This is a genomic window from Polaromonas potterensis (assembly GCF_033446725.1).
GTDB lineage: Bacteria > Pseudomonadota > Gammaproteobacteria > Burkholderiales > Burkholderiaceae_C > Polaromonas.
This window is the reverse complement of sequence record NZ_JAWQLX010000005.1, coordinates 1-55006: the sequence shown is the minus strand read 5'-3', so window position 1 is coordinate 55006 and position 55006 is coordinate 1. Positions and strand designations below refer to the sequence as shown.

Sequence of the window (55006 nt, the reverse complement as noted above, 5' to 3'; positions counted from 1 at the left end):
TGACGCCGGTGTCGCTGACCAGTTGGGGCCAGCTGATCCTGGTGGCCAATCCCAAGACCGGTTTCAAAAGCGCCACCGAGCTGGTGGCGGCGGCCCGCCAGTCGCCTGGCCGCATCAACTACGGCTCGCCCGGGGTGGGTACGCCGCACCACCTGTCCATGGAGCTGTTCAAGGCCACGGCGGGTGTGTTTGTCACCCACATTCCTTACCGCGGCACCGGCCCGGCCGTCACCGACTTGCTGGGTGGCCAGATCGACACCATGTTTTTGCCCATCCATGTGGCTTTGCCACATGTGAAAGCCGGCAAGCTGCTGGCGCTGGGCATTGGCAGCGACAAGCGCCACCCGCTGCTGCCCGAGGTGCCGACGCTGGCCGAGGCCAAGGCCGGCAATGTGAACGTGGACATGTGGTACGGCATCTTCGCGCCGCCCGGCATGGCGCCCGAGCTGGTGGCGCTGCTGAACCACGAGATCAAGGACATCCTGCTCAGTGACGAAGTCAAAAAAGCCTTCCAGACCCAGGGCATGGACCCCAGCAGCAGCACGCCGGGCGAGTTCAAAAGCCTGGTCGAAAAAGACGCCAAACGCTGGGCCCAGCTTATCAAGACCCAAGGCATTTCCGCCGACTGACATGTTGGCGCGCCTGATTTGCTATTAAAAAAGTAGCTGATTGCGCCCGTCCTATAAGGGATGAAGGCCAATTTGGCTGCATAAAAACGGTTTACCCGAGAAAACACCATGAAGATTGTTATTGTTGGCGGCGGCATAGGCGGCCTGAGCCTGGCCTTGGCGCTGCATCAGCGCGGCCTGGCTTGCGAGGTTTTTGAAACCGTGCCGCAGATCCAGGAACTGGGCGTGGGCATCACCTTGTTGCCACACGCCATGCGTGAGCTGGCGGCGCTGGGTCTGCAGGACCAGCTTGAAGCGGTCGGCATCCCGAACGAGGAAAGCGTGTTTTTCAACCGCTTCGGCCAGTTCATCTACAAAGAGCCGCGCGGCCGCCACGCCGGCTACGCGCTGCCCGAACTGGGCATTCCGCGCGGCAAGCTGCATCGGCTGCTGTACGAAGCGGCGCTGGAGCGCCTGGGGCCAGGTGTCATCCACACCGACCACCGCTGCACCGGCTTGGACCAGGATGACAGCGGCGCCACCGTGCATTTCATACAAAGCTCCAGCGGCGCGGTTTTACCGTCGGTGCGGGCCGACGTGGTGATTGCCTGCGACGGCGTCAACTCCACCGTGCGCCGCCAGTTCTATCCGGACGAGCAGCTCGCGTTTGCCGGCATCAACACCTGGCGCGGCGTCACACGGCACAAGCCGATTTTGACTGGCAAAAGTTATCTGCGTATAGGCTCCATCGCCACCGGCAAGATGGTGATTTACCCCATCGTTGATCAGCTTGATGACCAAGGCCATCAGTTGATCAACTGGGTGGCCGAAATCCAGCGCGACCAGGCGGTGATGAACGACTGGAACAAACGCGGTGAGTCCAAGGACTTTCTGGACATCTTCCAGGACTGGCGTTTCCCCTGGCTGGACGTGGCGGCGCTGATCGCCAATGCCGAACAAATCCTTGAATACCCCATGGTCGACAAAGACCCGGTGCCGCAATGGACGTTTGGCCGCGTGACCTTGCTGGGTGATGCCGCGCACCCGATGTACCCGCGCGGCTCCAACGGCTCGGCCCAGGCCATCATCGACGGCCGCACGCTGGCCGAACAACTGGCCCAGCATGCCGGCGCCGGTGAGGACGCGCGTGCCGCGCTGCTGGCTTACGAAAAACTGCGCCTGGGGCCAAGCACCCAGATCGTGTTGACGAATCGCTCGGTGCCACCCGATTTCATCAACATCAAGGTGGATGAACTGAGCGGCGGCAAACCGTTTGGCAGCATCGACGAGTTGATCAGCCAGCAGGAGCTGCGCGAGATTTCAGAACACTACAAAAAAGTCGCCGGCTTTTCGCTGGAAGCGCCCAAGCCTGGGTAAGCATCAGTTCAGGTACTTGGGCTTGGCCAGGTCCGTGGCCAGCAGCTCGGCCGCATCCGCGGGGCTGGCCACTGCTTCGGGCGTGGCCGGCGCGGCTGGCGCATCCAGCCAGCGCGCGGCATTCAATCCCTGGTGCAGCAACTGCAGCAAGCCATGGCTGAGCGGCGCCTCCATCATGAGCTGGAAGTTGCGCACGGCTTCCTGGCCCGGGATTTTTTCAAACACCTGCAGGCGCAACTCGCCATTGGCCATCAGCGTGAGTTTGGCTTCGGTCAGCAGCAGCGGCGCCGGGCCCATGGCCAAGCCATGGGCTTGTTTGGCGGGTTCTTCGTAAGGGGTCTCAAAATCCCCGGTGCGCAGCGAGGCTTCGGTCTGGAACGCCGACAGCAACTGGCTGCGCTGCTCGTCCAGGCTGGCCGCGGGGGTTGCCGGGCCAGCCAGCTTTTTCATCTGTTCGACGGTGGTGTGGTTCAGCACGGGCAGCAGGGCCAGCGCCAGGCGCCGGGTCAACCAGGCACGCAACTCGCCACTACCGTCCTTGCCATTGATCCGCATCAACAAACGGTCTTCTTCCAGCACGTAGAGGATGGAAAGCTGGTGTATGTTCATACAGAAGATTCTAGACCGCAGCCGGCAGGCGAGGCGGCGGATAAGCGAGCGGTTTCCAGACCTGATAGCCATCAGGGGTATTGAAAAAGCTTTGGTTTAGCCTCAGATCCATAACAATCAATTTTGGAGGACGCCCCATGCGCCAGGACAAACTCACGACTAAATTTCAGGAAGCGCTCAGCGATGCCCAGTCGCTGGCGCTGGGTAACGACAACGCCTATATCGAGCCGGTTCACCTGCTGGCCGCCATGTTGGGCCAGGACGACGGTCCGAAAGCGCTGCTGCAGCGCGCCGGTGTCAATGTCGCGGCCCTGCAGTCCGCTGCCGAGACGGCCATCAAAAAGCTGCCCTCGGTGCAGGGCCAGGACCAGATCCAGGTCGGGCCTGAGCTTGGCAAGCTGCTGCAAGCGACTGAAAAAGAAGCCATCAAGCGCGGTGACCAGTTCATCGCCGGCGAGCTGTTTTTGCTGGCGGTGGCCGATAGCAAAAGCGACGCAGGCCGGATCGCCAAAGAAGCCGGCCTGAGCCGCAAGGCGCTGGAGGTGGCGATTGAGGCTGTGCGTGGCGGCCAGGGCGTGGACAGCCCCGAGGCAGAAGGCCAGCGCGAAGCCCTCAAAAAATACTGCGTGGACATGACCGAACTCGCCCGCAAGGGCAAGCTGGACCCGGTGATTGGCCGCGACGATGAAATCCGCCGTGCCATCCAGGTGTTGCAGCGCCGCACCAAAAACAACCCGGTGCTGATCGGCGAGCCTGGCGTGGGTAAAACCGCGATTGTTGAAGGCCTGGCCCAGCGCATCGTGGCCGGCGAAGTGCCGGAGTCGCTCAAAGGCAAACGTGTGCTCAGCCTGGACATGGCCGCGCTGCTGGCTGGTGCCAAGTTCCGCGGCGAGTTCGAGGAGCGCCTGAAAACCGTGCTGAAAGAACTCGCCAAGGACGAAGGCCAGACCATTGTTTTTATCGACGAGCTGCACACCATGGTGGGTGCCGGCAAGGCCGAAGGCGCGATGGACGCCGGCAATATGCTGAAACCCGCGCTGGCGCGTGGCGAGCTGCATTGTGTGGGCGCGACCACCCTGGATGAATACCGCAAATACATTGAAAAAGACGCCGCGCTGGAGCGCCGCTTCCAGAAAATCCTGGTGGGTGAACCCACAGTGGAAGCGACCATCGCCATCTTGCGTGGCCTGCAGGAAAAATACGAAGCGCACCACGGCGTGCAGATCACCGACCCGGCCATAGTCGCCGCGGCCGAGTTGTCGCACCGCTACATCACGGACCGTTTTTTGCCCGACAAGGCGATCGACTTGATCGACGAGGCTGCGGCCAAGATCAAGATCGAGATGGACTCCAAGCCCGAGGTCATGGACAAACTCGACCGCCGGCTGATCCAGCTGCAGATCGAGCGCGAAGCCGTGCGCCGCGAAAAAGACGAAGCCTCGCAAAAACGCTTCGACCTGATCGAGGAAGAAATCACCAAGCTGCAGAAAGAAATTTCTGACCTGGACGAAATCTGGCAGGCCGAGAAAGCGCGCGCGCTGGGTTCCAAGGACGTGATGGAAGAGATCGACAAGACACGTTTCCAGATCGAGGAGCTCAAACGCAAGGGTGATTTCAACAAGGTGGCCGAACTGCAATACGGCAAGCTGCCCGAGCTGGAAAAACGCCTGAAAGAAGCGCAGGACACCGAAGACAAAAAGGGCGAAACCAGCGCGCCCACCTTGCTGCGCACCCAGGTTGGTGCCGAAGAAATCGCCGAGGTGGTGAGCCGCGCCACAGGTATTCCCGTGGCCAAGATGATGCAGGGCGAGCGCGACAAGCTGCTGATGATGGAAGACAAGCTGCACGAACGTGTGGTCGGCCAGGACGAAGCCATAGGTGCGGTGGCCAACGCCATCCGTCGCTCACGCTCGGGCCTCTCTGATCCGGATCGGCCGACCGGCAGCTTTTTGTTCCTCGGCCCCACGGGTGTCGGCAAGACCGAACTCTGCAAGGCACTGGCCGGCTTTTTGTTTGACAGCGAAGAGCACCTGGTCCGCATCGACATGAGCGAGTTCATGGAGAAACACTCGGTGGCCCGCCTGATTGGTGCGCCCCCGGGTTATGTGGGTTACGAAGAGGGCGGCTACCTGACCGAAGCCGTGCGCCGCAAGCCTTACAGCGTGTTGCTGCTCGACGAGGTCGAAAAAGCCCACCCGGACGTCTTCAACGTCTTGCTGCAGGTGCTGGACGATGGCCGCCTGACCGACGGCCAGGGCCGCACCGTGGACTTCAAGAACACGGTGATTGTGATGACCAGCAACATCGGTTCACCCATCATCCAGTCCATGGTCGGCGCCGACACGGAAGACATCAAGGACGCGGTGACGGACGAGCTGAAGAACTACTTCCGCCCGGAGTTTTTGAACCGTATCGACGAGATTGTGGTGTTCCATGCACTCGACGCGAAAAACATCGAGTCCATCGCCCGCATCCAGCTCAAGGTGCTGATAGCGCGCCTGGCGAAGATGGACCTGGCGATGGAGGTGTCGGAAGCGGCGATTGGCGAGCTGGCCAAGGTCGGCTTCGACCCGGTGTATGGCGCGCGGCCACTCAAACGGGCGATTCAACAGCGGATTGAAAACCCGCTGTCCAAGCTGCTGCTGGAAGGGCATTTTCCGCCCAAGAGTGTGATCCCGGTCGATGTCGATCCGGTGCTGCAGCCCGGCGTGTTCAAGTTCGACCGCGTCGTGCATTAAGTAGCCAGGCGACGCAAACGCTATCGTTCTAATAGCTGCTTGCGCAAGCTGTATGCGGGCTGATGGCCTGTTTGATGCATGAAGAAACTGAAAACCCGCTCTTGCCCAGGCAAAAGCGGGTTTTCTTCCATGGACCCGCCCCATGGCATCAGCTGGCAATGACATTGCCGAAGATCATCCAGCGAAAGATAAATCCTGGAGGAGCAATGATGAGCACCTTTCAAGAGATCCTGAAGCGCTTGGGCTTTTCAATTTGGTCAGGCGTCTAACTTGGCTTGCGTGCAGACCGCTGAATGAATCCCCCGGATTGAATGGCGGCTTGGCAGGCTGAAGCAAGCTGCCTTCTCGCGCAGGAGGCAGCTTCGCTATCATGGGTATCCACATATTGCGATCACCATGACCACCCTGATCTACAGCCACCCAGCCTGCTTCAACCACAAGCCCGGCCCGCAGCACCCAGAGTCGCCCGAGCGTCTCGAAGCCGTGTTGCAGGCACTGAAGACACCGGAATTTGCGGGCGCGGTCTGGCGCGATGCGCCGCTGGGCTCCTTCGAGCAGGTGTTGCATGTGCACACGCCTGACTACGTGGAAAAAGTGCAGGCGGCGTCGCCGACCGAGGGCTACCGAGCGCTGGATGCCGGTGACACCATCCTGTCGCCGGGCTCGCTGGAGGCGGTGATGCGTTGTGTGGGCGCGGCCTGCGCCGGTGTGGACGATGTGGTGTCCAAACAGGCGAGCAATGTTTTTTGCGCCACACGCCCTTGCGGTCATCACGCGGAGGCGGACCAGGCCATGGGCTTTTGCGTGTTCAACCAGGCGGCCATTGCCGCGATACATGCGCGCGAGAAACACGGCATCCAGCGTGTCGCGGTGGTGGACTTCGATGTGCACCACGGCAACGGCACGCAGAACTCGTTTTACGACGATCCCGACCTCTTCTATGGCTCCTGTCACCAGTCGCAGTTTTATCCCGGCACCGGCGCGCGCCATGAAACCGGCGTGGCCGGGAACATCGTCAATGTGCCCTTTCCGCGGGGCACGGGTTCAGCCGCCTTCCGCGCCGCCATGACAGACCAGTTGCTGCCGGCCCTGCGCAAGTTCGCGCCCGGGCTGCTGATCATCTCCGCGGGCTTCGATGCGCATCAGCTGGACCCGCTGGGCGGACTGCAGTTCACCGACGACGATTACCACTGGATCACCCGCGAGCTGATGAAGGTGGCCGATGAAAGCGCCGATGGCCGTGTGGTGTCCGTCCTGGAAGGGGGCTACAGCATGGAGGGCCTGGCCAGCGGCACGGCGGCGCATGTGCGCGCGCTGATGGGGGCTGAGGGCGTCTAAGATGGCGCCCATGGAACGCAAACTCCGGGTCGGGCAGCCCATCACCCCTGAAGAATTCGACGAACTCTCCGACGCGCAGCTTGAGCGTCTTGTTCCCAAGGCGCACCGGGAGTTCTTTCCCGGCAAGGACGACTGCGCCGACGGCCATTTTTATCTGCACGACGGCACCGCGTGGAGTTTCTACAAGGGAGGGTTCCTCGATGACTGATCTGGCCAAAGAGTTCGCACCTGCGGGCAGGCTGCGCGCTTCGCTGAACATGGGCAACCCGGTGCTCGCGCACAGCCACACGGCCCCGGAAAAGCCTGCTGGCGTCACCATCGACCTGTCGCGTGAATTCGCGCGTGAGCTGGGCGTGGCGGTGGATTTCCTGCAGTTCGACACCGCCGCCAAATCGGTCGCTGCGCTGGCCAGTGGCGAGGCCGACATCGGCTTCATGGCGATTGATCCGCTGCGTGCCGAAACCACACATTTCACGCCGGCCTATGTGCAGATCGAGGGCTACTACCTCGTTCCCGAAGGCTCGACTATCCAGACCAATGCGGACGTGGACCGCGCCGGCACGCGCATCGTGATGGGCGCCGGCAGTGCCTACGGCCTGTACCTGCAGCGGAACATCCAGCACGCAACGCTGGTGCAGGTGCCAACCTCGGAGGCCGTGGTCGATGCCATGCGCAAGGACGGCCTGGAAGTGGCGTCCGGCGTCAAGCAGGGGCTGGAAGCGGACGCCCATCGTGTCGGCGGGGTGCGCCTGCTGGGCGAGCGCTTCATGGTGATCAACCAGGCGATGGCCATGCCGAGAACGCGCAGCGCTGCAGCGGCCGCCTTTCTCGATGATTTTGTCACCCGCATGAAACGCGGCGGCTTTGTCGCCGCTTCGCTCGCGCGCCATGCCATTGCTGGCGCGACTGTCGCCGACAATTGACCTTCGGTCGGTCGGGGTGCTCTTCTTTTAATAGCTGCTTGCGCCCGCGCTGCTTGGGCTGTAGGCCTTATTGGCTTAAATTTTTACAAATAAACGGCAAAAAGCCGTTTTCATTTGTAAAACGCCTCGACCTTGCCCTTGATCTTGATCAGCAGCGGGTGGCCCTTGCGGTCCAGCGCCTTGCCTGCGGGCACCTTGACCCAGCCTTCGCTGATGCAATATTCCTCGACGTCCGAACGTTCCTTGTCGTTGAAACGAATGCCGATGTCGTGTTCAAACACGGCGGCAACGTGATGGGGGCTGCGCGGGTCAATCGACAGGTGGTCGGGCAGGGGAGGGAGTTGGGTGGCTTCGTTCATGGCTATCTTTTTTTCAATTAACGCGAGTCGGTATCAAACAGGGCTCGATTTTCCATGATTTGGCCGTGGCCGGAATCAGAGCTTCAAACAGGCTGCGTGGCCTGCTTTGAATTCAATCGCCGTAGTCTTAACCCGCCAGGCCGGCAAAAATAGTCTGCACATCGTCATTGGCATCGATGGCGGCCAGAAAAGCCTCCACTTCTTCCAGCTCCGCGGCGCTTAAGGTTGCCGGGTCAATCGGGTTTTTGGCCTTGTAGCCCAGCTTGGCGGACAGGACGCTAAAACCCTGGGCCGGCAAGGCGCGGCTGACCAGGTCCAAGTCGGCCGCATCGGTCAGGAACAGGGTGGTGCCGTCTTCCTCGCCGGGCTCGAAGTCCTGCGCGCCGGCTTCAATGGCGGCCAGTTCGGGATCGGCATCCGGGGCGGCCGGTTCGGCTTCGATCATGCCCACGTGGTCAAAATCCCAGGACACCGAGCCGGAGGTGCCCAGTTGCCCCTTGCGGAACAAGACGCGCATTTCAGGCGCGGTGCGGTTCAGGTTGTCGGTCAGGCATTCGACCATGACAGGCACGCGGTGCGGCGCGAAACCTTCGTAAATCACATGTTCGAAATGCACGGACTCACCCGTCAGGCCCGCGCCTTTCTTGATGGCGCGCTCCAGGGTGTCCTTGGGCATGGAGACCTTGCGGGCCTGCTCCACCACCAGCCGCAAACGTGCGTTCAAGGCCGGATCGGCCCCGCTGCGCGCCGCGACCATGATTTCCTTGGCCAGTTTGCCAAATACCTTGCCCTTGGCATTTGCGGCCAGTTCCTTGCCTTTTGCTTTCCACTGCGCGCCCATGCTTGAAATTCCTTGGTGTTGCGGCGCTCACAGGCGCCTGACTGGTTGGTGGTGACCGGGACCTGCGCTTGTCTTACAAAAATGGGCGCGGGACCGGGGGGTTCTGTTTATACACCCAACCGCTGGACTTGAACTCGGAGGTGCCGGAGGCGGTGATGGTCAAACGGGCGGAGGGCGGCTTTGATTCCTTGTTTGAGGCGAGTCCGCTCAGGGTGTGATCCCATTTGACGTTGGCAGCGTGAAAATTCGGATAAGAGATCAATTTCCCTATCTGGCTATTTGATCTGGGAGGCGCGATAACTTTTTCCGTAGAGTTCGGATTCAATGGCATGCCATTCGTCTTCCGATTCGTTAAACAGCAGGGTCATCTGTGATCTAAACCACTTAAGCGGTCACCGGAGCGGCGACGCCCAGAATGCCTGCAAAGCCCTGACGCCAGCCTCAGGATTGGCGGGTGATTTCAACTCTCGCAGCGAGATCGATCTGCGGCTGCAGCGCGGCGAGGAATCCATCCATCGTCTGCTCATGCAGGTCGACGGCTTTCGCCCCGCCGCCCGCCACCACGGTGACGTCCTGGATCCCGATAACGCCGAGGATGAGCCGAAGGTACTGCGTCGCGATGTCACGATCCCGGATAGGCGATCCCTCGGTGTAGACGCCGCCCGAGGCCAGCAGCAGGGTCGCCTTCTTGCCTTTGAGAAGACCCCGGCCGTCGAAGCCGAGCGTCGCGCCCTTGCGCACGATGTGATCCACCCACGCCTTGAGCGAGGCTGGGACGTTGTAGTTGTAGACCGGCGTCGCGATGACAAGGTGCTCGGCCGCGAGCAGTTCGGCGACCAGCTCATCGGACAGGCGGAGCTCCTCCTTCATCGCTTGCGATTGATCTGCGGGCGGCGTGAAGTAAGCCTGCAGCCAGGGCGCTGTAACGAACGAGAGCCCGGAGTCGACGAGATCGCGATGCACGATGTGACCTTCCGGATTTGCTATGCGCCATGCCGTGAGGAAGCGTTGGGTCATTTGACGCGAGACGGACTGCCCGCCGCGCGGGCTGGTCTCAACAACGAGAAGCTGGGTCATCGGAAGTTTCTTTCTTTCGGAGTAGGTGAGCGATAGGTGGGCTGCTGGTGGATGGGCAGCAAAAGGTTCAGCGGCTAGCAAGTTTCCAGGCAACAAGCGGAGCCGGTGACAGTAATTTAGGCTCCACCAGGCTTCTATGGAAGAGATAAAAGTAAGATACTTTCCATCTGTTTTGGAGATGGAAAATGATAGGCAGCCTCACCCTTGACCAATTGCGTGTCCTCGTGACCATCGCCGACGCGGGCAGTTTTTCAGCGGCCAGCCGCGAACTCAGGCGCGCGCAGTCGGCGATCAGCCAAGCCGTCGCCAACCTTGAGGGGCTCCAAGGCGTCGAACTGTTCGACCGCCGAGGGCACCGCCCCCGCCTGACCGAAGTGGGTCGCGTGTTGGTTGATCAAGCCCGGTTGGTGCTCGCAAGCGCCACTCGTTTCGAGGCCGTTGCAGCCAGCACGCGGGCAGGTGTAGAACCAGAGTTGACGATCGTGATCGATCCCCTGGTGCCGACCGCACCGTTGATTGACAGCCTACGCGCGCTCAGCGTGACCTTTCCCGATCTCCCCGTGCACTTTTCGACCGAAGGGCTGGGCGGTTCATTGCGGCGGCTTCGCAGTGGTTCGGCGGCCATGGCCCTCTGCTTGCTGCTGCCTGCCGTCCCTGAGGACATCGCTGCCTATCCGTTGCTGCGCGCTCCCATGCGCGCGGTCGTCTCGCCCGGTCACCCTCTAGCCTCGTTGGGGCGTCCGGCGACCGAGGGCGACCTCGCGCCGCACGTCCAATTGATCCTGTCGGATCCAGTCGACTCAGGCAGCGCAAATTACGGCGTGGCCGGCACCAGACTTTGGCGATTCGTCGATCTCGGTCGTCGATTCGATTTCCTGTTAGCGGGATTCGGTTGGTGCCGCATGCCAGAGCACCTCGTGGCGACGTCGATCGCCGCCGGGGCACTCACGGCGATTGAGATTCACGAAGATCCGACTCCTCCAGAAGGCCTGACGATCTACGCGGCGCACCGACGAGATCGTGCGCTCGGCGTGGCGGGACGATGGCTGCTCGATGAGTTGCGTCGGAGCCTCGTCTCGTGATCTAGTGGAACACCGGAAAGCCGCCCTCCGCGAACGCCTGCTCCTGGCCGTATTCTGCTTTACATCATGTTCGCCACTTGTTTGAGGACGAACGACGCGCGCGCCTGCACAGACATCTTTGGAATGACGCAGGTCGAATACCCAGCCTCGACATACGCCGCCACAGTTGGCGCATAGGAGCGAGTTGCCCGCTCGAAGCTTGCTTGGCGCTCGGCATCGCGAACGTACACCTCTGGCCAAGGTTCTGCCACAAATACCATTGGGGCATAGCGGTACTGAGCGGGCGCGGCCAAATGACGAGGCTCTAAGGCCATGCCCGACAACTGCATCCAGGCCAAACATTCCGGGATGCCTCGGTCAAAGAAAACGGGTTCCCGCAAGGACTGAGAAGCCAGGTGGTTGCGGATGTTGCGGTTGAGAACCTCTTCCATGAATGCTGGGCGATTCACCCAAGGAAGAATACTGCCGTTGCTCTCCTGCTGTTCTCGGACGATGGCGAGGGCAGCTTCCGGGACCGTGGCATATCCAAGGTCACTCAACGCCGTTAGGAGGGTGGACTTTCCGGCTCCCGAAGCACCAATGATTACATAGCGGCCTTTGGCGAAATGTTTCAACATCTTTGGGTCTGAGGCGATTTTTGATCCGGACGCGAACGGCCGGTTGTGGCCGTATTCTGCCATCTAGGCAAATGTCTATTGCTTGACTGATCGTACCAAGTCGCTCTGCCGGGTACGTTATCAGCCAACATGGTCAAGACCAGAAGTTGTAGGATGGCTGGTCAGCGATTACCGGCACAGATGGTTAAGCAGACCGGAATACGCAGTTGACCTGTCGAAGGTCTCCGGTTGGCCGGGTCCGGGGGCAGCGAACATCGAAAGTGTCCGTCCCAGCAAAAGTGGCTGGAGGATTTGCGATGCCACTGAGGTGTATCTGGAATGCGAATAGGTGGCGGTATTCACGCGGATACTCGCAGGGCGCGTTTCCTTCTGTCGGTACAAAATGGCGCTTGGAAGCGGGGCCCCTAATTTTCTTCCAGGAAAAAGCGCATCTGGCGTTCAATGACGGTCCCGTGTCGGGCTCGCCACTCTTGACGACTGAATGACTAGTCAAGCCACTTATCGTGTGCGCCATATCGCTGGCAATTGTTGTTGTCAATTTGTCGGCTGGACAGAATCGGCGTTGCTGAAGTGATCGCCTTTTTTTGTGCCGGTGTGCTCATGCCCCCTGGGTCGCTGCCCACATCAAACGGACACTCACAGCAAGTCCTTCAACCATGAAGACGTCGGGCTGATCCGCCGCGGTTTCAAACACACCAAAAATTGAAAGCTTTTTCGGGCTATCCATGCCGGATTCAGTGGTCTAACCGCGGCCCTGAATTCCCAGTGCTAATAGATTGAAGAAAAGAATCTGTGTTGTGATGAGATGGATTGGGCAGGGGCGATAGTCGCCGCTTGCCACCTCCTCGGCGTGTCCCGGAGGGCGAGACAGCGCGAAGAGACTCTTCAAGTTGAGGTAGAACGTTGCGGGCCTTCGTTCAGGCGATGCGTGATCCCGTCGGCTGACACCTTGTCAATGCCTCGTCGCGCGTCATCACGGCGGCGTATTTCTGCCCCATGTCGAAGATGCTCGCATCGTGCGGCGCGATGGCCCTGTCGCCAACACAGTCGCTGAGGACGACCGGGCGGAAACCCCAGGACATGGCATCCACCACGCTGGCACGTACACAACCGCTGGTCACCGCGCCCGTCACCACCAGCGTTTGCACCCCCCGCTGGGTCAGCCACTGGGCAAGCGGTGTACCGAAGAAGGCGGAGGGCACCGTCTTGCGGACGACCAGTTCACCGGCGGCCGGTGTCAGTTCGGGCACGATGGCGCTGCGGTGTTCCTGCTCCTTCAGCGTCAACATGGCAGGGACCTTCAGAGAGAAGATGTTGTGGTCGGCGCCGTCGTCCGCGTAGACGATGCGGCTGTGGGCAATGGCCCAGCCTCGCTCGCGTGCCGCCTGCAACAGCGGCACCGTATGGGCGATAGCTGAGGGGATGTTGCCGCCCCCAAAAATTTCAGGATCGGCAAAACCGTTGACGAAATCGACGATCAGCAGGCCGTAGGGCGCTTGCAACGGGAGCTCAGCGCCAAAGCCCTGCTTCGCGTAGGTGGGGAGGTCGATGTGCATATTTAAAGCGCCTTTCATTGGTCCAAAACCTTGCCTTCGCGTACAACGTCTTCGCCATCGAGACGAACGGTGCACTTGCGCAGGGGAATATCGATGTGGCAAGTGGTGGTGCGGCTGCCACCGGCCTCGTTGTTAGGTCCCAGCGAGAACAGGAAGTTGCCTTCAAAGGCACGAGCGTCCATGCCAATCGTGGCCTCGCGGTCGTACAGGCCCAGCGTGGACCAGCGCGCGCGTGATTGCAGACCCCATCCAATGTGGGAGATCGCAAAAGACTCCGGATCGTTGAAGGCGGCCATGTAATCGTTCAACAATTCAGCATCAATGCCGCCTTCTATCTTGGTGGCGTAGCCGTTCTCCACGGTCAGGACAATGCGTTCGCTGCAATACCTCTTTTGCGGAAGCAGGATGTCACCTTTGTCGATCACGATGGTGCCGTTGGTTCCGCCCTCGTCCGGGAACGTCAGGGCAAAACCGCTAGGCCAGTGATCCCAGCGGCCAGGTTCGTCCACGAAACCATACTCGCTGATCACGGGAAATTCACCCAGCTTGCAGCGCAGGTCTGTGCCCGCGGCAGAGACGATGTGCATTTCCCGGGCTTTACCGATGCGGGCGGCGGCCGCTTTCACACGCGTCCGGTCCGCCTCGGTCGGTACCAGGCGCACCAGGACTTCGGGCGGCTCGACGGCCAGCAGGATCTTGGTGCCGGTCGACAGGATGGCGTGTTGCTCTGGGGAGAACAGCAGCGTCATCAAATCGAGCACCAGGTCGCTGGCGGTCAGCGCAGCGATGGCGGCGGGGTTGCCCGTGAGCGGCGTGGTGCCGAGATAAGCCAGACTGTCCCGACTGTGCGCCTTCTCGCCATTGACGGGTGGCAGGTCCAGCCGGTTGACAATCGCGCCCATCTCCTGGGTGGCGATCAGGGCGCATGCCAGGGTCTGGGGATGCGTCGCGGCACCGGTCAGAATGGTCACGGTCTGGCCGGGCTCAAGCTTGGAGAGGGTCAACACCTGCTTCCAGGCGGTGACCAATTGGTAGTTGCTGACAGGCATGTGTACTCCTTGGGGTTGGCGAGAGTGACAGGGCGTTCAGGCCGCGTGGGCCGGCGTGAGAGCGTGCCCGAGGAAGTTGCCGAAAGCCGCATAAAAGCCTTCTTCATCGTCCCAGGGAATCATGTGACCGGCGTTCGGCACGTGGGCGATCTGAAGCCCGGGTAACAATTGCTCAAGCTCCTTTTGGTCCTCAAGTTGAATCACACCGCCGCGACCGGCCACCATCAGGAGCGCAGGCACCTGGATGTGCGGTACATCGGCATGGATGTCATCCTGGTGGAAGCCGTCAAAGGTTGTGACGATCGCGCGTTCGTCGCAAGTCTGCAGCCATTCGGCGCGCAAGCGAAGCTGCTCTTCGGTCCAGGTCGGGCAAAACTGGCGCATCTGCTCGATCGTGATGCCGCCTTGTGCGAGGCGGATCGAATCGATGTACCAGGGCAGCTGCGAGGGGTAACGACGGCGGCCTGGGCCGGAAACCGGCGGGTCGATGAGGACCAGTTTTTCCAGCCCTTGCGGATGTTTGTGGGCCAGGCGGATACCGATGCGCGCGCCCATGGAATGCCCGACAAGCTGGTAGGAGGCCAAGCCGAGGGCTTCGGCAAATGCCGCCACATCAGCCGCGCAGGCGTCGAGGCCGTAGTCCAGCGAATCGGAGGCTTCCGAAAGACCGCGCCCACGCACGTCAAGCACATAGGTGTCGAAGTGACGGCCAAAGCGCTCAGCGACAAATCCCCAGGTTACGGCCGGGCTGGTGATACCCGGCACGATGACCACGGTCGGTCCCTGGCCGCCATAACGCAAGTAGTGCTGACGAATGCCGTTGGCGCGCACGTTGGCGCCATAAAGGAAGTGGGAGGTATTAGGCATGGGGTGCGATTCTCAGTAAGCGCCGGAGAGCAGGGCACCTGCGCCGGGGACGATGGGCTCGAGCCCAAGCGCCTTCAGCATCGCGTAGGTGGTGGCGACGGCGGCGGTGATGACCGGCTTGCCCGTCATCGCCTCGACTTGGGCGATCACGGCAAGCGAGGGCATCTGCACGCAGGCGGACAGCACGATCACGTCAACGTCGTCGGTCTTGAGCTTTTGCACAATGCCCGGCAGGCGTGAGGGATCGTGACGACCCACTTCGAGGTTGTCCGGAATTTGCAGCGCGGTCCAGTCAGAGACCTCGAAGCCTTCGTTGCGGATGTAGTCCACCACGAGTTCGGTCAGGGGCAGCATGTAGGGCGCCACCAGGGCGACACGTTTCGCCCCCAGGACTTTCAAGCCGTCGATCAGCGCGCCAGCGCTGGTGATGACCGGCGCCTTGCCATCGTTCTTCTCCGTATGCGCCGTCAGTCGCTCTTGCGAGCGGCGGTGGTAGCCGTGGCCCATGGCCATGATGGCCACCAGGCAGGCATAACCCAACACATCGACGCGTGCATCGCTGAGTTCAAGGGCGCAGCGATCGGATTCGCCGTCCATGGCGGCCAGCTCATCCTTTTGTACAGTCTTCATGCGCATACGGCTGGAATGGAAGGTAAAACGCTCGGGTCGGATCTGCTCACGCAGGCGCAGCATGGCCGGAATCTCCGTTTCCATGGTGGTGTTCGAGCTCGGCACAATCTGGCCAATGCGGTAGTTGCGGTTCATGTGAGGTACTCCTTGGATGTGTCGGGTTAGTTGGGTGTGAGTTTGAAAATCCGCTCAGCATTGCCATGGCAAACCAAGGCGCGCGTGGTCTCGTCGAGGTCAGACTGTTCGATGAAGTCGGCTGCGATCGCCGTGGATTCGTAGGGGTAGTCCACCGAGAACAGCACCGCTTCGGCGCCCATCTCGGCGATAGCACCTTTCAGTGCGGCCTCGGAGCACACGCCTGAGGTGGTGATGAGGATGTTGCTGCCGATGTATTCCGACGGTTTGCGCTGGAGCTTCACGCCGAAGGGGTAGGCAGAAAAGCGGCTGTCGAAGCGCCAGCGCTGGAAGGGCAGACCTTCGCCCATGTGGCCGATGATCAGCTTTAGCTTGGGGAAGCGATCGAAGACGCCAGAGAAAAGAAGTCGCAGGGCGTGAGAGCCGGTTTCGACCCCCCAACCCCAGGCCGCGCCCTGGATCACGGGAAAGCCGGCGAGTGTCTGCGGCACTTGCGGGAAGTCGGTCGGATGCAGATACAGCGGTACGTCGAGTGCCTGCAGGCGTTCCCAGACAACGTCGTAGGCCGGGTCGTCGTAGTAACGACCTTGGCTATGGCCGTTGACCAATGCGCCCTTGAACCCCAACTCGACCACCGCGCGCTCCAGCTCCGTGGCGGCTTGTTGCGGGTCCTGCATGGGCAAGGCGGCAAAACCTGCAAAACGGGTTGGATGTTTGGCTATGCGGGACGCCAGATAGTTGTTGTTCTCCGTGGCCCCCTGGATGGCTGTGGCTGTGTCCGCCTCACCCTGTACGCCCGGTCCGGTCTGGGAAAGAATGGTCAGTGCAATACCCGCCTTGTTCATTTCTTCCAAGCGCAGTGTGTCGATGTCCGCCAATCGACGCCCCAGATCAGCGGCGGTGGCCGGGTCGATGAACTGCAGAAATGCTTTTGAATACTTTTCAAAGCCGGGTGCCATGAAGTGTTCTTCAAAGGCAATTTTTTTGATTCTGCTCATGAAAACTCCTGAAAATTACGAAAAAAGTATGTATGGACTACGCATATTATTGGCTGTGAGGTTGACTTTTGGTTGATATTTATCAATGGAAAATAGGTCGACTTGGCATGCTTCTCTCGATATAATCATCAGGGTACTAACATATTGGAGGGCTTGTGGTGATTGCCAAACCTGAACGGGATATCGATCCAGCCAAGGAGGCGCTTTTCGCGCGACCGGGTTTTTTGATCCGCCGACTCCATCAGATCCACGTCGCCATGTTTATGGAGGAGTTCAAGTCGACGAACATCACACCGGTGCAATACGGTTTGATGAGTGCCGTGGCGGCGCTGCCTGGGCTGGACCAGACGGCGCTGGGTCAGGAGGTGGGACTTGATCGCACCACCACCGCCGATGTTGTCAAGCGGCTCGAGGAGCGTGGGCTGCTGGAGCGCCGGCCCAACCCCCTCGACCGCCGTACGCGTCATGTGCAACTGACGGCCCAAGGTCAAGCCCGTGTTGCCGAATTGCATGGCGATATGACGCGCGCCCAGGAGCGCCTGCTCGAACCGCTGCGACCCGCGGAGAAAGCCATCCTCCTGGACCTCATGCGCCGCCTCGTCGAAGCCAATAACCAATACAGCCGCACAATCCTGCGCGGCATCTGATGGGCTGGGCAGGATAAACATCACAAGGGATAGACAAGATCGTTGGCAATGATCGTGGTGTCGTAGATGGCCTGGCGTTCTTTGAGCAGCAGGCCGCCTTCCTTGCGTACCAGATGGTCATAAAAGGTGCCGGCCATGTGAATGGTGCTGGGGCCTTCGACCAGGGTTTGCAGAAGCACAAAGTTGGCCTGCGCCACGATGCTGCCGTCTTCCGCTTCGTCGGTCACCCTTGTATTGCTGACCAGGTGGAGGTTGTAGCGGGGTGCGAACATCTGGGTGCGCGAGATCGCGATGGCTCTATCGATCATCATGTTCCGCCCCTGTGCGTAGACCAGGCCAACCGGCATGTTGAGTTCGGCGTTCTCGCGCGCCGTGATGCGGTAAATCCCGTCTTCGGTGAAAAAATCAGGCCACTGTTCGACCAGTCCGGCGTCCAGAACAGCGCAGTATTCGGCGTTGAAGGCTTCGACCTCACGCGCCAGCGCGACGGAGCGCTCCAGCGAAATCTTGCGCGGACGAAAAAGGATGGATGCTTGCTCGATCATGGTCAGAATCCCATCACTTGGCGGTAGTACTGGTACATCCCGCGGATACATGCCTCGGAAATGAGGGTTTCGGAAGTGCCGACGCGGTCGGCGTCCAGCTTGATGACGTTGGTGTTGCTGCTGGAGCGGCGCACACCTTCCTGCACAAACTTCATGGCCTCGTTGTCCTCAAGGCCGAGAAAACCTGCCGGGCCCATCAGATTGCCCTGGCGCAGGCGGTGCTGCGTCATCTCCTCGGTGTCGTCTTCGTAGCCGAACATGGTCCACTGCATCAGCATGCTGTTGGGGCCGTTGGGAACAATTTGACGAACACCCAGCGTGTTCATTTCGCGCTGGACCACCAGGTTAGGCCAAACGGTTTGCATGGTCACCGACCACTCGGAATCGAACTCCTTCACGAATTCGAGAAAACGGTCGTCGCGCAGGTGCATGCCTTCGTGGAAAGAGCGCATCTCTTTCTTGTTCTCGCTGCTGACAACGGCATATTTGTCTTCGGACTTGGCCGAAGCCATGGTTCCGTGGCGGCAGTGTTGGCTGTCGGCAATCATGGCGGACTTATTGCCGGCGACAAGCAGGCCAAAAACCACTAGGAAGGAGTGAAGCAGCGTCGCGTGATACGGGTCCTTCAGGTTCTCGTGGTACATCTTCCAGTTGCAGGGCAACTCGTTTTTGTAATAACCAAGAATCTTCAGCTTCCTGCCGTTGAAGACGACGTCGAAGTCCTTCAGCATCTCCGGGCCGAGGTATTCCTCGATAGGCTCCACGTCCGCCGAATAGGATGCGAAAACCACGCCGCGATGGCTGGTCACAAACAATTTCTTGAGTCCGTGTTCTTCGTTTTTGAAGTCCTTGGGCATGCCGCCGGTCTTGTTCACGCCGCGTTTGAACGGCACACCCTGCAGGTTGCCCTTCAGGTCGTAAGACCATTGGTGGTAGGGACAGACAAATTCTTTGACATTGCCCTGACCGTGACGGCAGAACTCGGCACCTCGATGCGCACACCGGTTCTCAAAGACGTTGATCGATCCGTCCTCTGCGCGCGAGACAACAACCGGGGTGTCTCCGACATAGGAGCGTTTGTAATCGCCGGAATCGGGGAGTTCTGCTTCCAGGGCGACGTAATTCCAGGTGCGACCCCGGAAGATGAGTTCCATCTCTTTGCCATACACCGCTTCATTGGTGTAGACCCAGTCTGGAATGAAATGCATCGCGTCTTCTGGCCAAACGCAGGCCGAGAGGTCTGCGTCCTTGGATCGGACGGTGCGGTTGAGGACGGCGTGGGTGCTGTGCATACCTGGCTCCGGTTTAGGAAACGGTGAGGGTGGGCGTTCGTGCCAAGGCGGCGCGGACAAGGGGGCGAAGCGGCGCCGTGGCGTCGCAAAGAGAAATCGGATCGCAAGGCGTCTTGCTGTCTATCAGCGGCTTGAGCTGGCGAAGATCGCCGCCGGCGTTGAGGGCGATGGCATGCAGAATCTGGCCTGCTTCATTGGCGCCCAGCAGCATGAATTTCGGGGGGGCGTCGGAGTTGCTGAAATCGCCGCGGTGGTGATACTGCAGGCCAGCCGCGGGCATGCCCAGGATCTGCAGGTTGTTGCCAAACTGGTCGCTCCAGAACCAAGGTGCGCTCAGGGGGGGCGTCGGCATACCAGCGATCGCCGCCGCAGCCAGCCTGGCCTGTTCGTTGGCGTTTTGCCAGGACTCCAGGCGCATCTCCAATCCGGTGAAGGGATGAGTCTGACTGCTGCAATCGCCTGCCGCATAAACGTCTGGGGCGCTGGTCATGCAGTGCGCGTCGATACAGATGCCGCCGTTGCCCGAATGAATGGACAGGCCCGCGCGGCTGGCGATCGCCACCTCGGGCGCCAATCCCACGGCGACGACCATCATGTCTGCGGACAAGGTCTCACCGGAAGCCAGGCCAATGCTGACGCCATCGGCGCGGACATCAAAGGATTCGCAGCGGGCGTTGAGTCGCAGGTCCACACCTGCGTCCGTGATGGATTGGCGCAGCCAGGATGACATGTCTGGCGGAACGGCTCGACCGAGCACGCGGTCGGCGCTTTCGATCACGGTTGCTGACAAACCCATGGACCGGGCGGTTGAAGCCACTTCCAACCCGAGGAATCCGCCGCCCATGATCAGTACCGAGCGGCACTGGCGCATCTCTTCGCGCAGGCGCAGGGCGTCTGCGATGGTGCGCAGGTAATGGATACGGGCCGTGCCAGGCGCAAGACCGGCGATGGTCCTGGCCTTGCCGCCCGTGGCGATCAGACACTGCTGCCAGGCGATCGTTTTCCCGTTGTTCAACAGGGCCGTGTGCCCGTGAACGTCCAGGGATGCAACCTCCGCGCCAAGCAGGGTCTCGATCGCCTTTTCTTCGTGGAATCCTGTCGGGTGGATCTGGATATCTGCAACCGCGCCCGAACCCGACAGCATGGTTTTGGACAAGGGTGGGCGTTCATAGGGCAGCGGCTGTTCTGACCCCACAACAAGAATTCGATCCTGGTAGCCGAAGTCCCGCAGCGCTGCAGCAGCCGTCGCACCGGCCTGGCCCGCGCCGACGATCAGAACGCCAGTGTGATCGGCATCCATCACGCGTCCACCAGGATGTCATCGCCTTCGACCTTCACCGGATAGACGCGGATCGGGTGGGTGGCGGGGGCGCACATGGCGGCGCCCGTCTTCAGATCGAAGCGCGCCTGGTGCAGTGGGCATTCGACACAGCCATCTTCTACATAGCCCTCGGAGAGCATCGCGTATTGATGGGTGCAGATGTTGTCGGTGACGTGGAAGCCACCGCCGCTGTTAAACAGCGCGAGCTTCAGATCGCCGATTACAACGGCGACCGCTTCGTCTTCGCCGACCTGATCGGCGGTAGCAATCTTGGTCCAAGTCATGATGGGTCTTTGTGTTGAAGGAGGGTGAATTATCTTCACTGTACTGACGATCGTCAATAGATTGTGTTTGTATTAAATATTAGGGTTTTCACGAAGGCTTATTCAACAAGTAGTTAAAAAACTCCCATTAAATCAACATTTAATGGCCTATTTTGGTGCGGAGGCAAACTTTAATCGCTCCTGCTTGGTGCATTTGGAAATCAGGTGAATCCCTATGTAAAAACCCTGTTGACACGGCTTAATTCACTCAGTATGCTGACGATAAATAGCCCACAACTACAGATAAAACGGCCTTGGGCAAGCCGTCGATCCATACTTTTTCTGGAGTTCACATGCAGCGACGTGCCTTCCTCGATAAAACCGCCATGGTTGGTGTTCTGGGTGCTATCGCAGCCCCGGCCATGGCGCAATCCACGCCCAGCATCAAGTGGCGCATGTCCACCAGCTGGCCAAAAAGCCTGGACACGATGTACGGTTCGGCCGAACATCTGTGCAAACGGGTCTCTGAGTTGACTGACGGCAAGTTCCAGATTCAGTGTTTTGCCGGCGGCGAGGTTGTCCCCCCGGCTCAAAACATGGAAGCCGTGAGCAATGGGACCATCGAGGTCAACCATGTGCTGGCGTCGGCTTTTGTGGGCAAGAACACGGCCGTGGCTTTCGACACCGGCCTGCCTTTCGGGCTGAACGCTCGCCAGCACAACGCCTGGATGCAGTTCGGCGGAGGCATGCCACTGGTGCGGGAGATGTACAAGAAGATGGGCATCACCAACTTTGTGTGCGGCAACGTTGGCGTCCAGATGGGGGGCTGGTACCGCAAACAGATCAAGACCGTGGCCGACCTCAAGGGGTTGAAGATGCGCATCGGTGGGATAGGCGGCATGGTGCTGTCCAAGCTGGGTGCCGTGCCACAACAGATTCCGGCGGCCGACATCTACCCTTCGCTTGAAAAGGGCACCATCGATGCAGCCGAATGGATTGGCCCTTATGACGATGCCAAGCTTGGCCTGAACAAGGTCGCTCCTTTTTACTACGCTCCCGGCTGGTGGGAAGGCAGCGCCTCAATTACCGCGATGGTTAACAGCAAAGCCTGGGAGGCGTTGCCGCCTTCGTACAAAGCCGCCTTCGAATGTGCCTGCAATGAGCAGACCATGAAGATGATTGCTGACTACGACAACCGGAATCCCGAGGCGATCAAAAAACTGGTCGGCCAAGGTGCCAAGCTGTCGTACTTCCCCAAGCCCGTGATGGACGCCGCTTTTAAGGCCTCCAACGAACTGATGAACGAACTTTCGGAGGCCAACCCCGACTTCAAGGCGATGTTGCCGAGCTGGCTCAAGTACCGCCGTGATCAGGCCAGCTGGTTCCGCGTTGCAGAGGCCGAGCTGGACAACTACACGTTCGCAAACGTCACCAAGTAAAAAACGGCCAAGTGCCACAAGGGGCGCCCACGCGTAGGCGCCCCTTGAATGATTGATCGTCCCACATGAAAACGATAAACCCCAACGACCGCGCGCTGCCTGGCTGGGTACGCGGTATAGACCATCTGACCGACTTTGCCGGTGTTCTTGCAAAGTGGGCTTTATTGCTGGCTTGCGTGATCAGCGGTGGCAACGCGCTGGTGCGTTACGGCATTGGCATCAGCTCCAACGGATGGCTGGAGATCCAGTGGTATCTCTTTGGCGCCGGCGTGATGCTTGGCGCCGCGCAAGTGCTCCGACTCAACGAACATGTTCGAGTCGACCTTTTTTATGGACGCTGGTCGGCGCGCCGCCAGGTGTATATGGACCTGTTTGGACTGATCGTTTTCTTGCTGCCGATCATGGTCCTTCTCACCTACCTGTCCTGGCCGCTGTTCGTTGACATGGTCCGTTCGGGGGAGTCCTCACCCAATGCCGGGGGACTGATTCGCTGGCCCGCGATGGCACTGCTGCCCGTGGGCTTTGGTCTCCTGGTACTTCAGGCACTCAGCGAGATCGCCAAACGGGTTCTATGGCTACAGAACCGCTATGAGATGAACCTTCACTACGAAAAGCCCCTGCAATGAGCCTCGAAGTATTTCCGCCGATGATGTTCGCGGCCCTGGTGGTCATTTTGTTGCTGGGCTTCCCCGTGGCGTTCTCGCTGGCCGCGCTGGGTGTTGCCAGTGGTGGTGTCGCCATCTACATGGGATGGTTTCCCGCCGGATTCATTTCGGCCCTTCCGCTGAACGTCTTCGGCATCTTGTCGAACGACCTGTTGCTGGCCATTCCCTTTTTCACCCTGATGGGCTGTGTGCTTGAACGCTGTGGCTTGGCCGAGGACATGCTCGATTCGATGGGTCAACTCTTCGGGCCCGTGCGCGGCGGCCTGGGTTACTCCGTCATTATTGTGGGTTTCATTCTGGGCGCGATCACGGGTACCGTGGCCGGCCAGGTGATTGCCATGGCGATGATTTCGCTGCCGGTGATGATGCGTTATGGCTACAACATGCGTTATGCCACTGGCGTGTTGGCGGCATCTGGAACGATCACGCAGATTGTTCCTCCCTCCCTGTGTCTGATTGTGCTGGCCGACCAGCTAGGCCGCTCTGTGGGCGACATGTACAAAGGCGCGTGGGGGCCTGCCATCTTGCAGGTTTGCCTCTTCGCGCTTTACACCTTCCTTCTTGGCCGCTTCAGGCCGCAGGATGTGCCGGGCATACCGAAGGAGGCGCGCACGCTCAATGGCTGGGCCTTGTGGTCCAAATGCCTGCGCGGCATCATCCCTTCGGCATTCCTTATTTTTGCGGTGCTGGGGTCTATGGGCGGCTTGCCGGGAATTGACGAAGCCATCGCCACGCCAACGGAGGCTGGCGCCATGGGGGCGCTTGGTGCGTTCCTGCTGGCGGCAGTGCATGGCCGGCTGACCTGGTCCTTGCTGCAAAGTGCCATGGCCTCGACCATGCGCATGACAGCGATGGTGGTGTTCATCCTGATTGGTTCACGCGCCTTTTCCCTGGTGTTCCAAGGTGTCAGCGGCGGCCTGTGGATAGAACACATGCTGGCCGATCTGCCGGGCGGCCAGCTGGGCTTTCTGATCGCGGTCAACGTGTTCATTTTTATCCTTGCATTTTTTCTCGACTTTTTCGAGATCGCCTTCATCATCCTGCCCTTGTTGGCTCCGGTAGCGCAAAAGCTCGGCATTGATCTGGTGTGGTTTGGCGTGCTGATCTGCGTGAACATGCAAACCAGCTTCATGCATCCACCCTTCGGATTTTCCCTCTTCTACCTGCGTGGCATTTCCGACACGCTGCACAAGGAAGGAAAGTTGCCCCACAAGGTGCAGTCACGGGACATCTATCTCGGCGCCATTCCGTGGGTCTTCATGCAGCTGATCCTTGTTGCCGTAGTAATCTTTGTGCCGCAGACGGTCACCTTTTTCCTCGACAAAGAGGTGGTGGTGGACACCGATAAAGTGCAGCTCAACTTTCAGAAGAGTCCCGAGCGCTCGGAAGAGACACCCACTGAACGTGAGGATCCGTCCAAGATGTTCGGCGGCGGCGCAGCCAGCGATCCCAAATAGCTCACCGGAGACAAAAAAATGCAACACAGTCAAACCGATCTTGCCAAGCCGGCGAGCCAGGGCGTGGGCGCACGCGTGGAGCGCAAGGAAGACGCCCGGCATCTGAACGGTCGTGGTCAGTTCGTGGCCGACATGCACATGCCGGAGATGAATGAGGTCGCCTTTCTGCGCAGCCCCTTCGCGCATGCCCGCATCCTCAACACCACGCTGGCGCCCGAAACCGCCAGCCGCGTCGTGTTGCGCGCGTCCATGGGCGATGTTCTCGACATCGTCGCCGAATCGGCGCTTCCGACCTACCAGTCGTCAGCGCAGCCACCGCTGGCCTCGGGCAAAGTGCGTTTTGTGGGCGAGCCGGTCGCACTGGCTTTTGCGCCTACGCGCGCGGAGGCCGAAGACATCGCCGAGACCATCGAGCTCGAATTCGAGGATTTACCGGTCTATGCCGATGCGACCACGGCCAAAGCGGCCACAGCGGATTTCATCCATGAGGGCTGGACCCATCACAACTTCCTGACGCTGAAGGCTGACACGAAGTTCGACGAACTTGCCAGCCAGGCAAAACTGGTCGTGCGACGCTCCGTTGATCTGGCGCGCCATTGCATGGTGCCCATGGAAGGCAAGGCCGTGCTGGCCTACTGGGATCACCAGGCCGACATGCTGGTGGTCTACACCGCCACCCAGGTGCCGCACATGATACGCACCATCCTGGCCAAATGCCTGGGCATGGATCAGGGGCAGGTTCGCGTTGTCGCACCCGATGTAGGCGGCGCGTTTGGCTACAAATGTGTGCTGCAACAAGAAGAGTTGTGCGTCGCCTGGCTCGCCAAGACCCATCGCAAACCCTTTCGCTACCTGGAGGATCGCCGCGAACATCTGATCGCGGGTGCCAATACGCGGGAGCATCACTACGACATGACGGCTTATGCCGACGAGCGAGGCAAGATCCTGGCGCTCGACGCGCATATCGTCATCGACGGCGGTGCGTATTCTGTCTGGCCTTTCACCATTGGCCTGGAACCAGGGCAGGCGATAGGCAACCTGCCCGGCCCTTATGCCTTCCGCGGTTACCGCTGCGTGACGGAATGCGTGGCCACGAACAAACCCGGTTTCGTGCCCTACCGCGGCGTGGCGCGCACAGGTGTTTGCTTCGCCATGGAGTTGACAATCGACGCCGTGGCCCGTGCGGTCGGCCGTGAGCCCTGGGAAGTGCGGCTGGAAAATCTGGTGCCGGCAGAGCTCATGCCCTACGTCAACGTCACCAACAAACATCTGGACAGCGGGGACTATCCCGCCAGCCTGCTGAAGGCACGCGAGATGATCGATCTCGACGCGGTGCGTGAGCGGCAGCGCCAGATGGAGCCGGACGGCCGGCTGATCGGCGTAGGCTTTGCCACCTACACGGAGCAGTCGGCCCATGGCACCTCGGTCTTCGCCGCTTGGGGCACGCCGGTCATCCCGGGTTTCGACTCCGCCACTGTGCGCGTCACGCCCGACGGCGGTCTGGAGATGCGTGTTGGCGTGCATTCGCACGGCCAGGGCATGGAAACCAGCTTCGCGCAGATCGCTCACGAAATCCTGGGGATAGATATCTCCCGCATGCGGCTGGTCCACGGCGATACGGCACAGACGCCTTATTCCACGGGAACCTACGCTTCACGTTCGCTGGTGATGTCGGGCGGGGCGGTGTCGCAAGCCTGTAAAGTTCTGGCCCCGCGCATCAAGCGCATAGGCGCGCATTTGTTGAGTGCCAAGCCAGAGGAGGTGGACCTGGTGAATGGCCGGGTTGTTGGCCCCGGCGGCAGCGTCCCCATCGCCGAAATTGCCGAGGCCTGGTACCTGCGCCCCGACAGGCTGCCTGCCGACGTTGATCAAGGCGGCCTGGAAACCACCACCGGATTCAAACCCAAGGTCGATACCGGTGCCTTCACCTACGCCAGCCACGCGGTCACGGTCGCGGTAGATCCCGAAACGGGACACGTTGAAATTCTCGACTACGTCATCGTCGAAGACTGCGGCACCATGATCAACCCCCTGATCGTCGAAGGGCAGACCTATGGCGGGGTCGCGCAGGGCATAGGCACGGCCTTGTACGAGGAGACGCCGTATGACGCCAACGGCCAGCCGCTGGCCTCGACGCTGGCCGATTACATGTTGCCGGGCGCCACGGAAGTTCCGCGCATGCGCATCCATCATTTTGAGACACCCTCACCCCATACCGAGTTCGGCGCCAAGGGGATGGGCGAAGGTGGCGCGATTGCACCACCTGCCGCCATTTTCAACGCGGTGAACGACGCCCTGCAAGGACTGGGCGCGGAAGTTGCTCACACCCCGCTGACGCCCCGGCGCCTGCTCGAAGCCATTGCCAGGGCCGAGGCGGTTCAGCTTCGCAAGGCCGCTTAAGGAAGAAACATGAAAGCTGCTTTATTTGAATATGTTCGTCCTTCGACGCTGAAGGAAGGACTCCAGCGTCTGGCCGAAGGGCAAGGCACGGTCAAGGTCATGGGGGGGAGCCAGTCATTGGGGCCCATGCTCAACCTCCGGCTCGCCAGACCCAAGGTCGTCGTGGATTGCACGGCACTGCCCGAGATGCGCGATGTCACGATGTCCGACGGGGTGATACGGATAGGCGGGGCCGTAACCCATGCCGAGATCGAAGATGGCGTGTTCCCGCTGCTGCGTGGAAGCCTTCTTCAGACCGTGGCGGCAGGCATTGCCTACCGCGCGATCCGCAACCGCGGCACCGTGGCCGGAAGCCTGGCGCATGCCGATCCGGCGGCGGACTGGGTGCTGACCATGACGGCGCTGGCCGCGCAACTGGAGCTGGTGTCGTCTGGCGGCAAACGCATGGTCCCTATGGACCGTTTCATGCTCGGGGCCTACACCACCGATGTCGCAGAAGGCGAACTGATCAGCGCCATCCATGTGCCCGAGCTGGGGGAAAACGCCCGCTGGGGCTATTCAAAGTTCTGCCGCAAGACGGGCGAATTCGCCGAAGCCAGTTGCTGCGCTGTGTTTGATCCGCGGCGGGGATTCGCTCGCGTGGTGGTCGGCGCGCTGGACGGTGCGCCCCAGGCGCTGCCGGCTATCGCCGCAGCAGTCGCCGCGTCGGGTGCCATCCCGACGCGTTCCGACATCGGCAAGGCCCTGGAGGCCGCCGCGCCAGGCAAGGACGCCATAGACCGGAAATTGATGACGGCAGCGGTCCTGCGCTGTCTGGAACAAGTGTTGGGCAAGGAGAGAACGTTATGACAGTCATCGCCATCAAGATCAACGACAGGACGGTCAGCCGTGACGTGCCGTCGCGCATGCACCTGGCCGACTTTGTTCGCGACGAAGGCCGTCAGACCGGAACCCACCTGGGCTGTGAGCATGGCGTGTGTGGTGCTTGCACCGTCCTGGTCGATGGTCAGCCGGTTCGTTCCTGCATCACGTTTGCCGTTGCCTGCGACGGCAAGAAAGTCACCACGGTCGAAGGTTACGACGACGACGCGATCATGGCGCTGCTGCGGCCGGCATTCTCGCGTCACCATGGCTTGCAGTGCGGCTTCTGCACACCCGGCATGCTGGCGACGGCGCGTGACATCGTGCTGCGTTTTCCCCAGGCCGACGAGGACCTGATTCGCGTGGAGCTTTCCGGCAACCTGTGCCGCTGCACGGGTTACATGGGCATCGTGAACGCCGTCCTGGATGTCCTGGCGCAATGCCGTGATGACGCGGTTCCCGCGGTGTCCAAACTTCGCGCCGCAACGACCCAGGTCTTCAGGGATGTCACGGTCGTCGCAGGGGGGGCCGCAGGCTTTCAAACATTCAAGGCCACTGACATCGGCAAGGTGGCCGTGGTCGTAGAAAAACAGGCGGTCGCCGACGACAAGGCCACAGCGATCAAAGGCGGAACCAGCATACAAGGCAGCTTCAAGGTCCCTTATCCCGCCGATGCCGTCTGGAAATTCATGGCCGACCTGCCTGCCGTGGCCGGCTGCCTGCCAGGGGCAGAGTTGACGGAGCACGTGGGTGATCGCGTCAAAGGCCGCGTGGCCATCAAGTTCGGCCCGATGTCGGCCAGTTTCAACGGTGCCGCACGTCTGGAGCGCAACGATCAGGCGCGTGCCGCCGTTCTCAAGGGCGCTGGCCAGGACTCCATCAGCAAGTCCAGGGCCAATGGCGATGTGTCCTACCGCATGGTCGAGATCGACGCGAGCACCACCAAGGTGGAAGTCGACCTTCTTTATTCGCTGCAGGGCCCCCTGGCGCAGTTTTCGCGCTCGGGTCTGGTCAAAGACTTTGTCGGCCGCCTGATTCAGGAATTTGGCAAGAACGTCACGCTTCGCATGAATCCGAATCGCTCGTCAGACCTGCCCCTGCCGCCGGCACAGCTCAATGCTTTCAGCCTCGGTATGAGCGTGATGTGGTCCCGTCTCAAGCGTTTGTTCGGCCGTGGCGGCTGAACCAGACAACTTAGTTCCTGTTCCGGCTTGGTGAGACCGTCTGGGGTTGAACCTGGCATTTTTATTGGAGAATTATTATGAACCGCTTCCTTTCTCGCTTGGCCGGCAGTTTTACCGTCGGCTGTCTTGGCCTCACCCTTTCCGTGGGCGTGCTGGCCCAGAGCGCTGAAAAGCTCAAAGTCCGTATGGACTGGACCCCTTGGGGCGTTCAGGCCGCCATGCACCTGGCCCAGCAAAAGGGCTGGTTCGCCGCTTCCGGCCTGGATGTCACGCTGGAAGACGGCAACGGTTCCGTGACGACGGTCCAGATTGTTGGCGGTGGCGACCAGTTTGATGTGGGACATGCCGCCCTGGCGTCCATGATGATTGCCCGTGACAAGGGCCTGCCGGTCAAAGCCGTCGCCGTTTTCGCGCGTTTGAGTGACATCGGCTTGCTGGTTCCGAAAGACGCCGGCATCAAGGGCCCCAAAGACCTCAAGGGCAAAAAGGTGGCCTACACCGCGGGCTCCCTCGAAGCGCCTTTCATCGACGCTTTCCTTGCGTCAGGCGGACTGAAGCGAAGCGACCTGGAGTTGGTCAACGTCGACGCGGCAGGCAAGGCCGCGACGTATTCTGCCGGACGCGCGGACGCTGCGTTTTCGACCATTCCCTTCTTTCTGCCTGTGGTGTCGCAAACGCGTGCCTCTGATGCGATCCGATTTGCAGACTACAACTTGAACATGCCAAGCTTCGGCCTTTTTGCGACAGAGTCAAAGCTGGCGGCCAAACGCGAACCTATCGCCAAGTTTGCAAGCATTGTTGCCGCTTCATGGCAATACATCTACAACGGCCACGAGTCCGAAGCCGTCGATGCCATCGTTGCGCAGCGGCCGCAAGCCAAGCTGAACAAGGACATTCTGCGGGCACAGATTGATGCGCTCAAGGGTTTCTTCCAGCTTCCCGTTCCTGCTGGTCAAATGCTGGGCGCGCCTGTTGCCGCGGACTTTGCCGTCGCGGTCAAGACACTCACGGACGTCGGACTGATCAAGTCGATCAAGGACAGCAACGAATTTTTCGTGCCCGGCCTGGTGCGTGCTGCTGCGGGTGTGCCGAAGTGAGCGCATCAACCATCACCTCCGTCGACGTCCGCAAGATTTACGGCGGCGAGACGCCTCTGACGGCCCTGGACGGGATTTCTCTCGACATCCGGCCTGGCGAATTCGTCAGCATTCTTGGCCCCAGCGGCTGCGGAAAGAGCACCTTCCTGCGCTGCATTGCGGGCCTGGAAGACATCTCTTCTGGTAGCCTCAAGGCGGATGGCCGGGAGATTTCCGGCCCACCGGATCACGTCGGCATGGTGTTCCAGCGCGACGCCCTGCTCGAATGGAGAACCATTGAGCGCAACATCATGCTGCCCATCGAGTTTGCGGGGAAGCCGGTCGCGAGCTACCAGCAGCCCATGCGCGATTTGCTGAAGCTGGTGGGGCTGACAGACTTCGCTTCCAAATACCCCCGGGAACTGTCAGGCGGCATGCGCCAACGCGCTGCGATCTGCCGGGCATTGATCGATCAACCCAGCTTGCTGCTGATGGACGAGCCTTTTGGCGCGCTTGACGCGCTGACGCGCGATCAGATGAACGCTGAGCTGCAGCGCATCTGGCTGGAGACACGCAATACCGTGGTGTTCGTGACGCATGGCATCGCGGAAGCCGTCTACCTGGCAGACCGTGTCGTGGTGTTCTCGCCCAGGCCAGGTCGCATTGCGGACATCATTGAAATTGATCTTCCCAGGCCTCGAAAGCTGGCGGTGCGCGAGACGCCCGAGTTCGGCAAATACACCAACCGCATACGCGCACTCTTTCATGAGATGGGACTCCTCAACGAAGAGCCCGGACAAGTCAACGAGGCGGTCGCAGCATGAAAACGAAAAAAACACACGCAGCCCAACAGTGGATTCTGGGCGCACTCTCGCTGATCGGCTTCCTGGTCGTGTGGGAGATCCTGGTACGTGTTCTGCACGTGCGGCCCATCACGCTCCCGCCGCCCAGCGCTGTCATCAACGAGTTATTCGGCGAGTGGCGTTTTTACCTGGATCATGCCGCTTATACCCTGCTGACGACGCTCGCCGGATTCGTCCTGGCAGCCGTCATCGGCGTGTTGCTGGCAACGATGCTGGTCGGCTCAAAAGTGTTTGAGCACACGGTTTATCCCTTGATCATTGGCCTCAATAGCGTTCCCAAGGTGGCGATTGCGCCACTGTTCGTGATCTGGCTGGGGACGGGCTCAGAACCCAAGATTGCCATCGCGTTTCTTATCGCTGTTTTTGCCGTCATCGTGGATGCGATGCACGGACTGCGATCGGTGCCTAATGACGTGCTTGATCTGGGCCGTGTGCTCAAAGGCTCCAGGATGGATTTCTTTTTCAAAGTCCGTTTGCCCGGTGCACTTCCGTCCATTCTTGCCGGTATGAAGGTGGCCATCTCGCTGGCCTTGGTGGGTGCCATCGTCGGCGAATTTGTGGCCTCCCAGCGCGGCCTTGGCTACGTCATCCTGAGTGCCCAAGGCACTTTTGATACACCCCGTGTTTTTGCGGCGGTGGCGGTCCTGGCTTTCATGGGCTTAGGTCTTTATGGCGCACTGGCCTGGGCTGAGCGTTATTTGACGCCCTGGCGCCGCTGAGGGCGCTGCGAGGCGTTTCTCGAGAAAAGTCAACTACATGAGGGCTGGGGTTGCTTGGCTTGAGCGAGATGGAACTGTGAACACAAAGCCTTGAGATAGCGACAGGCAGATGGCGAAGAATGACCGCTTTGGGTTTTAGATTCAAACGGTCAAATTCCAATCCTGGCGGGTCGCAAACAGCCGACTGTTTCAATCAAGTGGTGTAAGCGTTCACAGGATAGTGCCCGCGTCTGGCTATGATCGTCAAAACTGCCATCTCAGGCCGAGACAATAGATGGCAATCCCCATGACGACGACTCAGCCCCCTTTCCCCATACGCACCGAATGCCCACCCGGCGCCTGCAACTGCGGGCGCGCTACGCTGTTGGCCAACCCTGCTGGCGACCTGCGCGTGTTGCGCCTGACCCGCGAGGACGAGAAACGCCTGTTGCAGCGGCTGGAAAACCTGAGCAGCCTTAGCGATCTGCGGCATATGGAAGAGCGGATGGAGCAGCAGATTGGCATCCGGCTGAGCATCAGTACCAGCCCCAACGTCGTCCGCAGCTTGCGCGGAATCACGATTCTGGTGCACGAGCAGCCCGGTCTATGTCGAAAGACGCGCCAGGCCATTCCGGCAGCCATCAAACGCAGCCTGGAGCAGCGGCCTGAAATTGCACACGAGATTTTGAACGTCGGGGGCCTGTTCGAGACTTAGGGGTGGGTTCAGTGCTTGGTTCTCATTGCATCGGATGCGGAAATCTCTTCAAAACAGACGGAAATCTGGCTCATGCCGGGCAACTGTTCAGGCAGATCCAAGTTCTCGTTGAAGCAGCTCATGATGATCTGAATTCCCAGCTTGATAGACCTTGAGAAAAGCCAAGGGCGTTTTGTTCCTATCTCCATTCATTGGTGTTCAATCAAGCGCAACCCGCCGTGCAGGCCGGGGTATGTGGTTTCCCCTCATCCCCGTAGAAACGAAGACGCATATGATCCGATCCCGCGAGGCCTCAATTCCTCGCAACAGGACTTCTCAATTACCTTTCCGACATTAAAAAAATCCATATGAAAATGAAAACTGCACTTGTGACGGTGGCCCTCATGAGCGCCTTCACAGCCTTCGCTCAGAACAAACCAGTTGTTCATTTCATCGCGACAGGCGGAACGATCGCCATGAAGATTGATCCCGTGAAGAACGCGCCTGTACCGGCGATCTCCGGTGATGACTTGCTGGCCACAGTGCCCGATATTGGAAAATACGCGAGCATCCATGTGAACAATTTGTCGAACGTGCCTTCGGATTACATGGACCCGCCGCGCTGGGTGCAGCTCAGCAAGGCGGTGCAAGCCTCGCTGGATAACAAGGACGTGGCTGGTGTGATCGTGTCGCACGGCACGGACACGTTGGAAGAGACCGCTTTCTGGCTGGACTTGACCGTGAAGTTGTCCAAGCCTGTGGTCCTGATCGGTGCCCAGCGCAATGCATCGCAGTCCGATTTTGACGGTCCACGTAACCTGCTCAATGCCGCGCGTATCGCTGTGGATGAAAAGTCCAAAGGCATGGGTGTGATGCTGGCCATGAACAACCAGATCAACTCCGCGCGCTACGTGAGGAAGACGCACACAGGCAATGTCGAGACTTTCAACTCGGGTGACTTTGGTTTCCTCGGTGAGGTCTACCAGGACCGCGTCATGTACGCGAACGCGCCTGTGCGTCGCCAGCATATCGAGATCCGTACCGACAAGATGCCTGAAGTGGAAATCATCGCCATGTACGGCGGTGCCGACGGTGCGGCGCTTCGCAATGCGGTCGACCGTGGTGCCAAAGGCATCGTGGTCCAGGCCCTGGGCATGGGCAACATGAACGCTCCGATGTTTGAAGCCGTGAAGTACGCGCTTTCCAAGTCGGTTCCCGTGGTGATTTCGACCCGTGTCGACAACGGCCGCGTGTTGCCCAACTATGGCTTTGTTGGTGGTGGCAAGACCACGTCCGACGCCGGTGCGGTGATGGCCGATGACCTGAAGCCAGCCAAGGCGCGCATCCTGTTGATGCTTTTGTTGCAAAGCGGCGTGAAAGACAAGGCAGCCTTGCAAGCGGCTTTCGATCGCTGAGATTTCTGAAAAAGAAATAGACCCGTGGTGACGACCCAGCAGGGCGTCGCTGCTGGCATGCCGGGCGAATGATGCGCCGCTGTTTCAATCACTCTCAACATCAAAGGGTTTTCGGACTATCCACACCGGCTTCAGTGGTCTAATCGCGGCCCTGAATTCCCAGTGTCAATGGATTGAAGAAAAGAATGCGTTTAGTGATGAGATGGATGGGGCAGGGGGCGATTATCGCCACTGCCGCAGCAGCCCTGGTGGCCCAAGCTGCCACAGGATTTGAACAATGCCCCCAGTTTTTTGCCAAAAGCCAGCCGCCGGCCGTGCAGCAACGGCCTTTGCAGCGGGCGCTGTGTTACGAGGCTTTTGCCATTTTGCACAGCGGAGAAACCAAAACCCCGGTGTTTGTCGCCCAGCGCCTGAACCGCGAGAGCATTGACGACGCCGGCGAGAAACGTTCCAACAAGTTTTTTGCCGATGCGCGGCTGCCGCAGGGTGAACGGGCCGCCCTGGACGACTACAAACGGTCCGGTTATTCGCGTGGCCACATGGCGCCGGCTGCAGACATGCCCAGCCCTGCCGCCATGGCCCAGAGCTTCTCGCTGGCCAATATGGTGCCCCAGGCCATGAAACACAACTCGGGCGCCTGGGCCAAGATCGAGCAGGCCACGCGCAAGTATGCGCACCGGGCGAAAGGGGACGTGTTTGTGATCACCGGGCCAGTATTTACGCCGGAGAGCGAAAGCATTGGCCACAACCACGTGAAGGTGCCGACCTACCTCTACAAGCTGGTCTACGACGTGGAAAGCAACCGTGCCTGGGCTCACTGGCAGGAGAACCTGGATGAAACCCGGGCCTCGCAACCCATCAGCTATGACGAGCTGGTGAAACGCACCGGGGTGAAGTTTCTGCCGGGTGTGGTGCCCAAGTCCTAGTGCTAGCCACTAGCCGCGTTTGGGAATGCCCAGGCCTTTGACGACTGCCGGGCGCGCCACAAAGGCTGCCAGCACACGTGTGACGTTGGAAAAGTCCGGGATGCCGACCAGCTCCCCGGCTTCATAAAAGCCGATCAGGTTGCGCACCCAGCCGAAGGTGGCGATGTCGGCAATGGTGTAGGCCTCCCCCATGATCCAGGCGCGGCCGGCCAGGCGCTGGTCCAGCACGCCGAGCAGGCGTTTGGATTCGGCGACGTAGCGGTCGCGCGGGCGTTTGTCTTCGTAGTCTTTGCCGGCGAATTTGTGGAAGAAGCCGACCTGGCCGAACATCGGGCCTATGCCGCCCATCTGAAACATCAGCCACTGGATGGTTTCGTAGCGGCCGGCGGCATCTGTCGGCATGAATTGTCCGGTTTTTTCGGCGAGGTAGATCAGGATGGCGCCGGACTCGAACAGGGCCAGCGGTTGGCCGCCTGGGCCGTTAGGGTCGAGGATGGCCGGGATCTTGTTGTTGGGGCTGAGCGACAGAAACTCGGGCGACATCTGGTCATTGCTGCCGAAGTCCACCAGGTGTGGCTCATAAGGCAGGCCGGTTTCTTCCAGCATGATGGACACCTTGACGCCATTGGGCGTGGGCAAGGAATACAGTTGCAGCCGGTCGGGGTGTTGGGCTGGCCATTTGTGGGTGATGGGGAAAGCGGAGAGATCGGTCATGGGGTGTCGGGCTGGTGCCGGTAGGAATGAGTGTTCAATGTAGCGCAAGCGGACGAATCGCGTTGGCGGCCGAAGCCAAGCCTGTGCGGGCAAATTCATTCGCAGATAATTCGGGAAACCTCCAGGACTTTTCTCATGACCGCCCCCACAGACCCTCACGCCATCACCACCGTTGCGCAGCTGGAATCGTTGTTTGGCGCGGTGGGCGCGGCGTCCATCCAGAAGGAAGTGGCTTTTGTCCATTCGCATTACCGGGCGCTGATCGAGGCCTCGCCGTTTGCGGTACTGGCCACGGCCGGGCCGGATGGGCTGGATGTTTCGCCGCGCGGCGATCCGCCCGGTTTTGTGCAGGTGTTGGACGAGACCACCTTGCTGGTCCCCGAGCGCCGGGGCAACAACCGGGTGGACAGCTTGCGCAACATCGTGACCGATCCGCGCCTGGCCTTGCTCTTTTTGATCCCGGGCGTGGGCGAGACGCTGCGTGTGAACGGGCTGGCCAGCATCAGCATCGCGCCGGAGATGCTGGCACGTTTTGCGGTGCAAGGTCAGTTGCCCAAGTGTGTGATTGTGGTCCAGGTGGAGACGGTTTTCTTCCAGTGCGCGCGAGCCATCCAGCGCTCTGCTTTGTGGCAGGCGCCGGCGGCGGATGTACGGGCCAAGTTACCCAGCCCGGGCACCATTCTTCAGGCGCTGACAGAGGCGGCCATAGACGGCGAGGCCTACGACCGTGAGCTGCCGGCCCGCCAGCGCGCCACCTTGTACTAAGGCGATGGCAGGTATTTTGCTATGAAATAAATAGCTGCTTGCGGAGTGTTTGTAAGGGCTAGAGGCCGATTTTATTCATAAATGGCGCGGTAGCCAGCGCCAGGGCTCAAAGATCAACCACCACCTTGAAGCCGCCCCAGAACATACGCATGCCGTCAAAGGGCAGTTTTTTCGGGTCCATCATGTCGGCCAGGCGCGGGTCTTTCATCACCTTGGCGTTGACCTTGTCCCGGTGTTTGCGCGACTTGTAGACGATCCACGAAAACACCACGACCTCGCTGGCCTTGAGCTGCACGCTTTGCGGGAAAGAGGTGAGCTTGCCGGGCTTCACGTCGTCGGCCACACTTTCTGTGTATTGCAGCGCGCCGTGCTCGCGCCAGATCTTGCCGGCCTTGCGCGCCATGCGGCGGTAGGCATCTATGTTTTTCTTGGGAACCGGCAGTACAAAACCATCGATGTAGTGAGCCATGGGAGTTTTCCTTTGCGGGTGGTTGAAAAAACGGGATCCACGTTCAGGTATTGACCAGGCACAAGATGTTGCCGTCCGGGTCTTTGCACCACGCCACCATGCGCTCGCCCGAGACATGGAAGTCGCCGCGGCGCGTGGTGTCGGGCAGTTCGTAGTGTTCAAAGGCCACGCCGTTGTCTTTCAGTGATTGCACCAGCGCTTCGATGTTGTCACCCACGGCCCAGGTCGCGGCCGTGGCCTGGTTGCTGCCGGCGTAGGGCGAGTGGTAGACCAGCACCGTGCTGCTGCCGCTGCGCAGGGTCAACAGGCCGGGGTCGCCGTCGTCCAGGGGCTGCAGGCCCAGTTGATCCACATAAAATGTCCGGGCTCGGGCCACGTCCTTGACGGCGATGGTGGCCATGGCATTGCTGCTGTTCAACATGCTGCTCTCCTGGTGAAAAAACGTGTTCTGCGTTCAGTGACCACCCACTTTGGCTTGCCGCAGTGCGAGCAGGGCCACCAGACAGGCGGCCATCAGTACGATGGCGCTGAGGGTGGCGCTCAGTTGCAGGCCTTGCACAAAGGCCTCACGCGCCGCCGCCAGCAACGCGGTGCCGAGTTCGCCGGGCAAGTCGTGGGCCATGGCCACCGCGCCGCCCACGGTGTCCCATGCGGCCTTGCTCACGCCGGCCGGCAAGCCCTGCGGCACGGCGTCCAGCATGTGGTGACGGTAGACAGCGGTGGCCACACTGCCCAAGACCGCGATGCCCAGTGCACCGCCCAACTCGGAGCTGGTTTCTGAAAGCGCCGCGGCCGCACCGGCCCGTTCAGGCGGCGCCGAGCCGACCAGCAAGTCGGTGGTCAGGCTGACCACCGGTGTCAGGCCCAGCGAGAAGATGATGGAGCCGATGACAAGCACCGCCAGCGCAGAGCTGGTGCTGACCTGGCTGAGCACCACAAAACCCAGCGCCGACAGCGCCAGGCCACCCGCGATCACATAAGCCGGGCGCAGACGATGGCCGACGATTGGGACGACGCTGGAGCCGACGATAAAGGCCAGTGCCGAAGGCACGGTCCACCCGCCGGCCTCCATGGGCCCCATGCCAAGCACCAGCTGTAAGTACTGCGCCATATACAGGAAGGCCGAAAACATGGCGAAAAAGCCGAGGATGTTGATGGCCAGAGCCGCGCTGAAAGCCGGCGAGCGAAACAGCGAGAGATCGATCAAGGGATCGGCCAGTGTGCGTTGCCGCCGCACGAACAGTGTGCCCAGGATCAGCCCGGCCGCGATGAACAGCAGTGGCAGCCAGTCCCAGCCGCCTTCGGCCAGGCGTTTGATGCCGTAAATCATGGACAAGACCGCAGCCAGCGACAGGCCGGCGCTGGGCAGATCGAGTCGGCCGGCCTGGGGGTCACGAAACTCTGGCAACAGCAGCGGGCCCAGCACCAGCAGCAACAACATCACCGGCACCGCCAGCAGAAAAACCGCGCCCCACCAGAAGTAGGCCAGCACCACGCCGCCCAGCAGCGGCCCGATGGCGCCGCCGGCGGAGAAGCTGGCAATCCACACCCCGATGGCGATGGAACGTTGCCGCGGATCCAGAAACATATTGCGGATCAGCGAAAGTGTTGACGGTGCCAGCGTGGCGCCGGCCACGCCAAGAATGGCGCGCGCCGCAATCAAGGTCTCCGCACTGTTGGCAAAAGCCGCCAGCACCGAGGCCAGGCCAAAGGCGGCGGCGCCTATCAGCAGCAAGCGGCGCCGGCCTATGCGGTCGCCCAGTGTGCCCATGGTGATCAGCGAGCCGGCCACCAGAAAGCCGTAGATGTCGACGATCCACAGCAGCTGTGCACTGCTGGGTTTGAGGTCGGCGCTGAGTGCGGGCACGGCGAGGTTCAGTACCGTCAGGTCCATGGAATACAACATGCAGGGCAGGGCGATCACGGCCAGGCCAATCCATTCGCGCCGGCTCGCGCGTTGGGGTGTGGCGGCTGATTGGTTCATGCTTCCGCCATGAAGGCGTCGAGCTTGAGAAACGTGGCGGTCCAGCCGCCCTCGTGGTTGTCGCGTGCGGCCTGGTCGAAAAACTGCTCATGCAGAAAGGTCAGCTCCGTGCCTTCTGCCGTGGGCCGCAGGGCCACGGTGACCCGGGACACCCGTTCGGGGGTGCTTTTCCAGGCCCAGGTGAAGACGAGCTTGCGGTTCTTGACCACCTCCTGGTAGACACCGCTGACATCGTGGGCGTCGCCGTCCGGCGTCGTGAAGGCGATGTGGTAACGACCGCCTACACGCACATCCAGGTCGGCCCGCGTGACCGAGGACGGCTCGCCCGGGCCGAACCACTGGGTCAAGGCTTGCGGGGCTGTCCATGCTTGCCAGACTTTTTCAGGCAGGACCGGGTAGGTCCGGCTGAGCCGGAGTGAGGGGCTTTCTTGGAGGGCGCTGCTTTCCATGGTTTGATTTCCTCTTGGTGGTACAGATAACGGCCCAGTGCATCGAGTCTGTCGCGCCAGAACTTCCGGTACAGGGAGAACTCCATGAGCGCCTCCTGCCAAGCTGGGACGGAAAGGGCGCCGTGCCGGTGCGCCATTTACGTTGCGGACCTTCCGGCCGTCTTGCCCGCGCGCGGAGGGCACGCCGATGCGGCGAACAAGCCGGTTCAGAACATCGTCTCTAAACTTAACCGTGTGGTTTAGTTTAAAAGCCATGCCGAGCCTTTGTCAAGCAGGGACGTTAACGCGTGTAACGCGCCGCTTGTTCGGGCCTCGGTCTGCGGGAATAATCACCTGTCTCCACTTCATCAGGAAACCCTGTTCATGATCGCTTCTTCTTTCCGCCGGCGTGCCGGTTTGGCCACCGTGCTCGCGGTGACCGGCCTGCTGACCTTTCCCGCACTCGCGCAGGATGCCCACTTTCCAGCCAAGCCCATCCGTTTTATCGTGCCTTATCTTCCCGGTGGTACGACCGATCTGGTGGCGCGTTCGGTGGGCCAGCGCGTGGCCGAAAAGCTGGGCCAGCCGGTGATCATTGAAAATAAACCCGGCGCCGGCGGCAACATCGGCATGGACGCGGTAGCCAAGGCGGCACCCGACGGCTACACCATTGGTTTTGGCGCCATCTCCACCAACGCGCTGAACCCGCACCTCTACAAGTCCATGGCTTTCGATCCGCGCAAGGACTTCAGCGCCATCAGCCTGCTGGGCCATTCCACCATCGTGCTGGAAGTCAGCCCGGCGCTGCCGGTGAAAACCGTGGCCGAGTTTGTGACTTATGTGAAGCAGAAACCTGGCCTGACCTACGGCACGGCGGGCGCAGGCACCTCCATGCACTTGGCGGCCGCGATGTTCGAACAGATGACCCAAACCAGCCTGACCCACGTGCCCTACAAGGGCAGTGGGCCCGGCATCAACGACATGCTGGGTGGTCACCTGCCGGTGATGTTTGACAACCTGCCGGCGTCGCTGCCACACATCAAGTCCGGCAAACTGCGTGCGCTGGCCGTGGCCGGCAAAACCCGTTCGCCGTCGCTGCCTGATGTACCGACGATGGCCGAGGCCGGCATTGCTGGTTACGACGTGGACCCATGGTTTGGTGTTTTCGGTCCGGCCGGCATGCCGCGCGCCGTGGTGCAGGCCTTGAACGAAGCTTTTGTGGAAGCGCTGGCGCAGCCTGCCATCAAGGACAAGCTGATACAAGCCGGCTTTTCGCCGCGCAGCTCCAGCGCCGAAAGCCTGGGTGCGCTGGCGGCCTCGGAATACGAACGCCTGGGCAAGGTGGCGCGCGCAGCGAAGATGTCGCTGGAGTAAATTCGCTACTGAATTAATAGCTGCTTGCGCTTATGGGGTAAGGGCTGGTGGCCGATTTTATTCATAAAGTCTGAAAAATCGGCCGCCAGCACCGCATCCAGCGCGGCGGCGTTCCTGCCAGGCTTAGGCCGCTTCCACCAGCAAGCCGGCCGCTCTTTGCACCTCGATGCGAATTTCTTCCATGAGCCGCGCCTTGAGTTCGACAAACACCGGCGTGGTTTTGACCGAGTAGTGACGCGGATGTTCGATAGGTACGGGCAGGTCGCATTTGATGCGGCCGGGGCGCGCACTCATCACCACCACGCGGTTGCCCATGAAGATGGCTTCGTCGATGTCGTGGGTCACAAACAGCACGGTCTTGCGTTCGGCTTCCCAGATGCCTTGCAGCAACTCCTGCATCAGCTCGCGGGTCTGGTGGTCCAGCGCGCCGAAAGGCTCGTCCATCAGCAACATGCGTGGCTTGTTGGCCAGTGCACGGGCCAGTGCCGTGCGTTGCTGCATGCCGCCTGAGAGTTGTTTGGGGAAGTGGTTCTCGAAACCTTTGAGGCCGACCTTGGCAATAAAGGGCTGGGCGATGGCGTGTTGCTCAGCCAGCGGCAGGCCTTTTTCACGCAGGCCAAAGCAGACGTTTTCCAGAATGGTCAGCCAGGGGAACAGGGTGTAGCTCTGGAACACCATGCCGCGGTCGGCGCCCGGGCCGGTGACCGGCCGGCCGTCCAGCGTGATGCTGCCGGTGGTCGGGATGTCCAGACCGGCCACCATGCGCAGCAAGGTGCTTTTGCCGCAGCCCGAGGGGCCGAGAATGGTGATGAAGTCGTTCTCGGCCACATTCAGGTCGGTGGCCTGCAAGGCGACGGTGCCGCCCTTGGCGCCCGCGAAGGTTTTGGAGACCTGGGAGATTTGAAGAATGCTCATGAAGTTTTTGGTAGGGCAGCCAGCGCCATGACAGTTATTTGCCGAGCTGTGCCCAGGGGAACAGCTTGCGGTTCAGGGCTTTGAAGGCCATGTCGGTCACCAGCCCGATCACGCCGATGACGATGATGCCGAAAATGATCTGGTCGGTGGCCATCAAGGCCTGGCTGTCGGTGATCATGTGGCCGATGCCGCTGGACGCGCCTATCAGTTCCGCCACGATCACATAGGTCCAGGCCCAACCCAGCACCATGCGCAGGGTCTCGGCAATCTCGGGCGCGCTGCTGGGCAGCAACACACGCGTGACAATGCCGCGGTCACCCGCGCCCAGCGTGTAGGCTGCTTCCACCAGATCGCGCCGCGTGTTGCCCACACTCACGGCAAACATCAGCACCAGTTGGAAAAACGAGCCGATAAAAATAACGGCCAGTTTTTGCGCCTCGCCAATGCCTGCCCACAAAATCAGCAGCGGGATAAAGGCCGAGGCCGGCAGGTAACGCGCAAAACTCACAAAGGGTTCAAAAAACGCTTCGATCGGTTTGTAGGCGCCCATCAACACACCCAGCGGCACGGCCAGCAAGGCCGCCAGCGCAAAACCGCCCAGCACCCGCCAGACCGTCATGCCGATGTCATGAAGAAAGCCTTGGTTGACCAGCAGGTCGTAACCCGATCGCACCATGGTGAGCGGGTCGGCCAGGAAGGTCTTGGAGACCATCCCGCCGAAAGTGACCGCGGCCCAGAGTGCAAAAAACAGGACGAAGAAGCTGATGCCCAGCGCGATACGCGCGCCGGAGCTCACGGGTTGAAGAGGCCTCATTTCGGATGTCCGCTGCGCAAGGTAAATGACGGGAGGTGCGACGTTTTCCGCCGGGCCGTCCCAAGGAAAACATGGCCCCTCTTTTTCGGGAAAGGGGCAGCGCACCGCCGTAGGCACGCGAAGCGACAAGCGTGGGGGCTCATTTAATAAAACGTGTGTCGGCCAGCTTGCTCATGTCGGGCAAGGCCTTGATGATGCCAGCGCCCAGCAGCAGTTCGGCGGCTTCCTTGCTGAAGGCGGCGTGTTCACCCTCGAAGAACTTCTGGTTCGCGCTGCGGTCTTGCCAGCGCAGGTATTTGGCCGAGGCTTCAAACGCTTCGCCGGTCTGCTTCACGTCGGCGCCCATGATCTCGAAGCTCTTTTTAGGATCTTTCTGGATCATCTCGACGGCTTCAAAGTAGCTGTCGGCCAGGGCCTTGGCGGCTTTCGGGTTGTCGGCAAGGAACTTGGGCGTGCAGCCCACGGTGTCCATGATCATGGGGTAGTCGAGCGTGGTGGCGATGATCTTGCCGGCTTCCGGCTTGGCGCGCACGGCACCCAGGTAAGGCTCGTAGGTCATGGCGGCGTCAATGCCGTCGGTGCCGGCGATCATGGCGTTGGCAGCGGCTTGTGGTTCCAGGTTGACGATTTTCACGTCTTTGGTGCTCAGGCCATTTTTCTTGAGCATCCAGGCCAGGGTGAAATAAGGCGCGGTGCCGGGTGCGCTGGCAGCCACGGTTTTGCCTTTGAGGTCGCTGATTTTGCTGATGTTGGGTTTGACCACCATGCCGTCGGCACCGTAACTTTTGTCAAGCTGGAAAATCTGCGTGGTGGCAACACCGTTGGCGTTCCAGACGATCCAGGTTTCCACCGTGGTGGCGGCGCATTGCACGTCACCCGAGGCAATCGCCAGGTGGCGGTCTTTTTGCGGAATTTTTTTGATGGAAACGTCCAGGCCGTTTTTCTTGAAAATGCCGGCTTCCTTGGCCAGGGTCAGCGGTGCAAAACCGGTCCATCCCGACATGGCCAGGGTGACTTTGGTTTCCTGGGCTTGCGCAGAGACGCAGGCCAGGGCGACGAGAGAGAGGGTCAGCAGCTTTTTCATGGGTTCTCCTGGTTTTAGGTGGTGAAAGGGTTGGTGGCCAAACTGTATGCAGTCTTCATGCCAGCCGCAATGCGTGTAAATCCGCTATTTGCGCGTCTAGCGCGCTCGCAATGTCGCCGGCCGCCACCAGATGGTGCATGGCCTGCATGTCGCGGGCCAGGCTGCGGTCTTCCATCATGGCGGGGGACACTATGCGGATCAGCCGCAACACACTTTCAAGTGGCGCAGAACTTGTGAGTGGACGCAAAAACTCGATGCCCTGGGCGGCGGCCAGCAGTTCGATGCCGACAATGTGTGCGGTGTTGCGCAACATGGGTTGCAGGCGGCGTGCGGCAAAGGTGGCCATGCTCACATGGTCTTCCTGGTTGGCCGAGGTGGGCAGGCTGTCGACACTGGCCGGATGCGCCAGCGACTTGTTTTCGGACGCCAGCGCAGCCGCTGTGACATGCACAATCATGAAGCCGGAGTTCAGACCGGCGTCGGGCGTCAAAAAGGGCGGCAGGCGCGACACCACGGTGTCCACCAGCATGGCGATGCGGCGCTCGGTGATGGCACCGATTTCGGCAATCGCCACGGCCAGGGCGTCGCAGGCGAGCGCAACCGGTTCCGCATGAAAGTTGCCGCCTGAAATGAGTTCCCCCCCGAAGTGGCCTGCGGCCACCTCCCCCTCAAGGGGGCGGCGCCTGTGGCCCGGCGAAGCCGGTTCCACGGCCCCTGCTTGCCATGCGCCGGTGCTGGATGCAAACACCAGCGGGTTGTCGGTGACAGCATTGGCCTCGATCACCAGCACTTGTGCGGCATAACGCATCTGGTCCAGGCAGGCGCCCATGACCTGGGGCTGGCAGCGCAGGCAATAGGGGTCTTGCACGCGGTCGTCGCCTTCGAGGTGCGAGCGACGAATTTCGCTGCCCAGCATCAGCGAGCGGTAGGCCGCGGCGCAAGCGATCTGGCCCAACTGGCCGCGCACGGCGTGGATGCGCGGATCAAACGGGCCATCGCTGCCGCGTGCCGCGTCCAGCGTCAAGGCGCCGGAAATCACGGCGGCTTCGAACAGACGGTCGGTGGCCAGCAAGGCGTCCAGCGCCAGCGCGGTGGAAACCTGGGTGCCGTTGATCAGCGCCAGGCCTTCCTTGGCCGAAAGCTGTAAAGGCGCCAGGCCGGCTTGCGTCAGCGCAGCGGCGGCCGGCATGCGCTGACCTTGGTAAAACACCTCGCCTTCACCAATCAGCGGCAGGCACAAATGGGCTAACGGCGCGAGGTCACCCGAGGCGCCGACCGAGCCCTGGCAGGGGATGACCGGACACACGCCCAGGTTGTGCAAGGCCAGCAGGCCATCGATGATTTCTTCGCGCACGCCGGAATAACCGCGCGCCAGGCTGGTCGCCTTGAGCAGCAGGATCAGGTGCACCACCCTCTCGGCCAGCGGCTCACCCACACCCACCGCATGGGAGCGCAGCAGCTTGAGCTGCAACAAGGCCAGGTCTTCCTTGGCGATGCGGGTGTTGGCGAGTTTGCCGAAACCGGTGTTCACGCCGTAGACGGCGTCGCCGCCCTCAGCGGCTTGTTTGACCAGGGCGGCACTGGCGCGTATGCCCGCGCGGCAGGCCGGGTCGAGTTGCACCGGCACGGGTGTGACGCCGCACAGGCGCCGCAGTTGGGCAAGGTCGAGTTGCCCCGGGATCAGGGTTTCAGAGTGGGGCATGGGGTAGATCGGAAACGGGTGGCTGGGAGCGCTTCAGCCCAGCATCGGTAGGTTCAGGCCGTTGGTTTTGGCGCTGGCTTTGGCGATGTCGTAACCTGCGTCGGCATGGCGCATCACGCCGGTGGCCGGGTCGTTGAACAACACACGTTCAATACGCTCTGCCGCCTCGGCCGTGCCGTCACAGACGATGACCACGCCCGAATGTTGCGAATAACCCATGCCGACGCCGCCGCCATGGTGCAGGCTGACCCAGGTGGCGCCGCTGGCGGTGTTGAGCAAGGCGTTGAGCAGCGGCCAGTCGCTGACGGCGTCGCTGCCGTCTTTCATGGCTTCGGTTTCGCGGTTGGGCGAGGCGACCGAGCCGCTGTCGAGGTGGTCGCGCCCGATCACGATAGGGGCTTTCAGTTCGCCGCTTTTGACCATCTCATTAAAGGCCAGGCCGGCCAGATGGCGCTCGCCCAGACCTATCCAGCAAATACGCGCAGGCAGGCCCTGGTAGCTGATACGTTCTTCGGCCATGTCCAGCCAGCGGTGCAGGTGTTTGTTGTCGGGGAAGAGTTCTTTCATCTTCGCGTCGGTCTTGCGGATGTCTTCCGGGTCGCCGCTCAGGGCCACCCAGCGGAAGGGGCCGACACCGCGACAAAACAGCGGCCGGATGTAGGCGGGCACAAAGCCTGGGTAGTCAAACGCGTTGGCCACGCCAAAGTCCTTGGCGACCTGGCGCAGGTTGTTGCCATAGTCCACCGTCGGGATGCCCATGGCGTGAAAGGCCAGCAAGGCCTGCACATGGGTGGCGCAGGATTCGCCGGCGGCTTGTGTCAGCGCCGCGTGTTGGGCCGGGTCTTTTTGCGCGGCCTGCCATTGCGCGACTGTCCAGCCCATCGGCAAATAACCGTTGATGATGTCGTGCGCCGAGGTCTGGTCGGTCACCATGTCGGGGCGTAGGCCGCCAGCCGCGGCGCGCCTGGCCAGCTCGGGCACGATCTCGGCCGCGTTGCCGCACAGGGCAATTGACACGGCTTCCTTGCGGCTGGTGTGGTGTTGGATCATCTCCAACGCTTCGTCGAGGTCTTTGGCCTGCTTGTCCACATAGTTGGTGCGCAGCCGAAAGTCGATGCGCGACTGCTGGCATTCGATGTTGAGCGAGCAGGCACCGGCAAAGGTGGCGGCCAGAGGCTGCGCGCCACCCATGCCGCCCAGGCCGGCGGTGAGCACCCAGCGACCGGCCAGGTCGCCGTTGAAATGCTGGCGCCCGGCTTCGACAAAAGTTTCGTAGGTGCCTTGCACGATGCCCTGCGTGCCGATGTAAATCCAGCTGCCGGCCGTCATCTGGCCGTACATCATCAGGCCTGCGCGGTCCAGTTCGTTGAAATGTTCCCAGGTGGCCCACTTGGGCACCAGGTTGGAGTTGGCAATCAGTACACGTGGTGCGCCGGTGTGGGTGCGAAACACGCCGACCGGTTTGCCCGACTGCACCAGCAGGGTTTCGTCGGCCTTGAGTTTGCGCAGCGAATCCAGGATGGCATCAAACGCCGGCCAGTTGCGCGCGGCCTTGCCGATGCCGCCGTAAACCACCAGTTCGTCGGGGTTCTCGGCCACCTCGGGATCGAGGTTGTTCTGGATCATGCGGTAAGCCGCCTCGATCTGCCAGTTGGCGCAAGTCAGGGTGTTGCCGCGGGGCGCGCGCACCGGCCTGGCCTTGCTATCGAGAAAAGGGGTTTTCGAAAGGTCTGACATGGCAAAACTCCAGCGATGACGGAAAACTGGTGGGGAATAAATTGTTCTCTGGTAAATCGTAGTTGTCTATACAACTTGTGTCAACTGGGGTAATCTATGGTTTATGCCAACACCTTTAATGCCTGCGTATGAGCAGGTCAAGGCCTTCATCAAGACACGTATCAGCGCCGGCACCTGGAAGCCGGGCGACCCGGTGCCCAGCGAGTCGGTGCTGGCGGTCCAGTTCGGCATCAGCCGTATGACGGCCAACCGCGCTTTGCGCGAGCTGGCCGCCGAGGGCCTGGTGACGCGGGTGCAGGGATCGGGCACACGGGTGGCCGAGCTGCACCGCATTTCTTCCCGGCTCACGATCCGGGACATCCATGAAGAGGTGGCCGAGCGTGGCCATTTACACACCACCCGGGTTTTGCAGGTTGTGGCCGAAAAGGCCAGCGTCGATCTGGCCAAAACCATGGGCCTGCGCACGGGTGCGCGGGTTTTTCACACCTTGCTGGTGCATATGGAAAACGGCGTGCCCATCCAGTACGAGGACCGCTACGTGAACCCGGCCGCCGCGCCGGATTTTCTCGACACCGACTTCACCCAGACCACGCCCACCCACCATCTGCTGGTGCATGCGCCCTTGACCGAAGCCAGTTATTCCATCGAGGCCTGTTTGCCGACGGCCCAGGAGGCCAAACAGCTGGGCATCAAACGCAGTGAACCCTGCCTGGCCATGATGCGCCGCACCGTCAGCGGCGCCCATGTGGCCAGCGTGGCCCGGCTGGTTTATCCTGGCACGCGTTACAGCTTTGCAGGACAATTCCAGGCATGAGCCGACTGGCCGTTTCTCAGGCAAAAACAGGCGCTCACAGAGCGGAGCTTATCCCATGACTTGGCAAATGATTCCCCTGGAAGATGTGGTGCCCGCGCCCTGGCGCAATGGCGGTGGTGTCACGCGTGAATTGCTGGCCTGGCCGACCCCGCAGGACTGGGACTGGCGCATTTCGGTGGCCGAAGTGGACAAAAGCGGCCCGTTTTCGCATTTCGATGGCGTGCAGCGCTGGTTTGCGGTGCTGGGCGGCGCGGGGGTCAGCTTGAACCTGGACGGGCAGGTACACCCGCTCACGGCGCAAAGCGCGCCGCTGTGTTTCGACGGCGCCTTGCCCTGTGGCTGCGAGCTGCTGGACGGTCCCACCGAAGACTTCAACTTGATGCTGCGCAAGGGCCGCGCCAGTGCCCGCATGGTGCGTGTGCTGGGTGTGCTGGACACCCAGGTGGCACCGGGCACCCGTGTCGCGGTCTATGCCTGGGACGAGCCGGTGGCTGTGCAGGTGGACACAAGCTTTGCCACCGTGCCGCCGCACACCCTGGCCTGGCGGGTGATGCTTGACGGCGCATCGGTACGCCTGGAAGCGCCGACCGCGCTCTGGATGGAAATCCGATGACATTACAAATCTGGCGACATTGCCGCATTGCCACCTTGCAGCCAGACCATGCTGCGCCTTACGGCTTGATCGAAGACGCGGCGCTGGCTGTTGAAGCCGGGCAGGTGGCTTGGGTCGGCCCGCGCAGCGCGCTGCCGGGCGAATTGGCGGCACGCGTTACGCGTGAACACGATGCCGGAGGCGCACTGATCACACCGGGTCTGATCGATTGTCACACCCACTTGGTGTACGGCGGGGACCGCGCGCAGGAGTTCGAGCTGCGGCTCCAGGGCGCGAGTTACGAAGACATTGCCCGCGCCGGTGGTGGCATCGCTTCCACAGTCAAGGCCACACGCGCGGCGTCCGAGTCAGAGCTGCAAACACAGAGCCTGAAACGGCTGCAAGCTCTGGTGGCCGAGGGGGTCACCACCGTCGAAATCAAGTCCGGCTACGGCCTGGCCTTGGCCCACGAGCGAAAAACCCTGAGGGTGGCCCGCGCATTGGGCCGTGCGCAGCCGGTTGATGTCCGCACGACTTTTCTCGGTGCCCACGCCGTGCCGCCCGAGTTTGCCGGTCGCACCGATGACTACCTGGACGAGGTGTTGCGCATGTTGCCGGCATTGCGTGCGGAAGGGCTGGTCGACGCGGTCGACGCCTTTTGTGAACGTATTGCCTTCAGCACGGCGCAGACCGAACGTGTGTTTGAAGCGGCGCGCCAACTCGGGTTGCCGGTCAAGCTCCATGCCGAGCAACTCAGCGACAGCGGTGGCGCGCAACTGGCGGCGCGTTACGGCGCACTGAGTTGCGACCATCTGGAGTGGCTGAGCGAAGCGGGCGCCGCAGCCATGGCGGCAGCCGGCAGCGTGGCCGTGTTGTTGCCCGGTGCGTTTTACTTTTTGCGAGAAACCCGGGTGCCGCCTATAAAATTGTTGCGTTCTCAGCAGGTGGCCATGGCCATCTCTACCGACTGCAATCCCGGTAGCTCGCCGTGCACCTCCTTGCTTTTGATGCTGAACATGGCGTGTACCTTGTTCCGGCTCACGCCCGAAGAAGCCCTGGCCGGTGTGACCCGTCATGCCGCGCGCGCGCTGGGTCTGCCAGATCGCGGTGTGTTGGCCAGGGGCCAGCGTGCTGATTTTGTGCTGTGGGATGTGTTGCATCCCGCCCAATTGAGTTATGCCCTGGGCGCGAATCCGCGCCTTCAAACAATTTTTAATGGTGAACCCGTATGAGTTTTATTTTGGACCCAGGCAACGTGCCTTTGCTGGTCAGCATGCCGCACACCGGCACCGAAATTCCGTCCGACTTGCGCGGCGACTACACGGCGCGTGCGCTGGATGTGGAAGACACCGACTGGCATTTGCACCGGCTGTATGACTTTTTGCCCGCACTGGGCGCCAGCGTGCTCAGGCCGACCCATTCGCGTTATGTCATTGACCTGAACCGTCCACCCGACGATGCCCCCATGTACCCCGGGGCGTCCAATACCGAGTTGTGTCCAACACGGTTTTTCAACGGTGATACGCTGTACCAGGAAGGCAAGGCCCCCGAACCTGCCGAGCGGCTGCGCCGGCGCGAAACCTATTGGCAGCCCTACCACACGGCACTGGCCAATGAGTTGGCGCGCCTCAAGGAGAAACATGGCTTTGTGCTGCTCTGGGACGCACACAGCATCCGCTCCGAAATCCCTTGGCTGTTCGAAGGCCGCTTGCCGGACCTGAACATTGGCACGGCCGACGGCGCGGCCGCTGATCCTTCCATCGCCGAAGCTGCGGCAGCCGCCTGTGCTGCCGCCGACGGCGTGAGCAGCATCGTCAACGGCCGCTTCAAGGGCGGCTATATCACGCGCCGTTATGGCCAGCCGGCGCAGCATGTACATGCGATCCAGCTGGAGAAATGCCAGAGCCTGTACATGCAGGAAGTCGCGCCGTTTGCTTATGACGAGGCGAAGGCGAAGAAAATCCAGCCGGTGCTCCAGGCCATGGTGGAAGGTAGCCTGGCTGCGGCCCGCAAGCTGTATGGCCAGTGAGGTAAAACGTTACCTGGCACCCCAGGCCTGGATCCATGGGGCCTGGGCGCAGGATGTTCTGCTAAGCGTTGCAGCGGACGGCCACTGGGCCAATGTTGAGCCCCATGCCAGCGCCGAGTTGCAACGCGGTGCAGAACGTCTGGGTGGGCCGGTCTTGCCGGGGCTGGTCAACGCGCACAGCCACGCCTTTCAGCGCGCGATCGCCGGGCTGACCGAACGCGCCAGCGGCAGCGAGGACGACTTCTGGAGCTGGCGCGACCGCATGTACAGCGCCGCGTTGCGTATCACGCCTGAGCAATTGGAGGCCGTGGCGGCGCTGCTTTACGCCGAGCTGCTGCAAGCCGGTTACACCCAGGTCTGCGAGTTCCATTACCTGCACAACCATACCGACGGCCAGCCTTATGCCGACCCGCTGGCCATGTCGCTGGCGCTGGTGCGTGCCGCGCAGCGTGTGGGCATGGGCTTGACCCTGCTGCCCACGCTGTACATGCGTTCGGGCTTTGGTGCCACGGGTTTGCGCGAGGATCAGCGGCGTTTTGCCTCGACCCCGGACTCGGTGTTGCGGCTGGCCGAAGGGGTGCGGGGCCAAGGCACCGGCCATATCAATACCGGCTTGGCCCTGCATTCGCTGCGTGCGGTGGATGAAGCGGCGCTGCACGAAGTTGCGGCCGCGGCCAAGGCGCGGGGCATGGCGGTTCACATCCATATTGCCGAGCAGATGCAGGAAGTGAAAGACTGCCTCACGGCGCAAGGCGCGCGTCCCATCGAATGGTTGCTTGGGCACGCGCAAGTCGATGCGCGCTGGAATCTGGTGCATGCAACCCAGTCCAGCGTCGCCGAGCTACAGGGTGTGCAGCGCAGCGGCGCGGCGATTGTGATTTGCCCCAGCACCGAAGCCAATCTGGGTGACGGCGTGTTTGACCTGCCGACGTATGCGGCGGCTGGCGGCCACTGGTCCATAGGTTCCGACAGCCATGTCACGCGTAGCTGGCAGGAAGAACTTCGCCTGCTCGAATATTCCCAGCGCCTGACCCTGCGCCAGCGCAACATCGCGGCGCGAACCTTGGGCGGGCCTAGCAGTGCCGGATCGTTGTTTACCGCTGCGTTAGGGGGTGGCTCAGCGGCGACCTCGCTGCCGCTGGGCGGCATCCGGCCCGGTGAGCGTGCAGACTTTTCGGTAATCGATACGTCATCACCGGCCTTGCTGGGCATTCCGGCCGATCATCTGCTGGATGCGCTGGTGTTTTCCAGTCCCGACGCGCGTTTCAGCGAGGTGTTTGTGGCCGGGAAACCTGTGGTCAGCGGCGGGCAGGTGGCCGGGTGGCAGCGCCTGGCCCAGGACTTCTCGCAGGCCATGCAGACCTTGTGGGCCTGAGCAGCGTCATCGACGCTCAGGCCACACTGGCTGACCTGTTTTTCTTTGAGCCTAGGTTTCTTCCAGCACCCGCAAGCGGCTGCGCAGCGTTTCCAGCTCTTCAAGCAACTGCAACGCCAGCGCGGCACCGGCCAGGTTCACGCCCAGGTCTTCCTGCAGGCGCAGCGCGACACGCGCGCGTTGCATGTGCAGGCCGGTGAAGCGCCAGTATTCGGGCGTTGGTCCGCTGGGCACGATCAGGCCTTCATCGACCAGTTCGATGACCACGTTGGCTTGCGTCGCGCAGGCGCGGCACAGATCGGCCAGTGTGAGTTCGGTCTGATCTTCCAGAACAAACCCGATAAGTTGAGGGGCGGCGGTGTGGGGTGTCATGGCTGGCCTTCCAGTTGGGCGCGCGGGTTGAAGGTTTTGAAAGCCGCGGCCATGCCCTGGTAAGCACTTTTCGCGGCATCGGTGTCGGCCGGTGGCAGGGTGATCTGCAAGACGTAATAAAAATCGCCAGGCGTCTTGCCCGGTAGACCCCGGCCCTTGAGCCGCAGTTTGCGCCCGGTGGCCGAGCCGGCGGGAATTTTGACCTCGACCCGGCCGGTTGGCGTGGGCGCTTCAACTTCGGCACCCAGGGCTGCCTCCCAGGGGGCCACGGGCAGGTCCATGTAAACATCGTGGCCCTCGGCCCGGTAAAGCTGGTGCGGCAAAAATGCCACGTCCAGGTAGAGGTCGCCGGGGCTGCCCTGGCCCATGCCGGGCGCGCCCTGAGCGGCCAGGCGGATGTGCTGGCCGGCGCGTATGCCCTTGGGGATCACAAACTCGATGCTGCGGTCCTGCATCTGTACGCGCCCGTCACTGCTTTCCTGCGGTGTGCGCAACTGCAAGGTACGCGTGGCGCCGTTGTAGGAGTCCTCGATGCTGATCTGTATCTTCGCGTGTTGATCCTGTCCGTGCATGTCGAACATGTCCTGGCTGGGCCCGCCATGCCTGCCGCCGCCCATGCCACGAAACAGCGACTCAAAAAATTCGCTGTGATCGGCACCTTGTCCGCCGAACTGGCCTTCGCGAAAACCGCCGCTGCTGCTCCGGCTGCTGGATGACTGGCTGCCGGCCCACTCGGGTGGCGGCCGGAAGTCCTGTCCGGCTTGGTGGTTGGCGCCCAACTGGTCGTAAGCCGCTCGTTTGTCGGGGTCGCTGAGCACCTCATAGGCTTCGGCGACCTCCTTGAAGCGTGCCTCGGCATTTTTTTCCTTGCTGACATCGGGGTGGTACTTGCGCGCCAGCTTGCGGTAGGCGCGCTTGATGTCCTCCGGTGTCGCATCACGCGTGACGCCGACGGTTTCGTAGTAGTCCTTGAATTCCATGAAAACCTTTCAGAAGGAATACACCACCGTACCGGAAAATTCACGTTCCGGCTGTAAGAAAAGTCCATCACGACAGATTTTTGCAGGCGAACCCGGCATGACCCTGCGAATCGATGCCGGGGCGGGACTGGCGTTGATCATCTGTTGCGCGGCGCTGGCTGGCCCTATCATCGCCGGATGACCTCCCCCACAAACAGCAGTCCAGTCGGCACCGGCCTTGCAGCCCTTTTTGAGGTCCAGTACCGCGCCAGCCGCGCCCAGATCGAGGTGCCGCTGGCCTTGCGTCGCGACCGGCTGCTGCGTGTGCGCCGCCTGCTGGACGATAACGGCGCGGCGCTGGCCCAGATGGTACAGGCCGATTTTGGCGTGCGCTCGCCGCAGCTGACCGAGATTGCCGACCTGTTTGTGCTGCGCACCTTGCTGTCGCATACGCTCAAGGCCCTGCCCAAATGGATGAAGCCGGTCAAGGTCAGCACACCGCTGTACCTGCAACCTTCACATGCCTACCTGCAGCGCCAGCCACTGGGTGTGGTGGGCGTGGTGTCGCCGTGGAATTACCCGGTGCAACTGTCGCTGGGGCCGGTGATTACCGCACTGGCGGCGGGCAACCGTGTGATGCTCAAACCCAGCGAGTTGACGCCAAAAACCTCTGCCTTGCTGGCCGAGCTGATAGGCAAGGCTTTCGCCGCGGACGAACTTTGTGTGGTGTTGGGCGATGGCCAGTTTGCCGCCGAATTCTCCAGCCTGCCGTTTGACCACCTGTTTTTTACCGGCTCCACCGCCGTGGGCCGCATCGTGGCCAAAACCGCTGCCGCCAACCTCACGCCGACCACGCTGGAGCTGGGCGGCAAGTCGCCTTGCATCATTGACGCATCGTGCGACATGGACCAGGCGGCCATCAAGATCGCGCACGGCAAGCTGCTCAACGCCGGCCAGACCTGCATCGCGCCCGACTACGTGTTGTTGCCCAGGGGCCGCGAAGCCGCATTCGGTGAGGCTTTTGCAAAAGCCGTGGCCAAACTTTTTCCCACCATTGCCAACAACCCGGATTACGCCGCCATCATCAGCCCGCGCCACCACGAACGCCTGCAGGTCTTACTGGCGCAAGCCGAAGGGGAGGGCGCACGTTTGCAGGTGGTGAATCCGGGTGCCGCAACTGGAACACCCGCCTCAAGGCAGATGGCCCCGGTGCTGGTGTTTGACGCGGCGGCGGACTCCAAACTGCTGAACGAAGAAATCTTCGGCCCCATCCTGCCCGTGTTGCCTTACGACTCGCTGGATCAAGCCATCGCCTATATCAACGCCAGGCCGCGTCCGCTCGCGCTGTACTGGTTTGGCACCGACACCACATCGCGCGACGCCGTGCTGGCACGTACCGTGAGCGGCGGCGTGACGGTGAATGACACCTTGATGCACATCGCCCATGAAAACCTGCCTTTTGGCGGTGTCGGCGAGAGCGGCTGGGGTAGCTACCACGGCGAGGCCGGTTTCCTGCGCCTGACCCAGCAAAAACCGGTGCTGGTGTCGTCGAAGTGGGCGCGCGGCGATTTGTTTTACCCGCCGTATGGCAAGCGTTTTGACCAGGTGATGGGATTGCTTAAGCGCTGGTTGTAAGCTTGGGGCTCGCTACGCTTTTATTACGTTAGACCACATGGATCCCGCCTCTGAGCTACTTGGGCAGTATAGAACGGCACTGAACCGCATTCATCTAGCGTACGCGAGTCTTGTGTTCTGGTGTCACCCAGGCAGTGCGCAGGTCTTCGAGTCGATTCATGACGCGATGAATGCACAGCTTCACTTGTTCCCCGCGGCGAAGCGCCTTGTTCATGACGAGACGGCCATGAAGATTGCTTGCGATGATCTATACGTTCTCGCCTATCGAAGTGCCCTTACGGATCTCCTGTCAACCACAAAGACATACTGCCAGAGCACGGGTCAACTGGACAAGCTCAAGGCACAACCCTGGTTCTTCTTCTGGCGCATTCTGCGTAACTACTTCGCACACGACATGACATTCAACTTCAATCCAGCGGAACGGGCGATGCTCCCTGTTACCTGGTCGGGCGTTACCATTGATCTATCTATGAATGGCAAGGCCCTCACGCATGGTCAGATGTCGTATGCCAAGATGCTTGAACTTGTCGAAACAGTCCAGTCGTTTTTATTGCGCGATGTGGCCTAACCCTTTACAGGGACTTCCCACGTAGTCAAGCATTGTTCGTGATAAGTTTTCCTTGGTGACGGTTTTCTTGCTTTGTCGTGAAATTGATGGTGCGAGGCAACGGGAACAGACTGCACATCTACAGAC

Annotated in this window: 57 protein-coding genes (1 of these 57 cut by a window edge); 30 read left to right on the top strand and 27 right to left on the bottom strand. The window is 61.1% G+C overall.

What is annotated here, in order from left to right:
- A protein-coding gene (locus tag R6254_RS10985) for a tripartite tricarboxylate transporter substrate binding protein (RefSeq protein WP_318406775.1) crosses the window boundary here: on the top strand, positions 1-629 show its 3' portion. Its footprint begins 385 nt before the window's first position; the window shows 629 of its 1014 coding nt (coding positions 386-1014); its start codon lies beyond the left edge, outside the window; the stop codon is at positions 627-629.
- Positions 630-737: 108 nt separating this feature from the next.
- The gene (locus R6254_RS10980; RefSeq protein ID WP_318406773.1) at positions 738-1985 is read left to right on the top strand and encodes a flavin-dependent oxidoreductase; all 1248 of its coding nucleotides are present in this window, start codon (positions 738-740) and stop codon (positions 1983-1985) included.
- A 3-nt stretch (positions 1986-1988) separates the two neighbouring features.
- On the opposite strand, the gene R6254_RS10975 is transcribed toward R6254_RS10980, so the two are convergent.
- Complete coding sequence (locus R6254_RS10975; RefSeq protein ID WP_318406771.1) at positions 1989-2594, bottom strand: hypothetical protein; 606 nt, start codon at positions 2592-2594, stop codon at positions 1989-1991.
- A gap of 137 nt (positions 2595-2731) precedes the next feature.
- Here R6254_RS10975 and clpB point away from each other — a divergent pair, with 137 nt between their 5' ends.
- From clpB to R6254_RS10955, 4 genes are all read left to right on the top strand, one after another.
- The gene (clpB, locus tag R6254_RS10970; protein WP_318406770.1) at positions 2732-5332 is read left to right on the top strand and encodes an ATP-dependent chaperone ClpB; all 2601 of its coding nucleotides are present in this window, start codon (positions 2732-2734) and stop codon (positions 5330-5332) included.
- A 396-nt stretch (positions 5333-5728) separates the two neighbouring features.
- Positions 5729-6670, top strand: coding sequence for a histone deacetylase family protein (locus tag R6254_RS10965; RefSeq protein ID WP_318406769.1), 942 nt, complete (start codon positions 5729-5731; stop codon positions 6668-6670).
- Positions 6671-6680: 10 nt separating this feature from the next.
- Complete coding sequence (locus tag R6254_RS10960) at positions 6681-6878, top strand: hypothetical protein (RefSeq protein ID WP_318406768.1); 198 nt, start codon at positions 6681-6683, stop codon at positions 6876-6878.
- Complete coding sequence (locus R6254_RS10955) at positions 6871-7593, top strand: transporter substrate-binding domain-containing protein (RefSeq protein ID WP_318406767.1); 723 nt, start codon at positions 6871-6873, stop codon at positions 7591-7593. The genes R6254_RS10960 and R6254_RS10955 overlap by 8 nt, the downstream gene beginning before the upstream one ends.
- A 110-nt stretch (positions 7594-7703) precedes the next feature.
- On the opposite strand, the gene R6254_RS10950 is transcribed toward R6254_RS10955, so the two are convergent.
- The 3 genes from R6254_RS10950 to R6254_RS10940 all read right to left on the bottom strand — a co-directional run bounded on the left by R6254_RS10950 (position 7704) and on the right by R6254_RS10940 (position 9870).
- A complete protein-coding gene (locus R6254_RS10950) occupies positions 7704-7952 on the bottom strand; it encodes a DUF3297 family protein (protein WP_318406766.1) in 249 nt (82 codons plus the stop codon).
- A gap of 127 nt (positions 7953-8079) precedes the next feature.
- Positions 8080-8793 (bottom strand): YebC/PmpR family DNA-binding transcriptional regulator, encoded by a 714-nt coding sequence (locus R6254_RS10945; RefSeq protein ID WP_318406764.1) that lies wholly within the window; start codon positions 8791-8793, stop codon positions 8080-8082.
- A gap of 441 nt (positions 8794-9234) precedes the next feature.
- A complete protein-coding gene (locus tag R6254_RS10940) occupies positions 9235-9870 on the bottom strand; it encodes an FMN-dependent NADH-azoreductase (RefSeq protein WP_318406763.1) in 636 nt (211 codons plus the stop codon).
- A gap of 185 nt (positions 9871-10055) precedes the next feature.
- Between R6254_RS10940 and R6254_RS10935 the strand changes: the two genes are divergently transcribed.
- Entirely contained in the window at positions 10056-10952 is an 897-nt protein-coding gene (locus R6254_RS10935) for a LysR family transcriptional regulator (RefSeq protein WP_318406761.1), read from the top strand.
- A 59-nt stretch (positions 10953-11011) separates the two neighbouring features.
- On the opposite strand, the gene R6254_RS10930 is transcribed toward R6254_RS10935, so the two are convergent.
- The 7 genes from R6254_RS10930 to R6254_RS10900 all read right to left on the bottom strand — a co-directional run bounded on the left by R6254_RS10930 (position 11012) and on the right by R6254_RS10900 (position 16804).
- Entirely contained in the window at positions 11012-11569 is a 558-nt protein-coding gene (locus R6254_RS10930; protein WP_318406759.1) for an AAA family ATPase, read from the bottom strand.
- Positions 11570-12167: 598 nt separating this feature from the next.
- On the bottom strand, positions 12168-12296 hold the full coding sequence (locus R6254_RS10925) for a hypothetical protein (protein ID WP_318406757.1): 129 nt from the start codon (positions 12294-12296) through the stop codon (positions 12168-12170).
- 190 nt (positions 12297-12486) lie between these two features.
- A complete protein-coding gene (locus tag R6254_RS10920) occupies positions 12487-13125 on the bottom strand; it encodes an N-carbamoylsarcosine amidohydrolase (protein ID WP_318406755.1) in 639 nt (212 codons plus the stop codon).
- A 14-nt stretch (positions 13126-13139) separates the two neighbouring features.
- A complete protein-coding gene (locus R6254_RS10915) occupies positions 13140-14174 on the bottom strand; it encodes a 2,5-dihydroxypyridine 5,6-dioxygenase NicX family protein (RefSeq protein ID WP_318406753.1) in 1035 nt (344 codons plus the stop codon).
- A gap of 36 nt (positions 14175-14210) precedes the next feature.
- A complete protein-coding gene (locus R6254_RS10910; protein WP_318406752.1) occupies positions 14211-15041 on the bottom strand; it encodes an alpha/beta fold hydrolase in 831 nt (276 codons plus the stop codon).
- 12 nt (positions 15042-15053) lie between these two features.
- Complete coding sequence (locus R6254_RS10905) at positions 15054-15806, bottom strand: maleate cis-trans isomerase family protein (RefSeq protein WP_318406751.1); 753 nt, start codon at positions 15804-15806, stop codon at positions 15054-15056.
- A 26-nt stretch (positions 15807-15832) separates the two neighbouring features.
- Positions 15833-16804 (bottom strand): amidohydrolase family protein, encoded by a 972-nt coding sequence (locus R6254_RS10900; RefSeq protein WP_318406749.1) that lies wholly within the window; start codon positions 16802-16804, stop codon positions 15833-15835.
- Between the two features lie 155 nt (positions 16805-16959).
- Between R6254_RS10900 and R6254_RS10895 the strand changes: the two genes are divergently transcribed.
- A complete protein-coding gene (locus R6254_RS10895; protein WP_318406747.1) occupies positions 16960-17451 on the top strand; it encodes a MarR family winged helix-turn-helix transcriptional regulator in 492 nt (163 codons plus the stop codon).
- 20 nt (positions 17452-17471) lie between these two features.
- Here R6254_RS10895 and R6254_RS10890 read toward each other — a convergent pair whose 3' ends face one another.
- The 4 genes from R6254_RS10890 to R6254_RS10875 are packed head-to-tail and all read right to left on the bottom strand — an operon-like array spanning position 17472 to position 20893.
- Positions 17472-17996, bottom strand: a complete 525-nt coding sequence (locus R6254_RS10890) for an aromatic-ring-hydroxylating dioxygenase subunit beta (RefSeq protein WP_318406745.1) — start codon at positions 17994-17996, stop codon at positions 17472-17474.
- Between the two features lie 2 nt (positions 17997-17998).
- Positions 17999-19288, bottom strand: coding sequence for an aromatic ring-hydroxylating dioxygenase subunit alpha (locus R6254_RS10885; protein WP_318406743.1), 1290 nt, complete (start codon positions 19286-19288; stop codon positions 17999-18001).
- 13 nt (positions 19289-19301) lie between these two features.
- Positions 19302-20588: an NAD(P)/FAD-dependent oxidoreductase gene (locus R6254_RS10880; protein WP_318406741.1), complete on the bottom strand. Its 1287-nt coding sequence runs from the start codon at positions 20586-20588 to the stop codon at positions 19302-19304.
- Entirely contained in the window at positions 20588-20893 is a 306-nt protein-coding gene (locus R6254_RS10875) for a non-heme iron oxygenase ferredoxin subunit (protein WP_318406739.1), read from the bottom strand. Before R6254_RS10875 ends, R6254_RS10880 begins: the two co-directional genes overlap by 1 nt.
- Positions 20894-21225: 332 nt before the next feature.
- Between R6254_RS10875 and R6254_RS10870 the strand changes: the two genes are divergently transcribed.
- The 12 genes from R6254_RS10870 (at position 21226) to R6254_RS10815 (ending at position 34550) form a co-directional block, all read left to right on the top strand.
- Positions 21226-22311 carry a TRAP transporter substrate-binding protein gene (locus R6254_RS10870; protein ID WP_318406738.1) on the top strand — a complete coding sequence of 362 codons (1086 nt, stop codon included), beginning with the start codon at positions 21226-21228 and terminating at the stop codon, positions 22309-22311.
- 65 nt (positions 22312-22376) lie between these two features.
- On the top strand, positions 22377-22937 hold the full coding sequence (locus R6254_RS10865; protein ID WP_318406736.1) for a TRAP transporter small permease subunit: 561 nt from the start codon (positions 22377-22379) through the stop codon (positions 22935-22937).
- Positions 22934-24433, top strand: a complete 1500-nt coding sequence (locus R6254_RS10860; RefSeq protein WP_318406734.1) for a TRAP transporter large permease — start codon at positions 22934-22936, stop codon at positions 24431-24433. The genes R6254_RS10865 and R6254_RS10860 overlap by 4 nt, the downstream gene beginning before the upstream one ends.
- Before the next feature lie 18 nt (positions 24434-24451).
- A complete protein-coding gene (locus R6254_RS10855; protein ID WP_318406733.1) occupies positions 24452-26833 on the top strand; it encodes a xanthine dehydrogenase family protein molybdopterin-binding subunit in 2382 nt (793 codons plus the stop codon).
- Between the two features lie 9 nt (positions 26834-26842).
- Entirely contained in the window at positions 26843-27682 is an 840-nt protein-coding gene (locus R6254_RS10850; protein WP_318406732.1) for an FAD binding domain-containing protein, read from the top strand.
- Positions 27679-28878 (top strand): xanthine dehydrogenase family Fe-S subunit, encoded by a 1200-nt coding sequence (locus R6254_RS10845; RefSeq protein ID WP_318406731.1) that lies wholly within the window; start codon positions 27679-27681, stop codon positions 28876-28878. Before R6254_RS10850 ends, R6254_RS10845 begins: the two co-directional genes overlap by 4 nt.
- Before the next feature lie 77 nt (positions 28879-28955).
- Positions 28956-29975, top strand: coding sequence for an ABC transporter substrate-binding protein (locus R6254_RS10840; RefSeq protein WP_318406730.1), 1020 nt, complete (start codon positions 28956-28958; stop codon positions 29973-29975).
- Complete coding sequence (locus R6254_RS10835; protein WP_318406728.1) at positions 29972-30778, top strand: ABC transporter ATP-binding protein; 807 nt, start codon at positions 29972-29974, stop codon at positions 30776-30778. The genes R6254_RS10840 and R6254_RS10835 overlap by 4 nt, the downstream gene beginning before the upstream one ends.
- A complete protein-coding gene (locus R6254_RS10830) occupies positions 30775-31536 on the top strand; it encodes an ABC transporter permease (protein ID WP_318406726.1) in 762 nt (253 codons plus the stop codon). The genes R6254_RS10835 and R6254_RS10830 overlap by 4 nt, the downstream gene beginning before the upstream one ends.
- A gap of 286 nt (positions 31537-31822) precedes the next feature.
- Positions 31823-32230, top strand: coding sequence for a hypothetical protein (locus R6254_RS10825; RefSeq protein WP_318406725.1), 408 nt, complete (start codon positions 31823-31825; stop codon positions 32228-32230).
- Positions 32231-32577: 347 nt separating this feature from the next.
- Positions 32578-33624: an asparaginase gene (locus R6254_RS10820; RefSeq protein WP_318406723.1), complete on the top strand. Its 1047-nt coding sequence runs from the start codon at positions 32578-32580 to the stop codon at positions 33622-33624.
- Between the two features lie 206 nt (positions 33625-33830).
- Positions 33831-34550: a DNA/RNA non-specific endonuclease gene (locus R6254_RS10815; protein WP_318407079.1), complete on the top strand. Its 720-nt coding sequence runs from the start codon at positions 33831-33833 to the stop codon at positions 34548-34550.
- Positions 34551-34559: 9 nt separating this feature from the next.
- Here the strand turns inward: R6254_RS10815 and R6254_RS10810 are convergent, their stop codons facing one another.
- Positions 34560-35264 carry a glutathione S-transferase N-terminal domain-containing protein gene (locus tag R6254_RS10810; protein ID WP_318406721.1) on the bottom strand — a complete coding sequence of 235 codons (705 nt, stop codon included), beginning with the start codon at positions 35262-35264 and terminating at the stop codon, positions 34560-34562.
- Between the two features lie 135 nt (positions 35265-35399).
- Here R6254_RS10810 and R6254_RS10805 point away from each other — a divergent pair, with 135 nt between their 5' ends.
- On the top strand, positions 35400-36029 hold the full coding sequence (locus R6254_RS10805) for a pyridoxamine 5'-phosphate oxidase family protein (protein ID WP_318406720.1): 630 nt from the start codon (positions 35400-35402) through the stop codon (positions 36027-36029).
- A 106-nt stretch (positions 36030-36135) separates the two neighbouring features.
- Here the strand turns inward: R6254_RS10805 and R6254_RS10800 are convergent, their stop codons facing one another.
- The 4 genes from R6254_RS10800 to R6254_RS10785 are packed head-to-tail and all read right to left on the bottom strand — an operon-like array spanning position 36136 to position 38931.
- A complete protein-coding gene (locus R6254_RS10800) occupies positions 36136-36498 on the bottom strand; it encodes a DUF1428 domain-containing protein (protein ID WP_318406718.1) in 363 nt (120 codons plus the stop codon).
- A gap of 43 nt (positions 36499-36541) precedes the next feature.
- Positions 36542-36919 carry a VOC family protein gene (locus R6254_RS10795; protein WP_318406717.1) on the bottom strand — a complete coding sequence of 126 codons (378 nt, stop codon included), beginning with the start codon at positions 36917-36919 and terminating at the stop codon, positions 36542-36544.
- Positions 36920-36952: 33 nt separating this feature from the next.
- Positions 36953-38482 carry an MFS transporter gene (locus R6254_RS10790; protein ID WP_318406715.1) on the bottom strand — a complete coding sequence of 510 codons (1530 nt, stop codon included), beginning with the start codon at positions 38480-38482 and terminating at the stop codon, positions 36953-36955.
- Positions 38479-38931 carry an SRPBCC family protein gene (locus R6254_RS10785; protein ID WP_318406713.1) on the bottom strand — a complete coding sequence of 151 codons (453 nt, stop codon included), beginning with the start codon at positions 38929-38931 and terminating at the stop codon, positions 38479-38481. The genes R6254_RS10790 and R6254_RS10785 overlap by 4 nt, the downstream gene beginning before the upstream one ends.
- Positions 38932-39294: 363 nt before the next feature.
- Here R6254_RS10785 and R6254_RS10780 point away from each other — a divergent pair, with 363 nt between their 5' ends.
- A complete protein-coding gene (locus R6254_RS10780; protein ID WP_318406712.1) occupies positions 39295-40284 on the top strand; it encodes a Bug family tripartite tricarboxylate transporter substrate binding protein in 990 nt (329 codons plus the stop codon).
- Positions 40285-40407: 123 nt separating this feature from the next.
- Here the strand turns inward: R6254_RS10780 and R6254_RS10775 are convergent, their stop codons facing one another.
- The 5 genes from R6254_RS10775 to hutU all read right to left on the bottom strand — a co-directional run bounded on the left by R6254_RS10775 (position 40408) and on the right by hutU (position 46536).
- On the bottom strand, positions 40408-41199 hold the full coding sequence (locus tag R6254_RS10775) for an ABC transporter ATP-binding protein (RefSeq protein ID WP_318406711.1): 792 nt from the start codon (positions 41197-41199) through the stop codon (positions 40408-40410).
- Between the two features lie 34 nt (positions 41200-41233).
- Positions 41234-42040, bottom strand: a complete 807-nt coding sequence (locus tag R6254_RS10770) for an ABC transporter permease (protein WP_412103158.1) — start codon at positions 42038-42040, stop codon at positions 41234-41236.
- A gap of 112 nt (positions 42041-42152) precedes the next feature.
- Positions 42153-43097 (bottom strand): ABC transporter substrate-binding protein, encoded by a 945-nt coding sequence (locus R6254_RS10765; protein WP_318406709.1) that lies wholly within the window; start codon positions 43095-43097, stop codon positions 42153-42155.
- Positions 43098-43152: 55 nt separating this feature from the next.
- Positions 43153-44799: a histidine ammonia-lyase gene (gene hutH, locus R6254_RS10760; protein WP_318406708.1), complete on the bottom strand. Its 1647-nt coding sequence runs from the start codon at positions 44797-44799 to the stop codon at positions 43153-43155.
- 33 nt (positions 44800-44832) lie between these two features.
- A complete protein-coding gene (gene hutU / locus R6254_RS10755) occupies positions 44833-46536 on the bottom strand; it encodes a urocanate hydratase (protein ID WP_318406707.1) in 1704 nt (567 codons plus the stop codon).
- A gap of 103 nt (positions 46537-46639) precedes the next feature.
- Between hutU and hutC the strand changes: the two genes are divergently transcribed.
- The 5 genes from hutC to R6254_RS10730 are packed head-to-tail and all read left to right on the top strand — an operon-like array spanning position 46640 to position 51346.
- Complete coding sequence (gene hutC, locus R6254_RS10750; RefSeq protein ID WP_318406705.1) at positions 46640-47350, top strand: histidine utilization transcriptional repressor HutC; 711 nt, start codon at positions 46640-46642, stop codon at positions 47348-47350.
- 55 nt (positions 47351-47405) lie between these two features.
- Positions 47406-47963, top strand: a complete 558-nt coding sequence (locus R6254_RS10745) for a HutD/Ves family protein (RefSeq protein ID WP_318406704.1) — start codon at positions 47406-47408, stop codon at positions 47961-47963.
- Entirely contained in the window at positions 47960-49174 is a 1215-nt protein-coding gene (hutI, locus tag R6254_RS10740) for an imidazolonepropionase (RefSeq protein ID WP_318406703.1), read from the top strand. The genes R6254_RS10745 and hutI overlap by 4 nt, the downstream gene beginning before the upstream one ends.
- Positions 49171-49971, top strand: a complete 801-nt coding sequence (gene hutG / locus R6254_RS10735; protein ID WP_318406702.1) for an N-formylglutamate deformylase — start codon at positions 49171-49173, stop codon at positions 49969-49971. Before hutI ends, hutG begins: the two co-directional genes overlap by 4 nt.
- Entirely contained in the window at positions 49961-51346 is a 1386-nt protein-coding gene (locus R6254_RS10730) for a formimidoylglutamate deiminase (protein WP_318406700.1), read from the top strand. The genes hutG and R6254_RS10730 overlap by 11 nt, the downstream gene beginning before the upstream one ends.
- A 51-nt stretch (positions 51347-51397) precedes the next feature.
- Here R6254_RS10730 and R6254_RS10725 read toward each other — a convergent pair whose 3' ends face one another.
- Entirely contained in the window at positions 51398-51718 is a 321-nt protein-coding gene (locus tag R6254_RS10725) for a chaperone modulator CbpM (protein WP_318406698.1), read from the bottom strand.
- On the bottom strand, positions 51715-52698 hold the full coding sequence (locus R6254_RS10720) for a DnaJ C-terminal domain-containing protein (RefSeq protein WP_318406697.1): 984 nt from the start codon (positions 52696-52698) through the stop codon (positions 51715-51717). The genes R6254_RS10725 and R6254_RS10720 overlap by 4 nt, the downstream gene beginning before the upstream one ends.
- Here R6254_RS10720 and R6254_RS10715 point away from each other — a divergent pair.
- Genes R6254_RS10715 through R6254_RS10705 form a run of 3 tightly spaced genes read left to right on the top strand, consistent with a single transcriptional unit; the run spans position 52697 to position 54880 of the window.
- The gene (locus R6254_RS10715; RefSeq protein ID WP_318406695.1) at positions 52697-52879 is read left to right on the top strand and encodes a hypothetical protein; all 183 of its coding nucleotides are present in this window, start codon (positions 52697-52699) and stop codon (positions 52877-52879) included. The two genes, R6254_RS10720 and R6254_RS10715, sit on opposite strands and share 2 nt — an antisense overlap.
- The gene (locus R6254_RS10710) at positions 52876-54312 is read left to right on the top strand and encodes a coniferyl aldehyde dehydrogenase (protein ID WP_318406693.1); all 1437 of its coding nucleotides are present in this window, start codon (positions 52876-52878) and stop codon (positions 54310-54312) included. The genes R6254_RS10715 and R6254_RS10710 overlap by 4 nt, the downstream gene beginning before the upstream one ends.
- A gap of 37 nt (positions 54313-54349) precedes the next feature.
- Positions 54350-54880: a hypothetical protein gene (locus R6254_RS10705; RefSeq protein WP_318406692.1), complete on the top strand. Its 531-nt coding sequence runs from the start codon at positions 54350-54352 to the stop codon at positions 54878-54880.
- Positions 54881-55006 lie beyond the last annotated feature (126 nt).

Excerpts from the sequence above, each read along its gene's own strand:
- R6254_RS10980 (WP_318406773.1), top strand. The coding sequence starts at position 738 with ATGAAGATTGTTATTGTTGGCGGCGGCATAGGCGGCCTGAGCCTGGCC.
- R6254_RS10975 (WP_318406771.1), bottom strand. The coding sequence starts at position 2,594 with ATGAACATACACCAGCTTTCCATCCTCTACGTGCTGGAAGAAGACCGT.
- clpB (WP_318406770.1), top strand. The coding sequence starts at position 2,732 with ATGCGCCAGGACAAACTCACGACTAAATTTCAGGAAGCGCTCAGCGAT.
- R6254_RS10965 (WP_318406769.1), top strand. The coding sequence starts at position 5,729 with ATGACCACCCTGATCTACAGCCACCCAGCCTGCTTCAACCACAAGCCC.
- R6254_RS10960 (WP_318406768.1), top strand. The coding sequence starts at position 6,681 with ATGGAACGCAAACTCCGGGTCGGGCAGCCCATCACCCCTGAAGAATTC.
- R6254_RS10955 (WP_318406767.1), top strand. The coding sequence starts at position 6,871 with ATGACTGATCTGGCCAAAGAGTTCGCACCTGCGGGCAGGCTGCGCGCT.
- R6254_RS10950 (WP_318406766.1), bottom strand. The coding sequence starts at position 7,952 with ATGAACGAAGCCACCCAACTCCCTCCCCTGCCCGACCACCTGTCGATT.
- R6254_RS10945 (WP_318406764.1), bottom strand. The coding sequence starts at position 8,793 with ATGGGCGCGCAGTGGAAAGCAAAAGGCAAGGAACTGGCCGCAAATGCC.
- R6254_RS10940 (WP_318406763.1), bottom strand. The coding sequence starts at position 9,870 with ATGACCCAGCTTCTCGTTGTTGAGACCAGCCCGCGCGGCGGGCAGTCC.
- R6254_RS10935 (WP_318406761.1), top strand. The coding sequence starts at position 10,056 with ATGATAGGCAGCCTCACCCTTGACCAATTGCGTGTCCTCGTGACCATC.
- R6254_RS10930 (WP_318406759.1), bottom strand. The coding sequence starts at position 11,569 with ATGTTGAAACATTTCGCCAAAGGCCGCTATGTAATCATTGGTGCTTCG.
- R6254_RS10925 (WP_318406757.1), bottom strand. The coding sequence starts at position 12,296 with ATGGATAGCCCGAAAAAGCTTTCAATTTTTGGTGTGTTTGAAACCGCG.
- R6254_RS10920 (WP_318406755.1), bottom strand. The coding sequence starts at position 13,125 with ATGCACATCGACCTCCCCACCTACGCGAAGCAGGGCTTTGGCGCTGAG.
- R6254_RS10915 (WP_318406753.1), bottom strand. The coding sequence starts at position 14,174 with ATGCCTGTCAGCAACTACCAATTGGTCACCGCCTGGAAGCAGGTGTTG.
- R6254_RS10910 (WP_318406752.1), bottom strand. The coding sequence starts at position 15,041 with ATGCCTAATACCTCCCACTTCCTTTATGGCGCCAACGTGCGCGCCAAC.
- R6254_RS10905 (WP_318406751.1), bottom strand. The coding sequence starts at position 15,806 with ATGAACCGCAACTACCGCATTGGCCAGATTGTGCCGAGCTCGAACACC.
- R6254_RS10900 (WP_318406749.1), bottom strand. The coding sequence starts at position 16,804 with ATGAGCAGAATCAAAAAAATTGCCTTTGAAGAACACTTCATGGCACCC.
- R6254_RS10890 (WP_318406745.1), bottom strand. The coding sequence starts at position 17,996 with ATGATCGAGCAAGCATCCATCCTTTTTCGTCCGCGCAAGATTTCGCTG.
- R6254_RS10885 (WP_318406743.1), bottom strand. The coding sequence starts at position 19,288 with ATGCACAGCACCCACGCCGTCCTCAACCGCACCGTCCGATCCAAGGAC.
- R6254_RS10880 (WP_318406741.1), bottom strand. The coding sequence starts at position 20,588 with ATGGATGCCGATCACACTGGCGTTCTGATCGTCGGCGCGGGCCAGGCC.
- R6254_RS10875 (WP_318406739.1), bottom strand. The coding sequence starts at position 20,893 with ATGACTTGGACCAAGATTGCTACCGCCGATCAGGTCGGCGAAGACGAA.
- R6254_RS10870 (WP_318406738.1), top strand. The coding sequence starts at position 21,226 with ATGCAGCGACGTGCCTTCCTCGATAAAACCGCCATGGTTGGTGTTCTG.
- R6254_RS10865 (WP_318406736.1), top strand. The coding sequence starts at position 22,377 with ATGAAAACGATAAACCCCAACGACCGCGCGCTGCCTGGCTGGGTACGC.
- R6254_RS10860 (WP_318406734.1), top strand. The coding sequence starts at position 22,934 with ATGAGCCTCGAAGTATTTCCGCCGATGATGTTCGCGGCCCTGGTGGTC.
- R6254_RS10855 (WP_318406733.1), top strand. The coding sequence starts at position 24,452 with ATGCAACACAGTCAAACCGATCTTGCCAAGCCGGCGAGCCAGGGCGTG.
- R6254_RS10850 (WP_318406732.1), top strand. The coding sequence starts at position 26,843 with ATGAAAGCTGCTTTATTTGAATATGTTCGTCCTTCGACGCTGAAGGAA.
- R6254_RS10845 (WP_318406731.1), top strand. The coding sequence starts at position 27,679 with ATGACAGTCATCGCCATCAAGATCAACGACAGGACGGTCAGCCGTGAC.
- R6254_RS10840 (WP_318406730.1), top strand. The coding sequence starts at position 28,956 with ATGAACCGCTTCCTTTCTCGCTTGGCCGGCAGTTTTACCGTCGGCTGT.
- R6254_RS10830 (WP_318406726.1), top strand. The coding sequence starts at position 30,775 with ATGAAAACGAAAAAAACACACGCAGCCCAACAGTGGATTCTGGGCGCA.
- R6254_RS10825 (WP_318406725.1), top strand. The coding sequence starts at position 31,823 with ATGACGACGACTCAGCCCCCTTTCCCCATACGCACCGAATGCCCACCC.
- R6254_RS10820 (WP_318406723.1), top strand. The coding sequence starts at position 32,578 with ATGAAAATGAAAACTGCACTTGTGACGGTGGCCCTCATGAGCGCCTTC.
- R6254_RS10815 (WP_318407079.1), top strand. The coding sequence starts at position 33,831 with ATGGGGCAGGGGGCGATTATCGCCACTGCCGCAGCAGCCCTGGTGGCC.
- R6254_RS10810 (WP_318406721.1), bottom strand. The coding sequence starts at position 35,264 with ATGACCGATCTCTCCGCTTTCCCCATCACCCACAAATGGCCAGCCCAA.
- R6254_RS10805 (WP_318406720.1), top strand. The coding sequence starts at position 35,400 with ATGACCGCCCCCACAGACCCTCACGCCATCACCACCGTTGCGCAGCTG.
- R6254_RS10800 (WP_318406718.1), bottom strand. The coding sequence starts at position 36,498 with ATGGCTCACTACATCGATGGTTTTGTACTGCCGGTTCCCAAGAAAAAC.
- R6254_RS10795 (WP_318406717.1), bottom strand. The coding sequence starts at position 36,919 with ATGTTGAACAGCAGCAATGCCATGGCCACCATCGCCGTCAAGGACGTG.
- R6254_RS10790 (WP_318406715.1), bottom strand. The coding sequence starts at position 38,482 with ATGAACCAATCAGCCGCCACACCCCAACGCGCGAGCCGGCGCGAATGG.
- R6254_RS10785 (WP_318406713.1), bottom strand. The coding sequence starts at position 38,931 with ATGGAAAGCAGCGCCCTCCAAGAAAGCCCCTCACTCCGGCTCAGCCGG.
- R6254_RS10780 (WP_318406712.1), top strand. The coding sequence starts at position 39,295 with ATGATCGCTTCTTCTTTCCGCCGGCGTGCCGGTTTGGCCACCGTGCTC.
- R6254_RS10775 (WP_318406711.1), bottom strand. The coding sequence starts at position 41,199 with ATGAGCATTCTTCAAATCTCCCAGGTCTCCAAAACCTTCGCGGGCGCC.
- R6254_RS10765 (WP_318406709.1), bottom strand. The coding sequence starts at position 43,097 with ATGAAAAAGCTGCTGACCCTCTCTCTCGTCGCCCTGGCCTGCGTCTCT.
- hutH (WP_318406708.1), bottom strand. The coding sequence starts at position 44,799 with ATGCCCCACTCTGAAACCCTGATCCCGGGGCAACTCGACCTTGCCCAA.
- hutU (WP_318406707.1), bottom strand. The coding sequence starts at position 46,536 with ATGTCAGACCTTTCGAAAACCCCTTTTCTCGATAGCAAGGCCAGGCCG.
- hutC (WP_318406705.1), top strand. The coding sequence starts at position 46,640 with ATGCCAACACCTTTAATGCCTGCGTATGAGCAGGTCAAGGCCTTCATC.
- R6254_RS10745 (WP_318406704.1), top strand. The coding sequence starts at position 47,406 with ATGACTTGGCAAATGATTCCCCTGGAAGATGTGGTGCCCGCGCCCTGG.
- hutI (WP_318406703.1), top strand. The coding sequence starts at position 47,960 with ATGACATTACAAATCTGGCGACATTGCCGCATTGCCACCTTGCAGCCA.
- hutG (WP_318406702.1), top strand. The coding sequence starts at position 49,171 with ATGAGTTTTATTTTGGACCCAGGCAACGTGCCTTTGCTGGTCAGCATG.
- R6254_RS10730 (WP_318406700.1), top strand. The coding sequence starts at position 49,961 with ATGGCCAGTGAGGTAAAACGTTACCTGGCACCCCAGGCCTGGATCCAT.
- R6254_RS10725 (WP_318406698.1), bottom strand. The coding sequence starts at position 51,718 with ATGACACCCCACACCGCCGCCCCTCAACTTATCGGGTTTGTTCTGGAA.
- R6254_RS10715 (WP_318406695.1), top strand. The coding sequence starts at position 52,697 with ATGAAAACCTTTCAGAAGGAATACACCACCGTACCGGAAAATTCACGT.
- R6254_RS10720 (WP_318406697.1), bottom strand. The coding sequence starts at position 52,698 with ATGGAATTCAAGGACTACTACGAAACCGTCGGCGTCACGCGTGATGCG.
- R6254_RS10710 (WP_318406693.1), top strand. The coding sequence starts at position 52,876 with ATGACCTCCCCCACAAACAGCAGTCCAGTCGGCACCGGCCTTGCAGCC.
- R6254_RS10705 (WP_318406692.1), top strand. The coding sequence starts at position 54,350 with ATGGATCCCGCCTCTGAGCTACTTGGGCAGTATAGAACGGCACTGAAC.